Source organism: Ammoniphilus sp. YIM 78166 (assembly GCF_004522215.1).
In the GTDB taxonomy this organism is placed as follows: Bacteria; Bacillota; Bacilli; order Aneurinibacillales; family RAOX-1; genus YIM-78166.
Genome location: NZ_SDLR01000001.1, coordinates 402114 through 459111 on the forward strand (window position 1 = coordinate 402114; position 56998 = coordinate 459111).

Sequence of the window (56998 nt, forward strand, 5' to 3'; positions counted from 1 at the left end):
AACCAAGGATGAGTTCGTTGCCTTTGTGAAGGGATATGCGGAAAAAGACATGGACTCGTTTTTTCAGGATTGGTTTAAGTAGTCAAACACGCCGTGGAGCTGGGTGGTGACATCGTGAAATTCATTACGCTCAGCCAACGAAGCCTCCGACTCTGATTCCTCTGCTTGGAAAAGGCCTAAGCAGTAGATTTTGTCCCCTTTTTTCTCAAAGCACCAATAGCTTAGCTCATCATGAGCGATAAGGTGGGTAGTGTTAAGGGGAGCCCAAGGCTCTCCTTGATAGGTGCAGATCTGATCCGGTAGAAGGGCTACCTGATCCAAATAATAAACCATCTCAAAGCCTTGCAATAGTCTTTTCATTTGCATTTCCTCCTTTCGACTGGGTTCTTTTCCATTGCAGATCATAGTAATAGGAAAGGGCAATCGTCAAAATAGGCATCAACCAAAGAAATGGGGCATAAGGCAAGTAGTCTGTAACAGGCACACCCATGATGGTCGCTGCGAGCATCGCCAGTATATTCCAGGGGATGAGAGCAGCAAACAGCAAACTGGTATCCGAAAGTACCCGCGAAAGCTGTGCACCGCTATACCGTACCCGCCATATGGGCAGCAAGTTTCTCCCGCTTATCATAATCGGGAGAGTCTGATTACAGCAAAGCATGTTCATCACCAGGCCAAAGAGGGAAGTGGTACAAGTGGCCTTTGTCAAATTAGTCTTGTTCCCCATCATTTGCTGTATGTAGGGTTCGATGACCCTGTGCTTCTCTAAAAGGCCATTAAATGCCCCGGTGCAAGCAATAAAGACGATCATACCCGTCATGTCCAACAAGCCTTTGCTGTGTAGGATGGACAAAGAAGACCCATCAAAGCCATGAAGTAAATAGCGCCACCATTCCGCTCCACCTACTCCTTGCCAATAATTCCCGATGATAAGGCTTGCTAGGATCGAAGCAACAAAAGCATACTTGGTCTTGATCCGTAGCAAGATCATGCCGATCAGAATAAGAGGTGGGAGCATTAGCAAGGGGTGGAAGAAAAACTGCTGTTCGAAGGAATAGTCCAGAACTTCCTTTCCCTCAACCTGGAGCTGACCCTGAAGGTCCCATGCATAAAAAAACAAGCAGGAAAGAACTATGCCTCCCAATGTGGTAGGCAGCATCGCCTTGCTTTGCTTTTGAATGTCGGTCTCGGTTGTCGCCGCCAGCAACTGATGAGCACTAGAAAGTGGGGACGAACGGTCTCCTACCATCGCTCCAGAAATTAGAGCTCCACCAACCATAGCTAAGGGCAGGTCGAGAATGGTAGCAGCCCCCATTAAGGGAAGTCCAATGGTGCTCAGAGTACCAATCGACGTGCCGAGCGCCATAGAGGTTAAAGTCGACAAAAGGAACGCACTGCACAAGAAGTAAGCGGGTTCAACAAGCGATAGCCCCCAATCAATCAAATAGGGGATGGTCCCGCTGGCCATCCAAGAGGGGATGAGCAGTCCGACTAAAGCCAAGATCCAAAGAACTTCCTTTGTTCGGTAGGCCCCTGAACGCGTTCCTTCCCATACGTCTGACCAAGCAGCTCCCATTCTCCGGCACAACAGGACGAGCACAGTTAGGCCTAATAAAAAACCGAGAGCAAGGGGAAGACCGAATAGGGACGACAATAGCATGCCACCGATCGTACAGAAAATAAGAAATATGAGGGTAAGCGGTTTAAGCATTTTCCCGAAAACTCCTAGGTGAATAAGTATATTCTCATTGTATAGCAACAAAAGGAAAAAAGGAACGCATCGAAACCTTTCAAAAACGATGGAAAATGGGTACAATAGAAACAAATACGTAAAGCAGGAGTGAAAATGATATGTCATTAATGTCTTTTGATGCCTATATGAATCAAATGAAGCAAATGGTTCAACCGATGAGAGATGAGCTTATCCATGCTGGTTTCACCGAGTTGACGACTGTGGAAGACGTTCAAAAATTCTTCGCGGAAACCAAGGGTACAGCCCTTATGGTGATCAATTCCGTATGTGGATGCGCTGCCGGGATTGCCAGACCCGCTGTAATTCACTCTTTAACAGGAGGAAAGAAGCCGGATCACTTAGTAACCGTGTTCGCGGGACAGGATAAGGAAGCTACAGCTGAAGCGCGCAAGCACATTGATTTCCCGCCATCTTCCCCATCCGTCGCTTTATTCAAGGATGGAAAATTAGTTCATTTCATTGAGCGTCATCAAATTGAAGGCTATGATGCGGGAACCATCGTCGCTAACCTTCAAGGTGCATTTGAACAGCATTGCGGGTAATCTCCCAGGAAAAGCCAGCCTTAGGTAAAGGCTGGCTTTTCAAGTTTTTGTAGAAGTTCTCTTCATAATTGCTTAAAATGTAAGAAAATGATCTTGAAAAAAACAATCTAGAGACATAGGTGATCCAAGATGAGTGTAGAGAGCTTGTTAGAACGGTTGGAGGATGGGCAAGTCCAATTAGGAAAAGGAACCCTTCAGCGTCGGCTGAAGGAACTGCAGGAGACCTTTCGTGCAAAGGGAGACCATCTCAATGCAGAAAAAATGAGTCAGCTTGAGGACAAATGGAAGACCGGTGAATTTGTACTGGCTTTCTGCGGACACTTTTCCGCAGGAAAATCCACGATGATCAATACCTTGATGGGGAAGGAAATCCTTCCATCTAGCCCCATTCCTACGAGTGCCAATGTAGTAAAGGTCAAGTCCGGGGAATCCAAGGCAGTCGCCACGTTTAAAAATAAGCCGCCGGTGACTTTTGATTACATCCAAGAGCTTGATAAGCTTAAAGAGTTTTGTAAAGATGGCGATGAAGTCATTAGTGTAGAAATCCAGCATCCGAATGATTTTCTCATCAATGGCGCTACTCTGTTAGATACCCCTGGTATCGATTCAACGGACGCTGCTCACAAGGTAGCCACAGAGTCTGCGATGCACTTAGCAGACGTCGTCGTGTATATGATGGATTACAATCACGTCCAATCGGAAATCAATTTCCAGTTTACGAAAACCCTGAAGGAAAAGGGTAAAACGTTATTCCTGGTCATTAATCAGATTGATAAGCATTTTGACTTGGAACTTGATTTTTCTTCGTTCCGCCAAAGTGTTTCCGATGCCTTTGCCCAGTGGGGTGTTGAACCGGATGCGACCTTCTATACCACGCTAAAGGTTCCTGATCATCCCGAGAACCAAATCGAAGAGATGCACGACCGTCTTTACTCTTTATTTGCGAATAAGGATCAAGTCCTGCAGGAAAGTGTGCTGCGGTCCGCTTTAGATCTTGTCAATGATCATGATGAGTTTATCCTAGGTCAAAGTCGTTCGGAAAAAGCACATCATGAGGCCGTGATTGGTTCAGCGAACAGCAAAGAAGTAGAGATGGCCTATGCTTCCTTGACTCAGAAAATCAGGGATGCAGCTCAAGCTCCTGTGAAGCTTCGAAACGATCTCCAAAAAGAATTGCAAGCTCTCCTGGATAATGCGAACATTACGCCTTATTCCATGCGTGATCTAGCCAACAAATACCTAGAGAGCTGTCAGCCAGGGTTTAAAGTAGGCTTCTTGTTTACAGCGGGTAAAACCCAGCAGGAGAAAGAGGCGCGTTTAGCCGCCTTCCAGCAAGAAGTAGAGGAGCAGGTGAAAGCCAATCTTCAGTGGCATTTTAAAGATATTTTTCTCCGTCTTCCTAAAGAAGCCAAGCTCAAGGTCGAAGAGGATTTTCAGCAACGCGTAGAGCACGCTGAGGTTCCGATCACGGGAGATCTATTAGCTTCCAAGATCAAAGAAGGAGCAAGACTGACAGGGGATGCAGTTTTGAACTACTGCCGAGATCTTGCGGATGAGGTCAAGGCGAGATATCGACGAATAGGCATCGAATTCATTGATGAGCTTGTCGACCTTTACACGAAAGAGACTAGGGAGCTGGAACATCAGCTAAGAGTAGAGGGCGAAGCGGTTCTAAAAGTCAAAGAATCCATGGAAGCCTTACGTAAGCTAACGAATGAGGAAGAAGCGTATATCTATCAGCTTAAAGAAGACTTGCTTTTAGATGATGTGAACGAGGGTAAGCCAGCAGAACAATCGATAGGCGCAGCTGTTGCCCCTGTCCGGCGCTCATGGAAGGAAAGCCAAGCTCCAACCCTGGTGAAAAAAGAAAAAGTCGAATCGCTTGTTTTGGAGGAAGAAAAGAAAACCGAATTATCCCCTTTTAAAGAAGACTATAAATCTAAACTGGTTTCTACGGCAGAAGCTTTGCGTACGGCTGCAGGAATTGTAGAAAGCTTAAAAGGTCAGGCGTTAGCAGCCAAACAGATGAGAGTGCGAGCAGACCGCCTCGAGCAAAACTTATTTACTGTGGCGCTATTCGGTGCCTTCAGTGCAGGAAAGTCTTCTTTCGCGAATGCGATGATGGGTGACATGATCCTACCTGTGTCCCCGAATCCAACGACAGCGACCATCAATAAGATCTTACCGCCAACGGCTCAGTTCCCTCACGGCACCGTAAGAGTGAAGACCAAGAGCGAGGCAGATATGACGAAGGATGTTTTGCAGTCCCTCGCGATCTTCCGAATTGAGGCCCAGTCTATCCAAGAGGCCATTACGAAGGTGGACCGAATTGATATCGATGAGATTTTGCCTTCAGCTAAGCCTCATTACTCCTTCCTGGTTGCCGTGAAAAAAGGTCTTGCTGAGATGTCGGCGCATTACGATCAAGAGCTGTTAGTTGGCATGGAGGAGTTTAAGGAACTGGTAGCCAGGGAAGATAAAGCTTGCTTCGTCGAGTGGATCGAGCTCTACTATTCCTGTCCGCTCACCGATCAGGGTATTTCCTTGGTTGATACGCCAGGAGCAGACTCAATTAATGCCCGTCATACAGGTGTTGCCTTTGATTACATTAAAAACGCCGATGCGGTGCTGTTTGTCACGTACTACAACCATGCCTTCTCTCATGCGGATCGCGAGTTCTTGCAACAGCTTGGTCGCGTGAAGGATACCTTTGAAATGGATAAAATGTTTTTCTTGGTCAATGCGGCTGACTTAGCGAAGTCCAAGGATGAATTGCTTGGAGTTGTCGGTCATGTAAGAGATAATCTCTTAACCTGCGGGATCCGTAACCCACGTCTTTATCCGGTATCCAGTCAGACGGCACTATTAGCGAGAATGTTGGCAGCTGGAAAGCTAAACGAATCAGCTAAACGCGTCTATCAGGAGCGTACTGGTTCTACGGACCAGCTGATGACTCCGGAAGCGGCCTTATCCTATTCAGGCTTCCAAACCTTTGAACAGGAATTTATTCGCTTTACCATTGAAGAATTAACGGATGTCGCTGTTCAGGCTGCGCGCAACGAAATGAAACGTTCAAGTACGGCGCTCCATTCCTTTATCGAGGCAGCTAAGGAAGGAGAAGAGGTCAAGCAGCAAAAGAGAGCTCATTTCCTGCAACGGAAGCAGGAAGACACCGAGCGCATTACGGGTGTTGCGTATACCCGGGAAAGCGCAGCAGTGGAAAAGGAAGTGGATGAACTTCTGTATTACGTAAAGCAGAGATTGTTCTATAAGGTAAACGAGTGGTTTACGCTGTCCTTTAACCCTGCGGTGCTTAAGGAAGAAAAAGGAAGAGATATGAAGACGACGTTGCAGCAATGCTTTGATGAGATGATCCGCAACATTGTTTTCTCCCTGAGCCAGGAGTTAAGAGCAACTTCTCTACGTATGGAGAAAACATGCAACACGATAACCGCCCAGCTCGTAACCGAGCTTATGGAGCATTTGGCAGCTGACTTCGAGCTGCCGTATCAAGCCTATAAGTTAGAAGTACCGGAATTCCCTGAGAATCTCGCCTATGAGCCTTCTTCGGTAAAACGAATCCTAGGCCAGTTCAAGTCTACCAAGCAGTTCTTCGAGCAAGGGGGACGTGACCAAATGCGCGATAGCTTCGAGCAATGGTTGGGAGAACCTGTATCAGCTTACCTGCAAGGGGCTTTGACTCAGTTGAAGGAATTCTATCGTGGTGAGTTTGAAGGGCACGTGGAAGAAAAGAGACAACAGCTATTAGAGCAGATGGAAGAGTATTACGCGGGTGTGATTAGTGCATTAGAAGATAAGGTGGATATTAATCACTTGGAGTCGATGCTAGAAGAGCTTGAGGCATTGCAAGCGTAATGAAGAGAGGCTGATCCCTATTTTGGGAACAGCCTCTTTTGTTACCGGCTGAAATGGTACTCATACCGGCGACATTTCTAAGTAAAGTAATCAATCTGGGCCTGCGGGAAGTAGGCATGGACCAGGCTTTCTAGATGCTGTTGGAGCTCTGCTGCTTCGTCTTTCTTGTAGACATACTTGCCACGACCATATTTTCCCCATTTGTATTGGCGCTTCGTTTCATCCATCTCCAGCTTGGTTTTAGGATAACGGCCCAAGATGAGATTCTTGGCTACCTTAGTAAAACGATGCTGGATCAACTCAAAGGTTAGATCCTTGGTCGCTGAGGCAGGAAGTGCACGAGACAGCCTCTCAAATAAGTCTTGATACCCCTCTTTCCATCCATCAAAACGGTATAAAGGTGCAGCGATAAACCCTAAAGGATAACCAGCTTCAGCCACTTTTTTGGCTGCTTCTATCCGGTCTAAGAAAGAGGAGGTTGCCGGCTCAAAATTTCGGATCACATAGTCCGCATTAATACTGAAGCGAAAACGAGTGTGACCATTGTGCTTCGCATCCAGCAACGAGTCTACATTCGCAAACTTGGTAACAAAGCGGAGACGGCCCAGTTCCTGTTGGCCAAAAAACTCAATGGTCTTTTTAAGCGATCCTGTAATATGCTCAATCCCTACTGGGTCTGACGTACACGCGGCTTCGAAGCGGGTAATTTCTGGAGCACGCTCTCGCATGTATTTTTCCGCTTGGCCGTAAATCTCCTCGAGGTTCACATAGACACGAATATAGGGTTTGGTTCCTACATTCGTATTCAGGTAGCAGTAATGACAATGAGCCATACAGCCAGTTGCCAGAGGAATGGCATATTCAGCAGAGGGCTTAGACGGTTCAAATTTTAAAGAACGTTTCACTCCCACGACGAGGGTACGCTTGGCATTGCGATACCATTCGGGGGATCCTGACTCCCCTTGAATGCCGCGGACTTGATTGTGAGAGGTGGTCATTTGAATCGGGATATTGGTTGCTTTATACTTAGCCATCAATTCTTTGCCTAGCGGGTAGTCCAGAGCTTGTGGCTCGAAAAATACAACATCCGGGATAAAGGGCTTATTGACGTGCTGTGGTTTAGAACCCTCTTTCTCTTTTCTTTCAAGGACGAGAGTAGACAAGTTTGATCACCTCATCGTTTATTATTTCATTAAAGAGTCGAAATTCACTTGATTCAAGGTGCCAACATAAGGTAATATTAGTCTTGCTGAATAGGGACAAAAATGGTGGTTTTGGGGGGATTTGCATGCCAACTCCAAGCATGGAAGATTATTTGGAGAAAATTTATACACTCATCGAAGAAAAAGGATATGCCAGAGTATCTGATATTGCTGAAGTTCTTTCGGTACACCCCTCTTCTGTCACTAAAATGGTCCAAAAGCTTGATCAAAATAAATACCTAGTTTATGAGAAATACCGTGGGCTGGTTCTTACCGCTAAGGGTAAAAAAGCGGGCAAGCGCCTAGTCGATCGTCACGCGTTGTTAGAGGATTTTCTCCAGATTATCGGAGTTCCAGAAGAACAAATTTATCATGATGTTGAGGGGATTGAACATCATTTAAGTTGGGATGCCATAACGTGCATCGAATATTTAGTACAATATTTTAACGAGGATCCTTCAAGACTTCAAGATTTACACCAGCTTAAGGCGTTGGACGAACAGGTGGATCCTGATAAGAGTAAAAAGGATTAAAAAAAAGACCTACCAGATCATGTCTGATAGGTCTCTTTCTTTTTCCTTTTCAATGAAAATTGCTTCGATTTTGGTTTTCCTTGCTAGACTTGCCTTTTTTATTTCCTTCGATAACCTTAAAGGGAACGTCACGGGTAGGTTTCTTCAGCCGTGTTAGCTTCTGCATTTCATTAGAAGTCATTTTTCCCTTTTTCTTTTGGCTCTTCAGGGCTTTTTGGTAACCTTTATCCGTTGGTCGTTTCGGTTTCATGAAGCGCGTAAGGAGATAAATGATACCTACCGTAAAGGCAATGCTGATAAAGAGCGTTGTAGGGTTGGTTTGAAGAATTTTCACTAGCCCGATCGCAGCTAGTGAAAACAGTACGATGAAAAATAATTTGGTGTTGTTGGTCAAAGTGCCTCACCTCATCTTCACTTATGGGAATCATGTATATCCCAAGCTTTATCATCAACCCGTAGTTGCTATACGTTGCTGGAGCTCTTTTCCTTGATCTAGTTCTACCATTTTGTTGAAGGATGCGATAGCTACCTCTACTTGCTTATCTTCAGGCTCCTTAGTCGTAAGCTTCTGCAGCCAGAGACCTGGGTATCCTAGCCAACGCAAGAGGGGTACGTCCCTCAGTTTATTGGAGAATTGTAGTACCTCGTATGATACGCCAATGACGACGGGAAGAAGGAGGATACGCTGATAGATTCTTTCCCATAATGTGTCATATTGAAAGAATGAATAAATAACCACGCCTACGAGAACCGTGAAGATAATAAAACTGCTTCCACAACGATAATGGAGGGTAGAGGACTTCTGCACATTCTCTACCGTTAATTCGACACCGGCTTCATAGGTATTAATTACTTTATGTTCAGCACCATGATATTGAAACAGTCTTTTTATCAGTGGAGTCTGTGAAATGGCAAATAAATAAGCTAGTAAAAGAAGAATCTTAATTGCGCCTTCGATCAGGTTCTGAAGAATATTGTTGGTTACCCATCGAGTAAACAAGACATCTGCCAATACAGCTGGAGCAATAGTGAAGATGAGCTTACCAAAAATAAACGAAAGTACACCAACCACAGCGACGCCTAGAACCATGGTTAGATTCCAGGAAGAGTCTTTTTCTTCTTCTTTCATTTCCTCTCCAGGGTCAACATCATAGCGTTCCGTAGAGAAATTGAGATGCTTAGAGCCATTGGCGCTGGCTTCAATCAAACCGACGATGCCTCGGATAAAAGGAATTTTCTTTAGCTTGTTCAGTGTTGGATTGGATTTTCGTTCCTCTTCGAGGTATTCGATGGAGTCGTCCTTCCTGCGGATGGCGGTAACGATGACCTTGCGCCCACCAAACATGACGCCCTCAACAACGGCTTGCCCTCCGTATGCATTCGGTTTTTGCTGTGACAAGGGGGTATCTTCCTTTCCTACCTGCTTCCCTAATAAGGAAGGGAAATAGTGTATTTCCTCTTATTTTACATCATTTTGGGCTTGTATTGCCAGTGGATTATACCCGATTATTTGTAAATTTTTGTGAAATCCAATGAGGTGAAGGATAAATGTGAACAATTAGCAACATTTACCGATTGCTCTTGTATAAAGGAGGATAAGATAAGTAATATGAGAGTTGGAGGGGGTGAAAGAATGAAACGTTTATTCTCTATGGTATTAAGCCTATCATTAATCGGTGCTCTAGCTGCTTGTGGAGGTGGTCAACAGGCAGAACCTGCGCCGGCACCTGCAGAACAACCGGCAGCAGAGCAACCGGCAGCCGAACAGCCAGCTGCAGGAGGAACTGTAGATGCGACGGCAGCGGAAGCGAAATATAACCAATCATGTGCGGCCTGTCATGGCAATGATTTATCCGGTGGAATGGGGCCTGCGCTAAGCAAGGTCGGATCTAAGCTGTCTCAGGATGAAATCTTAGGGGTTATTACAAACGGTAAAGGCAGCATGCCTCCTAAATTATTGCAAGGTGCGGACGCTGAACTTGTGGCAGCATGGTTGGCAGAGCATAAATAAAAGCGTTCAAACCAGAATGGTTTCTCCATTCTGGTTTTTTGTTTTTTCTACGGAACAGGGGGGCATACTAGGCTTGAATAATTGACGGAGGTTTTTTTTTCATGACAGAAGACAAGAAGAATGTGAAGGAACGGAAGCTTAAATCTGCTCTTATGATCGGAGCGGTTGGAGGGGCATTTTGGACTTTGGTTGGTTATGCGGCCTATTTTATGAATTTTTCTAAATTGGGACCATCGTTGTTCGCTAAGCCCTTCATTTCACAAGAGTCGTTGGACCAGCCCTTTGCTCATTTTATGGGCATTGGCGTCGCTATCGTATTTTCCATCCTTGTGTCCCTGGCTTATGTATTCACCCTAGCCCATTTCTACAGTCCGCTTATCGGAGTGGCCTTGGGTGGTGGGGTCTTTCTGTTATTTTTTTATGGCCTTAGCCCTTTGCTGGGTTTAACCAAACAACCCATTCATCTGATTGGTATGAATACCTTCGCTACGGAGCTCTGTTTATTTATCCTTTGGGGTTTGTTTATTGGGTTTTCACTTTCAACAGAGTTTTCTAGCAGGGATAACGCTGTAAGATAGTATTCAAAAAGATGGGCTTATGATAAAATGGGCAAGGTAATTCCCTCTTTCTCCAATAAATAGGAGATGGATGACCAGTGGAAGGGGAGGTCAGCAAAGGATGAAGGAACGATTAATAGAGCTGCGAAGACGTATGGAAGAGAATGAATTGGATAGCTTGATTATCACGAGTCCTTACAATCGTCGTTATATGAGCGGATTTACGGGAAGCGCAGGATACCTTCTGATCACGAATGAGCATGCCTTGCTTATTACAGATTTTCGTTATATTGATCAAGCAAACGAACAAGCTCCAGATTGGAGCGTAATCCGACATGTTGCATCCATAGTAGATGAAGTAGGAACTCAGCTAGCCAAGCTAGGAGCAAAGAAAGTGGGATTTGAGAAGCAGTTCGTGTCCTTTTCCTTGTATGAAAGTTTAAAGGCCAGCCATGATCAAGCGGAATGGATAGGCATCCAAGGCATGGTGGAAGAATTCAGAATGGTGAAGACTGCTGATGAGATTGCCATTATTAAAGAAGCTTGTGAGATTGCAGATCGTACATTTCAACATATTTTAGGCTTTATCCGACCTGGTGTTTCGGAGCTAGAGGTTTCACTTGTGCTGGAATTCCACATGCGCAAATTAGGGGCCAAGTCTTCTTCCTTCGACATCATTGTGGCATCAGGGGAAAGAGGAGCACTCCCTCATGGTGTAGCCAGCGACAAGATTATACAGCAAGGAGAGCTTGTTACCTTAGATTTTGGGGCTTATTATAAGGGTTACGTATCAGATCTTACACGTACAGTGGCGGTAGGAGAGCCTAGTGATCAGCTTCGGAAGATCTATGACACGGTTCTTCAGGCGCAGTTAGCAGGGGTAAATGGGATTAAAGCAGGCATGACAGGAAAAGAAGCCGATGCCCTTACCAGAAGCGTGATTTCCGGAGCGGGATTTGGGGAATATTTTGGACATAGCACTGGTCATGGAATAGGACTTGAAGTGCATGAGGGTCCTGGGTTATCATCTAAAAGTGATGTGGTACTAAAACCTGGTATGGTGGTGACCGTCGAGCCCGGTATTTATGTTTCCCAGCTTGGGGGAGTCCGAATTGAAGATGATATCATCATTACGGAAAATGGTTGCGAAATCATCACCCACTCAACCAAAGAGCTCGTCATATTATAGGAATATTGTTCAGGAGGAAACAACATGATTTCAGTAAATGATTTTCGTACCGGCCTTACCATTGAGGTAGACGGTGACATTCTGCAAGTAATTGAATTCCAGCATGTGAAGCCAGGAAAGGGTGCGGCCTTTGTTCGTGCGAAGCTAAGAAATCTTCGTAACGGAGGAATTAAAGAAACGACGTTCCGTGGCGGTGAGAAGGTTGCTCGTGCGCGTATTGAAACAGCCGAAATGCAATATCTATATGCCAGCGGAGATGAGCATGTGTTCATGAATACATCTACGTACGACCAAGTAAACATTCCAGGTACTCGCCTAGAAAGAGAACTAAAGTTCCTTCTAGAAAACATGATGGTATCCATCATGCAGTATGAAGGTGAGATCCTAGGTATTCAGCTGCCAAATACAGTAGAGTTGACCGTAAAAGAAACCGAGCCAGGCATCAAGGGCGATACGGCTTCTGGCGGAAGTAAGCCGGCTGTATTGGAAACAGGACTCGTTGTTCAAGTTCCATTCTTCATTAACGAAGGCGACAAGCTTTCTATCGATACAAGAAGCGGAGATTATTTATCCCGTGCATAAAAAAGAAGCCCAAGTGGCTTCTTTTTTTGTGTGCTACCATTTAAAGAATAACTCAGCAAGTTTGACAAACAAGGCTGTAATCCCAGCTGCCATCAAAGGACCCACAGGTATTCCCTTCAAAAAGATAATACCGAAGATAGAGCCGATAACTAATCCGACGATCATCTGGGGTTCCATACGGAGAAGATCCAGGCCTTTTCCGTTCATATACGTGGCAATAGCTCCTCCAGCAAGAGCCATAATCCCATAAGGTGTAGTGAAAAGTGGCGTGACATCTTTCCAGCTGATTTTTTCATTAGCGAAAGGAACTAAGACGGCCATGGTTAAAAAGAGCAATCCTAGTTCTAGCCCTCTTCGTTCAACTGCAGGAAAAAACCGCTCGAGTGAGGTCAATTTTAATATAAGCAGGAGACTTGCTGCTGTGGCAATAATGTTAGAACGGCCTATTAAACCGATAATAATCAATATAACTAACAGCAGTTCCCCATTGATCATTGTCATCGACATTACCCCTGTCCCAAAGTCTCTGTAGAATGTATGAAGGGACAAGGGAGTTTATTCTTCGTTTATGCATGCTCTTGAATAGGGGAGTGGATAATCAGAGATTCTTCCTTTAAGATCGGGACAAAAGAGTATAAATCTTTTTGGGCAGCATACTCAATATCCGCCAGATTTCCCGCACTTAATAACCTTTTTCCTGTTGCTGTTTCTTGAAGTGTTTTGGTCAAATGATCCTTGTGAAACTCATAAGCAGCGAACATGGCCTGCCCCAAGTCATTTGTGCAAACCTCCGGGTGCTGAGATAAGATCAGCGACAGGATATAGCCTGCTGCCAAGCCGTCCTCTAAGGCGAATTTTTGTCTGGAGCCAGCGCAGAGAAGAGTCAAGTCTCTGCGAAATCGAAGGGCGAGGTCAGCACATGATTTTCCGTTTAAGAAGGAACCAATCAATATCGCTTCAGCTTTTAGCGATTTTTGAATGGCACGTGTCCCATTCGTTGTGGTAAGTACCAGGCAATTCCCCTTTAGTGGTGCGGAACACATTTCGGTTGGGGAGTTGGAAAACGGAAATCCTCCTATTTTTTTCCCATAACGCTCACCGGCTAGCAGGTATTGCTCTCCTAGAAAATGTCTGGCTTGACCAATGGTTTCAACAGGAATGACCTCCGCCACCCCTTGAGCAAGTGCAGTAACAATCGTACTTGACGCTCGCAGCACGTCAATAACAATCACCGTGCGGTTTTTAACTTCTTCTTGCTTGAGTTCATCAACCTGGGATACAACTTCGACCTTCACTGTTTACCCTCCTTGTTACCCCAAAAAAAGGTGTCAGAACGTAAGCCTCTGCGCAAGGATTCAACAGAATAAATGTCATCAGGCTGGATGTTTCCCAGATTGACATTAGGTCCAAACCATTTCATGAGCTCGACTTGCTGGTCTTTTTTAGGAGCCTCCCAGATTACTTGCTTGATGTATGGCTCGATTTGTTCCATTAGTAACGAATATTCATCCTGGATATTCCCTTTTTCATCGTAGATCCCTACATTTTCACCAGACTCTCGGCCTTCGACGATAACATAGCTCGAGCCTGCCTTTAAATCGGAGAGCAGGGTTTGGATGAGGGCCTCAGGATCAATGGTGGATCCAGCCGCCTTTTTTCCGCATTCTGTAATCACGGAAAGCCCAATCGAGCGTGCTTGCAAGATCGATTCCAGCCGTTGATCTGGTGGCAGATTTACCGTTCCATCGGAGATCTCCACTTTGTTGAAGCCTAGACCCTTCATAGTAAAGAGATAGTCCTTCACTTTATTTTGGTGAAAAGCCACCTCAAAAAAGGTTCCGCCTGGATACACACTCACACTATGCTGATCAGCAATACGCAGCTTTTCTTGTAAGATACTTGATGGATAGAGAACAGTCGTACCAAAGCCAAGCTTGATAAAATCGATATATTCCCCCGCTGTATCCAATAAGTCTTGAAATTGTCGCACACCTAATCCTTTATCAATAATCATAGTAATTCCTTGATCAGAGGCGCGTTGGTTTCTTACCCCTAATGGATCTTGCAGGGCTAATTCTTCGAGTGAACAGAATTCTTCCAACATAGTATCTCCTCACTTATTCTTATCGTCCCGACTGCATTCAATATATGCGCTCATGCCTAGTGAAGGAACTTGTCTTAGACTTGAACCTTATTGCATATGTATAGGACATCAGAATCGATAAATGGGAAGTGCAGGAGGATGAGCGGATGTTTCATTTGTTGGAAAAAGCTGTCTTAGGCATGGCTGTCCTGCGTCTATTGTCAGGCAGCATCGAAATTTTAGCCGCCATGTTGATGATCAAATTCAACCAAGTAGAAAAAGCATTAGTAATCAATAGTTCTCTTGCCTTAGTGGGGCCAATGATTTTGATTGCGACTACCACGATCGGCCTGGTAGGGATTACCGACAAGATTTCCTTTACTAAGATTATATGGATACTGCTCGGTGTCGCCTGTATCCTGATTGGGGTGAAGAGCCGATAGTGCAGGAGACTTGGGATCATACATATCTATAAAATTTTCTAGGAGCCTATTGAAGGGCTCTTTTCCTTTTGTAGGGCACGCATGATTCGTATGAGGTATAAGACAGACTTCACTCTGGGGAAGCAAGGTTAATAGCTGGTGACGGTACGTCATCATGTGTCGCTCATTCCCGCCGTACACAAGCATAGTAGGGGTTCGGATTGAAGAAAGGCGATCGCTAATATCAAACTGTAAACAAGATTTGATCATGAGGTTCGTTTCCTTCAAACGTGCTTTCCTTGCTTCATACTCAAATAGTTGTCGGTGCTCCCTTGTTGCTCCATTGGCCTTGGCAACCTGTTTGGATAGCCAATCTTTTCGACGGATTTTACTTAAACAGAAGCTGCCAACAAACTTCGAATAGAGGTAGAAGTTTGTAACTTTAGGAAAAGCTCCAGTAAGAACTGCCCCCCAAGCTTTTTCCGGATAATCCAGAAGAAACTGTAAGGCCACTAAGGTTCCTGTCGAATAGGCAACTAGAATGGTCCTCTCTATTTGCAAATAATCGAGTAGGTCTTTAAGATCTGCGGCTAACACCTGAAAATAAGACTCAGCTTGCAAATGGTGGGGAGAAATCCCGCTTCGCCCATGGCCACGCAAGTCATAAGTGAGGATTCTTGAACCATCCTGAAAAAAACGGGTTTGTTCAATCCAGTTGGTATGGGATAGCCCCATCCCGTGTATAAAAACGATATGGCGCTCACCTTGACCTTTTTGCTCATAATATAATGGGACACGGTTAATTAACACATGTGGCATACCTTCATCCCTTCTTCTAGACAGTCTAATCATGTGTTTAGTGTAAATATTTTTGATCTAAGACATACTAGAAAAGACCCCCAGAGCAATTATCTAAATAGCTGGGTCAGAAGCGGGAATCGAAGGAGGCAGCTCAAATGGATCAACTACGTAATCGCCTAGCATACTTGCAGGGAATGGCTGATGGATTGGGCATGACTACAGAAACAAAAGAGGGTCGCATTATCGTTGAGATGATGGATTTGATGGAAGAGATGGTCATTTCCATGTCTGTGATGCAAGACCGCATCGATGAGCAAGAAGAATACATTGAAGCCATCGATGAAGATCTTGCAGATGTGGAAGAGTACGTGGAAGCCATCGATGAAGATCTGGACGACGTTGAGGATTTTTTGTTTGATGACGATCTGGATTGGGAAGATATGGACGATGATGAGTACGAATACGACCTGGATGATGAAGATGATGAAGACGTCATTTATTTTGATGATGAAGATGACGACGATGAAGTCATCTATGTGGATGGCGTGTATGATGAGCTTGATGAGACGAGCGGGTATGATGACGATGAAACAGGCTATTTCGATGTCGAATGCCCGAATTGCCAGGAACTTGTAAGTATCGACCAAGATATCTTCGAAGATGATTTAGTAGCGGAAGTACTCTGCCCTGAATGCCATGAAGTCATTTTGGTTAATGATGATCTAGAAGGTATGGACGAATTTGAGAATTATGTGATTGACGAAGCATAGTTTACATTTTTTTAAAAAGGCATCTCTTAGCGAGATGTCTTTTTTCTTTTGTCATATTTGTACCCCAGTGGCGCATAAGATGGGGAATAAATAGGACGAACTTTCGGTACAAACCGCACTAGGGGTGATACACAGTGGATCCGCAAATTATGTTGTTACTGCCGCAGCAAGTAAGAGAGCTCATGCAATCCTTACCGCAAGACGTTCTTTCCGTGTTGGAGGAGATCCGTATCCGCAGGGAACAGCCATTTGAGCTGATTTATGGACAAGTATCCCGTTTCTTATGCAGGGATGGGAGCTTGACCAGTCATCCGGGAAAGGCGTGGAAAATCAGTGCAATGGAAGTGGACAAGATGGTCAATCTTATAAGCCAGCATTCCATTTATGCTTTGGAGGAAGAGCTAAAAAGAGGATATGTTACCGTGACAGGGGGACATCGAATTGGCCTGGTTGGGAAGGTGCTAGTGGAGCGTGGTGAAGTAAGGACGATTCGAGATATATCCGGAATGAATGTTCGGATCGCCCGAGAAAAAAAAGGAGTAGCCATACCCCTGCTCCCTTATCTTATAGAAGGACGAAACCTTTTGAATACCCTACTCGTATCCCCTCCACAATGTGGTAAAACGACCTACTTAAGAGACTTGGCCCGCGTAATCAGTTATGGTAGTACTCATGCTTCGGGTAGGAAGGTTTCGATTGTGGATGAGCGTTCAGAGCTAGCAGGGTCTGTGGCTGGAGTTCCCCAAAAGGACGTTGGCCCGAGAACGGATGTATTAGATGCTTGTCCTAAAGCAGAGGGAATCATGATGCTCATTCGATCGATGTCACCCGATGTCATTATCGCCGATGAAATTGGACGACCGGAAGACGCTGTGGCTATACAGGAAGCACTAAATGCTGGTGTCGTCGTGATCACTTCTGTTCATGGTTCAAGCTTAACGGATATAAACCGGAGGCCGACCATCAGTCGGATGGTTAGTCAAGGAATGTTCCAGAGATATGTGTTTCTTGGGCGATCCCGGGGAGTGGGGACGATAGAAAGTGTTTACAACGAGAAGTTTCAGTTGTTGAATGGGGTGGCTTAAGCCTTGCTGAAGCTTATTGGCGCCAGTATTATTTTGTTCTCCGCGACCATGATGGGATTCCAAGCCGCAAAAATGTATGCGAATCGCCCAAAGGAGATTAGAAGGCTTGGCGTAGCTCTGCAATTATTGGAAACCGAGATTTGCTATGGTTCAACTACTTTGGCTCTAGCTCTGCAGCACGTAGGAAAACGCGTACAGGACGAAATCGGGAGCATCTTTGTGCAAACGGCTGAATACCTCACGAGATATGATGGATTGTCCACCATGGACTGTTGGGAGATGGGGATAGAAAAAACGTGGCCGAAAACCACGATGAAACAAGCTGAAAAAGAAATCCTGCTGCATTTAGGGAAAGTACTGGGAAAAAGCGATAAGCTAGATCAGCAGAAGCATATCCGATTAGCGATCTTGAATTTGCAAAAAGAAGAGGAAGACGCAAGGGCAGAACAGCAAAAGTATGAAAAGATGTGCAAGAGCTTAGGGGTACTAAGTGGGATATTAGCTGTTATATTGATGTACTGAGGGGTGGGAGCAGCATGCCGTATGATATTAACGCGATCTTCCAAATAGCAGGCATTGGGATTATTGTTGCCATGATCCATACCATCTTAAAGCAAGCCGGTAAAGGAGACTGGGCGGATTGGATTACCTTGGTAGGGGTTGTCATTGTATTGTATATGGTCGCTTCCTACGTAAATGATTTGTTCCAGGAAATAAAACGCGTGTTCCTGTTCAAATAGGACGGGGGGGAAACCATGGATATTATACAAATCGTCGGTTTAGGCTTGGTCGCGACGATCTTAACGCTAACGATCAAAGAGCAAAAGCCTATCTTTGCTTTTATGATTGCTTTGGTTACAGGCATCATCATTTTCCTATTCCTCATTGGCAAGATTTCTGAAGTGATTCGGATCCTAGAGCGAATGGCTATGCAGGCCAACATTAACATGATTTACTTGGAGACCATTCTAAAGATTATAGGGATTGCTTATATTGCAGAGTTTGGGGCGCAAATAACAAGGGATGCTGGACAAGGGGCGATCGCGTCGAAGATTGAATTGGCAGGGAAGGTGCTGATTCTCGTGATGGCTGTACCGATTCTTACAGTCATTATTGAAACGGTAATCAGTTTATTCCCATCGTAAAGGACTGATATAAGAGATGAAGCACTTGTTCCGACTCGTTCTTATTACACTATTTGTTCTTATTCCGATTCAGGCTGTACACGCTAGTGTGCAGGATTCCGTAGTACAGACGCAGGTGGAGCGATTGGATCTTGGTCAAGTAGAAGAGTTTTGGAAGGATCTCATGAATAACTATAAGGGGTACCTGCCAGGGAGTGAGCATCCGGGAATCGTATCCTTGATCGTGAGTCACGGAGATGAGTTTTCAATCAAGCAAGCGATGGTGGGACTGCTTAAGTATTTATTCCATGAATTGTTGATTAATGGGAAATTACTAGGAACCATTATCATCATTACGGTTTTCGCTATGATTTTGGAGACGATGCAGAGCGCTTTTGAACAAAACTCAGTAAGTAAAACCGCCTATGCGATCTCTTACATGGTCCTCATTATTCTAGCTATTAATAGCTTTCGAATTGCCATTGGCTATGCTCAAGAAGCGATTGGAGACATGGTTAATTTTATGATGGCAATGATGCCCATTGTTTTGGCTCTGCTGGCAGCCATGGGGAACCTGGCTTCTGTAGCCATGTTCCATCCTCTCATTATTTTTATGGTCAATGTGAGCGGCACGGTAATCTCGACGGTTATCTTTCCTTTACTCTTTTTATCAGCCGTGCTGAGTATTGTCAGTTCTTTGTCGGACAAGTATAAAGTCACTCAACTAGCCAACTTATTGAGAAATGTGAGTTTGGGGCTATTAGGAATCTTTCTTACCATCTTTCTCGGTATTATCTCCGTGCAAGGGGCCACGAGTGCGGTGGCGGACGGGATTACCGTAAGAACAGCTAAATATGTTACGAGCAACTTTGTACCCGTTGTGGGACGGATGTTTGCAGATGCCACGGATACGGTGCTTGGCGCCTCCTTGTTGGTAAAGAACGCTGTAGGGGTGGCTGGGGTGTTTATCCTGATCATGCTCTGTGCCTTCCCAGCTATCAAAATTATAGCCCTGGCACTTGTCTATAATCTATCTTCTGCCATCTTGCAGCCGCTTGGCAACAGCCCGATTATCAGCTGTCTGTCGACCATAGGAAAAAACCTCATGTTTGTTTTTGCCGCATTGGCTACGGTTTGTTTAATGTTTTTTTTAGCTATCACCATTATTATTACGGCTGCGAACTTATCCATCATGGTTCGGTAGGTGAAACAAGATGATTGCAGAACTTAGCCAGTGGCTACAGACTATTATACTCATTGTACTGATCGCTACGTTTTTGGACATGCTGCTCCCCAATACGGGAATGCAACGTTACGTTCGTTTGGTTATGGGGCTTCTCATTCTGCTCACGATCATTACTCCTTTGCTCCAGTTCTTCCAAAAGGATTTGTCAGCGGATAAAATTGCTTTGCGAATTATGAATATGAAGACCAACTCGACAGGGGATGAACTGGAGCGAATAAAAAAATATGGCGAGCGATTAATGCAGCAAAATGAACAGGAGTCGGAGCATTTTGTTCGCACTCAGCTAGAACAACTGATACAAGCCAAGGTCGAAGAAGACTATGGAATGCGTGTGAAATCCGTACAAGTAACCTTGTACAAAGAAAAGAACAAGCAACAGGAATATCCTGTCATTTCCTCCGTACAATTAATATTGGACAAAGATATACAAGGTACTGGGCCGAAGAATGGGAAGGATCCTATTCGACCCATTGAGCCGATTACCATCAATGTAAGCGGGGAATCTTCTCAGAACGCATCGGTTGTCTCGACCTCACCTGAGCTATCCGCCTCAGATCGGAAGCTGCTAAACGAAATCGCTGATGATATCGCAAAAACCTGGAGTATTGACCGCAGTTTAGTTATCGCAAAGGTTGAAGGGATCCACGAGGAGGGATAAAAATTGATGAAGTTAGGATGGTTTTCCAAGCTAAAGGAAAAATGGGGAAATGGAGAGGAGGGTAAAAAACGCGTCAGTACGTTTCAGAAATTAATTGTACTTGGGGGAATTGGAGTAGCTGTTATGTTGTTTTCTTCCTTCCAGTCTGTTGGTCAGGAAGTAAAGCCTCCTGAGGATCCTGTCTCTTCTCATGCTGACCAAGCTGTGTTTTCAACGAAAGTAAAATCAAGTGACATGACCATCGCTGATTATGAAGAGCTCTATGAATCGCAGTTGAAAGGGATGCTCGAAGAGGTTCTCGGGGTTGGGGAAGTGTCGGTGATGGTTAATCTTGACTCCACAGAAGAGGTGGTTGTAGAAAAGGACATCAGCGTAAGAAGTTCGACAACCAAGGAAGTGGATAAAGAAAAAGCCACCAGAGACATTAATGACTCGACAAGAGATGAGAAGGTCGTAATCATACGAGCCGATGAAGGAGAGCAGCCGATTGTGCTCAAACGCTTAAAGCCCAGAGTTAGAGGAGTACTTGTCGTTGCTAAAGGCGCGGAAAACATGAAGGTAAAGGCGTTCATCACGGATGCCGTGCAAAAAGTTCTTCATGTGGAACCGCATAAAATATCTATCTTGCCCAAAAAGGGATAGGATAAAAAAAAACAGTCAATTAGGGAGGTTTCTGAGTATGGTACTGAAAAAACAAACAGTTTGGTTACTCTCCATGCTGACCATTATGGTCGTATTATCCGCGTATTATTTAGTGCAAGGTCCTATCGAACAAGTTCCTGTTGCGTCCACGAATCCTCCTGTACAAGAAGGGCCAGAGTTACAGGTAGATAGCAAGCAAGTAGGCGAAAAGGCTGTGACAGAAGGGCAAGCTCAAATGATGCCAGGAGGCTCCTCCGATTATTTCATTGAGACCAAAATGACCAGAGACGAATGGCAATCGCAAAAAATGGAAGAGCTCTTGACCATTATGACTAATGCGGATGCGAATAAGGATACGATCGCTCAAGCTAAATCTAGTTATGATAAGCTAGTTAGTCAGCAAGATAATGAGATGACGGTTGAAAGCTTAATCAAAGCACTCGGCTATCAAGAGGCTGTCATTATCTCCAAGGAAGATCGAGTGAATGTTATTGTTCAGGCCCAGAAGCTGGAAAGAAAAAATGCGGTAGAAATTATGAAGGTTGTGACCCAGCACATGGAGGTCCCTTCCAAAAATATCGTTGTAACCTATAAGCCATAAGTGATTTAAGGAGAGACCCTTGTCTTTACAGTGACAAGGGTCTCAAATTTGTGCCTTTGCTGGAAGATTGTGATATAATGTACCATATTTAGTGTAGGAGTGGCATATGATGTTAAAATTGCATGAGATAAGAGAAATTATTAAGTTGCTTGACCAGTCAAGTGTACAGGAATTTGATTTGGAGCACGAGGGGCTTCGGATCAGTGTGAAAAAGGGCGGACGTGTAAACCAAGTAGCTGAAGTACAAGTGCCAGTTGCCCCTGCGGTGCAGCCAGCCCCACTTCCAATTCAGACTGCTCAGGCTCCTGTTCCGGTTCACCCACCAGCGCCACAACCGCCTGCGCCTAAGCTTCCCACAGCGCAGCCAGCAGAAGAGAACTTACTAAAGATCGTCTCCCCGATGGTTGGAACCTTTTATTCGAAGCCGGATCCAAACTCTCCTGTGTTTGTTAAGGAAGGCGACCGAGTTGGGGCTAATACCATTGTATGTATTGTGGAAGCTATGAAATTGTTTAATGAGATTGAAGCAGAAGTCACGGGAGAGGTTGTCAAGGTGTTAGCAACAGATGGTCAACTTGTAGAATATGGACAACCGTTATTTCTAGTTAAACCTTAGATTTGCAGGTGCATGAGTGCATTGTCAAAGAAGCACTCCATTGTTATAATTTAGTAGGAGGTGTTACATTCATGGAGATGATTGCAGATTTTGAAAAAACCGAACTAGGCAAAATCGAGATAGCACCGGAAGTGATTGAAGTCATTACGGGCTTGGCTGCAGCAGAAGTGGATGGCGTTGCTCATATGAGCGGCGGTTTTGTTGGAGATATTGCTGAGCGCCTAGGAAGAAAGAACCTCGCTAAAGGGGTAAAAGTCGAAGTAGGCAAGAAAGAAGCAGCTGTGGATGTTTATATCATTGTAAAGTTCGGATATAAGATCCCAGAGGTAGCTCGCAATATTCAAGAAAATGTGCGCCATGCTATCGAAAATATGACTGGTCTCAAGGTCGTAGAAGTGAATGTTCACATTGTTGATGTTGAGTTTAGAGCGGAGAAGAAAGTGGAGGTTGAAGAGCCGCCACACCGCGTAAGATAGGTGACGGACAGACCCCTTTAGGAAGGGGTCTTTCGTGCTTCATACTCAGATGTTTGTAGGAGGAGGGATCTAAGCCATTGAACCTATTTGATCGTTTAATATTGTCCCTTTACAGTTTGGCCTTGACCGTTCTATCCCTTATTGTGATTGCCGCGGCCATGAACCTTATACCGTATGAAGTGGTTCAAGCAAATATCTTGGCGGTATATGAGGCAGAAACGTTAAGGTATGCGTATTTAGGTGCTGCGATCATTTTCTTCTTGATCAGCCTTAAGTTTTTGCTGCAGGGATTCCGCCGGGTCAAGGACCGCGGACAGCTAGAGGCTATCGCTCAACGCACAGACTGGGGGCATGTCAGCATTACTGTTAATACTATCGAGAGCATCGCACTTAAGGCGTCTCGTCGAGTTCGAGGGGTCCGTGAGGTGAAGAGCGTTATACGAACCGATGAAACAGGTACTTCCATCTTGATGAAATGTTCTGTCGATGGGGAAACTCCCGTACCGACTATAGTTGAAGAGGTTCAAAAAGGAGTAAAAGAGCAAGTAGAAGCCATTATTGGTATGGACGTCAAACAAGTTGATGTCAAGATTACGGAAGTTGCCCAACAACCAACCACTCGATTAAGTCGAGTAGAGTAGGGGGAATCCATGTTTTGGCAGTTGTTGCGTGAACACCCGGGGAAAACGATTGGAGTCCTTAGTGGTTTAATATTAGGTTTGCTGTACATCTGGATTGGCTTTTTTAATACAGTAGTGATCTTAGTTTTTGTTGCTACAGGTTTTTACTTCGGTAGAAAATACGATAATCGGGAAAGTTTGACTGAAGTGCTGGATCGTATTTTACCCGGTAAATTTACCAAGTACTAAAGAAGGGCTAATGCCCTTTTTTCTTTTGTAATTAGGGGAAGCTAAATTAAAAATCATTTACGGTAAGGTGATGATATTCAATGAAACGTCGTGAGGCGCGTGAGAAAATTGTTCAGGTGTTATATCAGATAGACATGAGAGGCATTGATGCAAGAGAAGCAATTAAAGCTATTACGGATGAGCCATTAGAACCTCAGGATCGTGATTATTTGCAGGCTCAGGTGGAAGGCATCCTTTCACATCAAGAAGAGTTGGATGAGTCGATTAAAAAATATTTGCGTAACTGGTCGCTCGATCGTCTAGGCTTCGTAGATCGTGCGATATTAAGGCTTGCCGCCTATGAAATTTTTTACATTGAAGATATCCCGGAAAAGGTTTCAGTGAATGAAGCCATTGAATTGAGCCGAGCATTTGGAATGGAAGAGTCTGTGAAATATATCAATGCCGTGCTGGCGAACCTCGTCAAGGAAAAGCTGGGAGTGACGGAAGAGGTCATACCAAGTGAGTAAATTGATCCTTGGGGTGGATACGAGCAATTATCGTACCTCCCTTTGTCTTATCAATGAAGAAGGGGCCGTCGTAGCAGAGGAAAGGATGCTCCTGACGGTCAAGCCGGGGGAAAGAGGACTCCAGCAATCGGAGGCCTTGTTTCAGCACATCCAAAGGCTCCCAACGCTTGCAGAGAAAATGTCTTGGTCCGGCCATGAAATTGCCGCTGTTATCGCTAGTACCCGACCCCGCCCGGTGGAAGGCTCTTATATGCCCGTCTTTACAGCGGGTGAAAGCTGGGGGAGAGGAATAGCTACCTTCCTTGGTGTACCTTTTTATTCTACAAGTCATCAGGAAATGCATATTGCAGCTGGCGAGTTTTCTGTCACGACTCGTCCGGCGGGAAATGACTTTCTCGCTTTTCACCTCTCCGGTGGGACAAGCGAGCTTCTACAGTGTCGAAGAACAGCGCAGGGCTATGATATCGAAATTCTAGGTGGGTCATTGGATCTGCATGCCGGCCAACTCGTTGACCGGATTGGAGTAGCCATGGGTTTGCCTTTTCCGAGTGGGCCTTATCTTGAAAAGTTGGCCAATCAGGTACACGAGGATGAGTTGAGGGTTCCTGCAACTGGAAAGGGGTATCATTTTCATTTATCGGGTGCCGAAACCCAGCTCTTGAGGGCCATTGATAAAGCCTCTTATAGTAAGCCAGCGATTGCAAGAGCGACAGAACTGTGTATAGCCAAAAGCCTAGAAAAAACGATCCGTTACGCGGTGGAACAGGGGCACCCAAAAGAAGTATTGATTGTGGGAGGGGTAGCCGCCAATGCTCGGATCAAAGCTCGCTTGAAAGAGCGCTTGGAGCATCCGGCCGTAGGCTGTACCTTGTTTTTTGCTGAACCCTATTATTCAGGGGACAATGCCTTTGGTGTTGCCCGTATTGGTCTTCAACTCTGGTTAAATACGAACGTTATTTAGTAATTGGATTGATTTTATTCGGATTAACAGCTAAACTAAACGTTATGAAGAAGAACAATAGGGGGATTTTCAAGATGTCAGCGAAGATTATTGATGGAAAGCAAGTAGCCAAGGATATCCGGGAGGAAATTCGCTTGGAAGTGGAACAATTAAAGCGAAGTGGAGTACAGCCAGGACTGGCCGTAGTATTGGTAGGAGAGGATCCGGCTTCTCAATCCTATGTCAAGGCAAAAGCAAAGGCTTGTGAAGAAGCTGGGATCTATTCTCGTGTGATTCGAAAGTCAGAAGCGATCACAGAACAAGAACTGCTGAAACTCATTCAAGAGTTGAACGAGGACGAGCTTATTCATGGCATTTTAGTTCAGCTTCCGTTGCCTAAGCATATTTCCGAGGATGCCGTTATTCAGGCTATCCATCCTGAAAAGGATGTCGATGGGTTCCACCCCATTAATGTTGGGAATATGGTTATTGGGGCACCATGCTATCTTCCTTGCACTCCACATGGGATCATTGAGCTTATTAAACGGACAGGGACTTCCATTTCAGGAAAGCACGCTGTTGTTGTAGGCCGCAGCAACATCGTGGGTAAACCGGTATCGATGCTCTTGTTGCAAGAAAATGCGACTGTTTCTGTCTGCCATTCCCGTACACCGGACCTCGGCGCTATCACGAGGCAAGCGGATATTCTTGTTGTCGCAGTTGGCAAGGCCAATATGATAGGGGCTGATCACGTTGCTCCTGGAGCGGTCGTCATTGATGTGGGAGTCAATCGTGTAGAGGGCAACAAGCTCGTAGGGGACGTCTGTTTTGACGAAGTGAAGGAAGTGGCTAGCTTTATTACGCCCGTTCCAGGTGGTGTGGGGCCGATGACGATAACCATGTTGTTGAAGAATACGGTGGAAGCGGCTAAACTGAAGAGAATTCAGGAGAAGCAGGAGGCCTAGCGCTTGGAACGTCGACATGTTTTTTCCGTTGGGGAAATTAATCGCTATCTGAAAGAACTGATTGAGGGTAACCTCGAACTGCAAGATATCTGGATCCGTGGAGAGATATCCAATTTCACCCACCATAGCCGTGGCCATATGTATTTTACGGTTAAGGATGAAGAAGCCGTGATTAAGGCGGTTATGTTTGCTGGCAATAATCGGTTTCTTAAGTTTGTACCGAAGAACGGGACGAAGGTATTGGTGCGCGGTGCCGTAACCGTTTATGAGAGCGGCGGTCAGTACCAATTCATCGCAAGGGAAATGCAGCCGGATGGAATGGGAAGTCTTTATTTGGCTTTTGAACAGCTGAAGCAGAAGCTACAAGAAGAAGGCCTATTTGATGCCGACCGCAAAAGGAATTTACCGGCTTATCCCAAGGTCATTGGGGTTGTAACAAGTCCAACGGGAGCAGCAGTGCGCGACATAGTAACCACCATTCGGAGAAGGTACCCTGTAGCCAGGGTTCTTCTCGTTCCTGTTTTGGTTCAGGGAGAACATGCCCCAAGGTCTATTAGTGAGGCTATTCAATTATTAAATCGAAGTGGTGAAGTTGATGTTTTGATCGTGGGAAGAGGTGGAGGTTCAATTGAAGAGTTATGGGCCTTCAATACCGAACTTGTTGCTCGGAGTATCGCTGTCTCAACTATCCCGGTGATTTCTGCTGTAGGCCATGAAACAGATTTTACGATCGCCGATTTTGTTGCGGATATCAGAGCAGCCACCCCGACAGCTGCTGCAGAATTAGCCGTCCCGCACATTCTTGAGTTGCGTCAGCGATTGAAATGGCTACAGGATAAACTGCAAGGAAATCTACTCACGCGACTCAACCGATCGGCTGATCGATGGAAAAGAGCACAAAAAGCCCTAAATCATAGACATCCCCAAAAGCAAGTAGAGAACGCCAATCAAAGACTGGACCGCTTGATGGATCGCTTCTACTTGTCTATGCATCGCTTTACTAGGAACCGTCGAGTCATGCTCAACTCTACAACACAAAAACTCCAATTCTATAATCCTAATAAGCAGTTGGGCCAGTATAAGGAAAGACTGTCACGGCTTCAAGAAGAGCTGCATAAAGAAAGTCTTCAAGTCGTAAAGCATAAACGCAACCAGCTATTGCTCACGATGGCTCGCCTTGATGGATTGAGTCCACTTAAAATCATGAGCCGCGGCTATTCTTTGGTTTACAAAGAAGGGCAGTTGGTCAAGTCGATACAACAGCTTGACCCCGGTGACGGGGTGAGAGTAGAATTAATAGATGGAACAATAGATTGCTCAGTATGGGCACTTGAAGAGAGGAAAATCGATGGAAAAAAATGAGTTGCAATCTCTAACCTTTGAGGATGCTCTGAAGCAGCTAGAGGCAATCGTGGACAAGCTTGAGGCTGGTGAAGTGCCGCTTGAACAAGCGATTGACCTTTTTCAAGATGGAATGCTACTTTCTCAAGTCTGCAGTCAAAAATTAGAGAAGGTAGAGCAAAAAATTGAAACATTGCTGGAGGAAAACGGGGGTTTGGTCGTCAAGCCTTTGGAGCTTGAGGAGGATCGTAAATAGATGTTGAATTTACATAACTATCTAACGGAGAAGAAAACATTCATAGAGCAGGCATTGCCTGCTTTTTTGCCTACTCGCGGAGTGCCGCCTCTTTTGGCGGAGGCGATGGAATACTCCTTATTTGCCGGCGGCAAGCGAATTCGACCGATACTACTGCTGGCCACCATTGAAGCATTTGAACAAGATCCAGTAAAAGGATTGCCAGCGGCTTGTGCCATAGAGATGATTCATACCTACTCCCTGATTCATGACGATCTGCCTGCCATGGATAATGATGATTTTCGTCGCGGAATGCCAACCAACCATAAAAAGTTTGGGGAAGCTACAGCCATCCTGGCTGGAGACGGACTGTTGACGGAGGCGTTTCGCGCCATCTGTTCGCTTCAGGATCAAGGCATAGAAGCTGCGACCGTTCTCCCGATTATATGCGAACTATCGAAGTTTGCAGGGCCGCAAGGGATGGTTGGGGGTCAGATGGCTGATTTATTAGGAGAAGGCAAACAGTTGCAGTTATCTGAACTTCAGTACATCCATCATCATAAAACAGCAGATTTGCTCGTCTTTTGCATCCGTACAGGGGCTAGGCTCGGCGGTGCAGACGAAGCTCAGCTCGAAAAGCTCACTCGATTTGCCCGTAATATTGGTCTTGCTTTCCAAATTCAAGACGATATTTTGGATGTCTATGGAGATGAGGAGAAGCTAGGCAAGCCAGTCGGCAGCGACACGGCCAACGAGAAATCAACCTACCCGAGCTTAATTGGATTGGAACAAAGTCAGATAGAACTAGAACGACTGATTGTAGAAGCCAAAGAGGCTTTAGCTGAGGCTGGGGTACAAACGCAAGTATTGGGTGCTTTAGCGGATTACATTATAAAAAGAGACCAATAATTTCGTCACATTGAGTCTATCGGTCGTGTATGATATAATAACTTGTTGTTGAAGAGTGGTGCAGTATTCTAGTCGGTCTGCTTTCTCTGAAGGCGGGGCTAAAAATCCGCTAAAGGGCACATCGATGAAGTCCCTGGTGGAGGCTTACGACGCCCAGTCGTGGGTTTGTGCTGGGGGTTAAGGTTTTGGGGCGATCCACAATGGCATGTGGGCGTTGACCCTGATTCCGCGGAGGCCCAAGTGCGTAGTATGGCGTAAGCGCACGTACAGCTATGGCTTGGGGTATGAACCTGGATGTCAGCTACATATGCATGCGGCTGATGTACAGCGTAGCCTGCCTTGCGTGGTGCCGGAGGGAGTGTGGGGTTCAGTTCGCCGTGACCCATGGCCAGGTCCGGGGATCCAGTGCCATATGAAACCTGCACTGCAAAAGAGGCTAGGGGAAGTGTCAAGGCTGCCGAGGAAATCTCCTAGACTGTTCGCATGAAGCGTAAACCTGCAGGGATTAAAGTGTGGACTAAGTGGTAATCCAGTCCAATGTTTGGCGACAGCGTTGAGGCGGGTGTAAAGGGAAACCGCCAGAACGGCAACGTTCTGGTTCCCGCTTGGGAAAACCTACTGGACCTAAGCCACAGTGTTTACCTGCAGGGGGACCACTCTTCCGTCTTACATAGCCTGAAGGCATTGTCCTCACGAAGGGCTATGCCTTTTTCTTTTATTAAAAAATCAAATGTCGATTCATAGGTTTTTATGTTAACATAGTGATATTGTGCTTGGATTCACTTTTAGAGTTGAATAAATTGGCAATCATAGATATAAATGAGACGAAAGTGAGGAGTTACCTTGCTATTAAGAGAAATCAACTCCCCAGATAAATTAAAAACACTATCGATACCTGACATGGAGCAGCTCGCGGAAGAAATTCGACAATTTCTAATTGAGAAGCTTTCGAAGACGGGCGGACATTTGGCATCTAATCTTGGAGTTGTCGAGTTAACCCTAGCTCTTCATTACACGTTTAACAGTCCGATAGATAAATTGATCTGGGATGTTGGACATCAGTCATACGTGCATAAGATATTAACTGGACGGATTAATCGTTTTGATACCCTGCGTAAATATCAAGGACTGTCCGGCTTTCCTAAACGCAACGAAAGTGTTCATGATGTGTGGGAGACAGGGCACAGCAGTACCTCACTCTCAGCGGCTATGGGGATGGCGATTGCACGGGATATCAAGAAGGAAAAAAATCAGGTTGTAGCGATTATCGGCGATGGCGCCTTAACAGGAGGTATGGCCCTTGAGGCCCTAAACCATATCGGCCACGAAAAGAAAAAGCTGATTACCATCCTGAATGATAATGAGATGTCCATCGCTCCCAATGTAGGAGCGTTGCATAACCACCTGGGTAAATTAAGAACGGATCAGAACTATAAAAAAGTCAAAGAAGAGCTAGAATCTCTTCTACGCAAGATTCCAGCCGTAGGCGGCAAATTAGCTAAAACCGCAGAACGCTTGAAGGACAGTTTAAAATATTTGCTGGTTTCTGGAGTTTTCTTTGAAGAACTAGGCTTTACTTATCTTGGTCCGATTGACGGTCATAACCTGACGGAGCTGCTAGAGTGCTTGAATCAAGCCGCCCATATTCAAGGGCCTGTATTGGTGCACGTGGTGACGAAAAAAGGAAAAGGCTATGCGCCAGCAGAAGCCGATTCCCATACTTGGCACGGAGTGAGTCCTTACAAGATCGAATCCGGAGAAATGATGAAAAAGGCAGGTCCCCCTAGCTACCCTTCTGTCTTTGCGGATACCGTGATTCGCATCGCTGAAGAAGATCCGAAGGTGGTCGCCATCACACCTGCGATGCCGGGTGGATCCGGCTTAACCAAATTTGCCCAGCGCTTTCCGGATCGGTTCTTTGATGTAGGGATTGCTGAACAGCATGCGGTCACGATGGCTGCAGGTCTAGCTACCCAAGGTGTCAAACCGGTGTGTGCTATTTATTCCACGTTCTTGCAGCGGGGATACGATCAAGTTGTGCATGATGTAGCTCGCCAAAACCTTAATGTGTTTTTTGCGATAGACCGGGCCGGCTTTGTTGGAGAAGATGGCGAGACCCATCATGGTTTATACGATATTGGCTTCTTGCGTAGCCAACCGAATATGACCATTATGATGCCTAAGGACGAAAATGATTTCCAGCATATGATATACACCGCTATGAAGTATGAACTAGGCCCAGTTGCTGTCCGCTATCCCCGTGGGAATGGAACGGGTGTACCGATGGATACTGATTTTCAGATGATCCCCATGGGTAAATCCGTCATCCTGCAGGAAGGCTTACATGTAGCCATCTTGGCACTTGGAAATATGGTTGAGCTAGCGCAAAATGCAGCTGTTTTGCTTAAAGAAGATGGAATTCAGCCCATGATTGTGGATGCCCGCTTCGTGAAGCCGTTGGATCGTGATCTGCTTCTGCATCTAGCAAAAGAGGGCTATCAGATCATTACGGTAGAAGAAGGGGCAGTAGCGGGCGGCTTCGGCTCCGCTATTCTAGAGTTCTACGCTGTGGAGGGCTACCAGGATACGGTAGTCGAGATGATTGGGGTGCCTGATCTGTATGTAGAGCATGGCAGCGTTTCAGAGCAGCGGAGAGAAATCGGGCTAACAGCTGAACGGATTGCACAACAAGCCATAAAGCTTTGGCCTAGGAAAAGGCAGAGGGCATAGATGAGCAAAAAAGAACGAATTGATGTTCTCCTTGTAGAAAAAGGATATTTTCCCAGTAGAGAAAAAGCAAGAGCCGCCATTATGGCTGGATTGGTCTTTGTTGAAGAAGAACGATGTGAGAAGCCTGGCACAAAAGTGGAGGAGACGGTTACCATCCGGGTTAAAGGAGAACTCCACCCGTACGTGAGCCGTGGCGGACTCAAGCTGGAGAAGGCGATTAAGTCCTTTCAGTTAAACCTAGAAGATGCAGTGGTGATGGACATCGGTGCGTCCACCGGAGGATTCACCGACTGTGCCTTGCAAAATGGGGCAAGGCAGGTTTATGCCATTGATGTGGGATACGGACAGCTCGATTGGAAATTGCGTTCAGACTCACGAGTGATCGTCATGGAGCGAACGAACTTCCGCCACTTGCAGCCGGAGCAGCTGAAAGGTGATCATCCTAATTTCGCTACGATTGACGTTTCGTTTATCTCGTTAAAAATTATTCTTCCTGTATTGGCTACGTTTCTTGAACCTGGGGCTCATGTGGTAGCTTTAGTTAAACCGCAGTTTGAGGCGGGGAGAGAACAGGTAGGGAAAAATGGCATCGTACGCGAACCGAGTATCCATGAACAAGTTCTAACTACCATGGTTGAATTTTCCACCAGTCTGGGCTATTATGTGCAGGGTATTGATTATTCACCCATTACGGGGGGAGAAGGGAATATTGAATTTCTTCTCCTTCTCCGCTGGAAGGGAAAAGAACTAGATATACAACCCGCAATCGACGCAAAGGAAATCCGTTCCGTTGTGGATAGCGCTCATTCTGCATTCTAGTACTAATTAAAAGACAAGCACAGCTTGTCTTTTTTGCATTTTTATGCACAAAGACATAAAAAGTTGTATAATAACAAGGTAATCATTCTTGCGAGTAAGTTCTCTTAGGATGGAGGCTTCAAACATAGTGAAAACGATCGGTTTAGCGGTGAATCGGGATAAGCCAGGGGCATTAAACCTTGCTAAGGAGCTTATCCGTCTTGTTGAAGAAAGAGGAATCAAATGTTTCGTGGAGCCCTTCGTGGGAGAGTATGTTGGACGGCCTGACCTGGCTATACCATTAATAGCCTATCCCCAGAACGTGGACATCGTCTTTGTCCTTGGAGGAGACGGAACCTTGCTCGGAGTGGCCCGCGAGCTTTGTAGGTATGATATCCCTATATTAGGCATTAATCTTGGGAATCTAGGTTTTCTTTCTGAAGCAGAGCCAAACAATCTTCCCTTGGCTATTGAGAGAATTTTAAACGGAGAGTATGACTTAGAAAAGAGAATGATGATACATGCCGTGCTCATTCGAAATGGAAAGAAAATTAACGAGTATCATGCTCTCAACGATATATGCATTGCAAAAGGTACCTTTAGCCGCATTATTGAGTGTGCAACCTATGTAGGTGATATGTATGTGACCACCTATAATGGAGATGGAATCATCGTTTCCACCCCAACGGGGTCTACGGCTTACTCCTTATCTGCAGGAGGCCCGATTGCCATGCCTTCCATGCATGTACTTTTATTAACGCCTATAGCCCCTCATTCGCTTTCTGCACGACCTATGGTCTTGTCAGTAGAGCAAGAGGTAAGAGTCGTTTTAGGATCTACCCACGAAGATATGGGGTTAACGATAGATGGACAGATTGGGACCAAGCTCAACATTGGTGATGAACTTGTCCTAAAGAGGTCCCCGTACGTGACCTCTTTGATTAAATGGAACGAAAGCAGTTTTTTTGAGGTTGTACGAAAAAAGTTAATGGGGGATCCATTATGAATAAAGGACAAAGACATATCAAAATAAGAGAAATTATTGCTAATCGGGATATCGAGACCCAGGACGACCTAGTCGATATCCTGCGCGGTATGGGGTACAATGTGACCCAAGCTACAGTTTCCCGTGATATTAAAGAGCTTCACTTAGTGAAAGTACCAACCAATGATGGTCGCTATAAGTACTCCCTTCCCGCGGATAACCGATTTAACCCGCAGCAAAAGCTGAAACGGACGCTCATGGACAGCTTCGTCAGCATTGATCAAGCGGATAATCTTCTGGTCATGAAAACCATGCCAGGCAATGCACACGCGATAGGAGCCCTCATTGACAACTTAGATTGGCACGATATACTGGGTACGATCTGTGGAGATGATACAATCCTTATTATTTGCCGACATAAAGAAGCAGCCGATGATTCTACAAAAAGATTTTTAGATATGCTCTAGTTTGGAGGCAAACGAGATGATTGTAGAACTATCGATTAAAAATCTAGCGGTTATTAAGCACGTAACTATCCCTTTTCAACGGGGCTTGAATATCTTGACGGGAGAAACGGGCGCTGGAAAGTCCATCTTAATTGATGCCCTTGGTTTCTTGCTTGGGGGCAGGGGTTCTTCGGATTACGTGCGATACGGGGAAAAAAAAGCAGAAATTGAAGCTCTGTTTGAGATTGAGCCTGTACACCCTGTAATCAGCTTGTTGCCCCAATTGGGAATTGATCCCCCTGAGGATGGCATGCTCATTATCAAACGAGAGATTACCGCTCAAGGAAAGAGCATCTGTAGAATTAACGGACAATTGGTGACCTTAGCCACCCTTAAAGAGGTAGGTCCATGGCTTGTCAACATTCATGGGCAGCATGAGCACCAATCTTTAATGGATAGCGATCGCCACTTGAATTGGCTTGATGCCTTTGCCGGGGAGGAACTGAAGCAATGCAAGGACGAATATTCTTCCGTTTACCGTGACTATAAAACGGCTCGCTCTGAATATATTAAATTCGCGAAAAACGAGCAGCATATGGCCCAGCGGCAGGATATGCTGTCCTTTCAGCTGCAAGAAATAACAGAAGCCGATCTTCAGCCCCTAGAGGATGAAGATTTGACAAAGGAAAAACATCGCTTAGCTAATAGCGAGAAGCTATATAAGGGAGTCGATGATGCCTATGTGGCTCTTACGGGCGAACAAGCTTCTTTAGATTGGGTAGGGTTGGCTTTATCCCATTTAGAAACTGTCTCCGGCTATGATGAGCAGCTAGGCCAAGTGCAAGGTCAATTAGAAAGTGTGTTTTTTCAGCTCGAGGAAGTGGCTAGATCGCTGCGTTCCTACCGTGAGGGGTTAGAATTTGATCCTTACCGCTTACAGGAGATTGAAGATCGTCTGAGCGAAATCCAACGTCTGAAGCGGAAGTACGGGCGAAGCGTGGAAGAAATTCTTGAGCATGCCGCCTCCATTGAAGATGAGCTGGACACGATCGTCAACCGGGAGCAGCGGATGGAAGGCTTAAAGCAAAGAGTTCGAGAACTGTCCCAGGATCTTGCTGTCGAGGCCATGGAGCTTACTTCCCAGCGAACTCTTACCGCAGAGCGGTTAAGCGAAAAAATTGAAGAACAATTAAAAGACCTCCATATGGAAAAAGCTAAATTTTCGATTCAAATCCGCCAAGTGGAGGACGCTCAAGGTATAGAGGTAAACGGAACAAAGGTAAAAGCTAGGGAGAGCGGGATTGACGATGTGGAGTTTATGATCTCGCCGAATCCAGGGGAGCCATTGCGCCCTGTTGCTAAAATTGCCTCTGGTGGGGAGTTGTCCCGTATTATGCTCGGAATGAAAGCCATTTTGGCAAATTTGGAGCCGATTGGAACCTTGATTTTTGATGAGGTGGATACGGGAGTCAGCGGCCGCGCCGCTCAAGCTATCGCAGAAAAGCTGGTAACCGTTTCTCAAAACAAACAAGTCCTCTGCATTACGCACTTACCGCAGATGGCCTGTATGGCGGATGCCCATTTCTTTATTTCGAAGCATGCCACTGAAACGGAAACACAGACACATGTTCACCACTTAGATAAAGATGAACGTGTCAATGAATTAGCTCGCTTGCTGGGTGGTGTGGAAGTGACTAACACCACGCGAAACCATGCGAAAGAAATGCTTAAGCTGGCCAAACAAAGCAAAGAAAAGATATATGCTTATTAAAATCAAAAGGAATCCCGCTTTTCCAGGGATTCCTTTTGATTTGAATGCGATTTTCGGTTATAAATGGCGTGGCCTAGGGCAAGATTATAGATACAGTCACGATGGAGGTGTAGGTAGGGGAAAGTAGGAGTGTGATACCCGTTGACGCAACAAGTTAAGAAAAAATGGCTTGGGTTTCTTTTATTAGTATTATCCATTTGTGCTGTTTTTTCCACACCTTTTCAGGATTTTGCCTCTCTTCCTGATGAAATTCGCCTGTTTCAGGGATCTATTGAACAGTTAAGACTCTCCATGCCGGTTACTGGCTCCATTGCAGCAAGCAATCCGAATGTCGTCGACATAAATGGCACCTCAGGAACTGAGGCCAGTATCGACTTTAGTTCTCCGGTGACAATCAACTCCAAGCAAAGCGGAGAAACAGAGCTTCAGCTCAAAGTCGGAAATGTTCCGATCAAAACCGTTAAAGTAAATGTCCTGGATGAGTTCAAGGTTTATCCTGGAGGTCAATCTATTGGAGTGCAGCTGCAAACAGCCGGGGTTCTCGTGGTGGGTCACCATCTGGTCGATACAGGGTCTGAAAAGATCTCACCCGGAGAGCTAGCGAAGATTCGAGTAGGAGATATGATCCTGAAGATCAACGGTATGTTCATTAATGACATTGAAGAGGTTGGCAAGCTTGTTAAGGAAGCGGGAGAGAAAAACCAAACTCTGACCCTCTTGGTCGCGCGGGGAGAGGAAAAATTGGAAGTTCAGCTGACGCCCGTGCATGATGCGAAGGAAAAGGCCTATAGGATGGGGCTCTATATTCGAGATAGTGCAGCAGGTGTTGGAACGTTGACCTTCTATGATCCCAAGAGCAAAAGATATGGTGCACTAGGGCATGTCATCTCTGACATTGATACAGGAAAGCCAATCGTCGTTGGTGATGGTCATGTGGTGCAATCAAGAGTCACCTCAATCGAAAAAGGGATGAATGGGGCTCCAGGAGAAAAATTTGCGATTTTCCAGAATGAAAAAGAAAAGTTGGGCAATATCACCAAAAATACTCCATTCGGGATATTTGGGAAAATGGACAAGTATCCAGATAACAACCTAGTAAATGAACCCCTGCCTATTGCGCTTACAGAGCAGGTGGAAGAGGGTCCCGCTCAGATATTAACTGTCGTGGATGGACAGAAGGTGGAAAAGTTTGATATTGAGATTGTGAATGTCATTCAGCAACGCTTTCCAGCCACGAAAGGGATGATTATTAAAGTTACAGATCCTAGGTTATTGGAAAAGACTGGCGGAATTGTACAAGGGATGAGTGGCAGCCCTATTATTCAAAAGGGACGACTTGTCGGCGCCGTCACCCATGTGTTTGTAAATGACCCGACTTCAGGTTATGGGCTGTTTATCGAATGGATGCTGCAAGATGCGGGGATAGACATTTATGATCAAAAGAAACTCAAGGCCGGTTAATTTGCGCCTTGAGTTTTTTTTGGGCCATTCCATGCATAAGATGGATAGGAAGAAGTGGATAGCCACAACCATGCTTTTGGATTATAATTGGAACAGATGATGCGCGAAAAATAATTTGATGAAAGTAAAAGAAATTTGTCGAAAAAATAAAAGTAATAAAAATATTACTGTATTTCCACTAGAATGGCAGGAATATTTGAGCGTTTGTCGAAAAAATATAAACAGTGAAACTAGACCGATGCTGATTATGATTAAAGGGGAGATGGAGACTTGAGTACGATTCGTGTTGTATTAGCTGACGATAATCGTGAATTTACGGAATTGCTTAAGGAGTATATTAACAGTCAAGGAGACATGGAAGTAACCGGAATTGCCTTCAACGGAAACGAGGTTTTTAAGATCTTTGAACGTGATGGAATTCCAGACGTGCTTATCTTAGATATTATCATGCCTCATTTGGACGGTTTAGCGGTACTTGAGCATATTCGTAGCCTAGATACTGGACATCAGCCTAAGGTGATTATGCTTACGGCGTTTGGACAGGAAGAAGTCACGAAAAAAGCGGTGGAGCTAGGCGCTTCCTATTATATTTTGAAGCCTTTCGATATGGATGTATTAGCGAACCGCATTCGTCAAGTGGCCGGAAGCACGAGCTCTTATACACTTAAGCCTATTATCAAGACCCCAACCGCCGCAACCAAGACGAAATCCCTCGATCAGAACATTACTTCTATTATTCATGAGATTGGAGTTCCAGCCCACATTAAGGGCTATATGTACCTTCGAGAAGCGATTACCATGGTGTATAACGATGTGGAGCTTCTGGGTTCTATTACTAAAGTTCTTTATCCTGATATCGCCAAGAAGTTTAACACAACAGCGAGCCGAGTAGAACGGGCGATTCGCCATGCTATTGAAGTAGCTTGGTCTCGAGGCAATATGGATTCTATTGGAACATTATTTGGCTATACCGTCAGCAATTCGAAGGCGAAGCCTACGAATAGCGAATTCATCGCGATGGTGGCGGATAAGCTGCGGATTGAGAATCGAGTGGGCTGAAAGAAAGAGGAGTAAGAGAATTGACTTATGACCATTGAATTTTTCATTCATTGGTCTTTTTGTTTTGTTTGAATAAAAGACCCCTTCAAAAGAGACCTTATACATATATTAAGAAGAAATTAAGGGGATGCAAGTTGTGCCAAACCTCATTCAGACTATTCAAAATGCCTTTCATACTATAGCGGATGACGAATCTATGCCGCCGGTAAATGTACTTGAAGCTTCTGCATGCTGGTTGTATTACGGAATTGCGAGAGAAGCCATCTCATTCGAAGAGGCGGGGTTAAACACCACGGATGACGATGAATTAAAAGGAATGCTAAAGGATGCAATCGACCTCTGTAAGAGCCATTCCAATCAATTGGAGCAATTTATGAAAGCGGAAGGAATTTCGTTACCGCCTGTTTCTGCGTCTAAGCCGATTACGGACCCAAAGGATATACCATTAGGGGTTAAACTAACAGATGACGAAATCTCGAACGGCTTGGCACTTAAAATCCTAGCCATGTCTACGAATGCATCCACAGGCGCTTCGCAATCAGTAAGAACCGATGTGGGGGCGATGTGGGTTCAATTTCTAAATGAATCTTTGGCTTTTGGCATGACCCTGAAAACCAAAATGAGAAAAAGAGGATGGGCCAAGATTCCTCCAGCTTATACCCCTCCAGGCAGTTGAAAAAAAGTCCAACCTAGGAGCAACTTTTTCAGGTTTGTGCGCGTCTAATATATTAACTAAACTATAACGGATAGTTTAGGTTTGAGAGTTTGCCTCCCTGTGTGATAATAGGGAGGCTTTTTTTTCAACGATAGGGAGGTAAGGTCTTGAGAGCAATAAGCGTTCTAATGTCCTTTATCATTCTGTTTACTTTTTCAGCTTGTATTAAAGCCAATCCGTCGGAAGAAGTAATCGTACATATTCAAGTGAATGGCTTGCCCATTACCATGGCAGATTCCCCGCCCTATATTGACACTCGCAGCAATCGGACGATGGTGCCCATCCGTTTTGTTGCTGAGTATCTAGGAGGTACTGTGAGTTGGGATGCAGATAAGCAGCAGGTCTTGATTCAAAAGGATGGTATAAAGATGGAGTTGACCATTGGACGAACGGAAGCTATGGTTAACGGTAAAAAAATAGGGTTAGATACAAGCCCGCTGATCAAGCATAATCGTACCTATGTCCCTGTTCGTTTCGTCAGTGAGTCCCTCCAGGCTACTGTAGGATGGGATTCGGCTACCAGCACCATAATCATTCATTCCCATGCACTTCCCAAGAAGGAAACAGTCTCTGATCAAGGAATATATGGGGTCTATATAGGACAACATGCACAACAAGTGGTGGAAATGCACGGGTCCCCAGCCCGAAAGGAGCCTAGTTCATTAGGGTACGAGTGGTGGGTGTACAATCAGAATCTAGAATCGTATATGCAAATCGGAGTAAAAGAAGGAAAGGTTGTCGATGTATATTCACCTTCTAAATCATGGAGATTTAAAGGTATTCAAGTGGGTTCCACCAAGCAACAGTTGCTGAGTCAGTTTACTTTTCAGCCTACACTCCAATTTCAATACGATGGAGCTACCTTTTCTCTTGAAAACCAAAGCAAAGAGCGCCCTGTATTTTTAGATGGGGAACCTATTATTGTCTATCTTGATGTTCACGACGGAGAAAAGGTTACGGCCATCCGCCTGATCGAGAAAGAATACCTCGTGAAAAGCCAGAATTATGCGTTAAAGTGGAGCTACAGTGGTCAGGCACCCCACGTGAAAGCCAACCCCATAACTCTCGAAGAAGAGCAGAGGGTGAAGAAAGGACTCGAAGCGCAGGTACTAGACCTTGTTAACGTATCAAGGCAGAGGGAGGGGCTTCCTATAGTCGTTTGGAATGAGCATGCCGCAGCCGTAGCCAGGAAGCATAGTTTGGATATGCTGACCCAGAACTACTTTGATCATGTGTCAAAAGCGGGTCTATCTCCCTTTGATAGGCTAAATCAGGGTGGCGTAAAGTTTAGGACAGCCGGGGAAAACATTGCTGCAGGATATCATGATGCCATAGAGGTCCACCACGGATGGATGAATTCTATAGGTCATCGCAAGAATATCTTGCACAAGGATTTTAAAACTCTGGGGGTAGGTGTTGAGGGGGACTATTATACCCAAAATTTTGTCACACCGTAATGATAGGGTGTCCCCACGTAGGGGCACCCTCGTCTTTTATGCATATTCAGGCTTGCTTGCCCCTTGTAGGTTGAGCTCACGAAATAGGTTCTGATATTGGGCGATGGATAGGTTGCCAAGGATATAGCATCGCTGGGTGAAGTCTAAGAGTTCATCGGCGTTTGAGGGGGGAGCTTGTTTGACTCGGATAAATTCATGGACTAACATTTCTAATGTCATTAAAAATCCCTCCATATGATAACGTTTACATAATCATATCATCAAATGGTTTTATCCATTTTCTTTTAGAAAATTTAAACTTCCGACAAAATCCAACAGATATCGTTTTGCGTGTATTCCTAGTGATATACTATAATAAAGAGAAATGGAACGGAGGGTGAAAGAAACAGTGCAAACTATTAAACTCACAGAACAAGACATAGTGAATGCGATTTGCCTATATATTGCTGATAAGAAGCAGCTAAACCCGCAGGATGTGGAAGTAGAATTGATGTGGGACGAAGATTATGGTTTCTCCGCCGAAGTGGAAGCTCTTTCGAGAAAGCAGGTCTTGATTGAGGCGAATATGATTGAAGCTATACGATTTTGGATTCACCACCAGCTGCAGCGAGATCCATTCGGAGCAGCTCTGGAACTCGTATTGGATGATGAAGAAGGAATCATCGCTCACGCGCGTTACTAACATACAAAAATAAAGAAAGAGTACCATCCATTGGATGGTGCTTTTTCTTTTTCCTCAGGCATTTTCCACCCTAACATGGGAAAAATAATTCATATCTATTTCTATCTCAACTGCTAAGCAGAGGTGATAAGCATGTTCCAAACCATGATCTTACCCCTATGGGGCTTAGTAGATCAGATTTATTACCAGTTCAATCGCCTTCAGTTAATCGATATAGAGGACCAAAATGTTTTTCGAGTGAGGCTATCAACCTACCGTGGCGCCCCTTTAGTTTTAGATAGTGGGGACGTGATTCGTTCCGGAGACCTTTTACTGAAGATTCACTTGTACAATTATCAGCTTATGAAGCAAATGTGCCATCTAGAATCAGATATCCGGCGAGCCCTTTACGTCTATGAAGCTGTTGAGCATTCCTTGCCGGGACTGGCAAGATACTTAAGCGAACATCCAAGATCAAATGAAATCAAGGCGGTGCTGGGAGTCACCGTACTCAACCGCGGGATAAAGAGGCTAGGCTTTCAATCATTTGAACTGGACAATAGCTTGTATCGAGCATGGAAAAAAGCATACATGATTCCCATGTACTGTTTATGCCATGGCCAATGGTCCTTACCTAGCTTGCAAAAATTAGAGCCCAAGTTTGTGGTCATGGGTCGCACTCAATTGCTGCAGAGGTTCTTGAATAATCTGGAAACGAATAGTACAAAATGAAAAATATGGTCCTGTTTGGGAGGACGGCATGAGAACAGTGAAAAGTTTTACAGCTGACAACGAATTTGTTTTAACAGATCAAATTAATATGTATGCCAAAGGCAATGAATTGGATGTAGTATCTCTTCAGACTCATGTTGTGGAGAAGGAGGGGCGCATCATGTTCAGTGCGTTTGTTGTTTATGAATGGACGGAGGAAGCGGGATCATAGGGGGTGAGCGCTTGTTTCCCAAAAAAGCGAAGTCAGCAATTCGAGGCACTGTGGTCATTGACCGCAAGACAAAACAGTTGCTGAAGCGAATTAGGCCCGGCCAGATTGCAATCTTGGATCATGAAGATATTGATGAAATTGCTGCAAGAGACCTCGTGGCTGCGAGAGTGAAAGCGGTCGTGAACATGGCCCAGTCTATGTCTGGCAGCTACATGAGTGTTGGAGCAAAGATCTTGTTGCATCACGGTATTCCTTTATTTGATTGTGAAAGAGCATTAGATTCTCTGCAGGATGGGGATCTTGCAGAGATTCGTGAAAATCTGCTGATTTGCCGATCTTTTTCCTTACATCTGCGTGTTGTGACAGAAGAAGAGATTATGGACAAGATGAAGCTCGCCGAAAGGAACTTGCAAAGCAGATTAAACCAATTTGTGGACAACACCCTTTCTTATGCGAACAAGGAAAAAGATTATTATTCTACCCCGCTCCCGAACCTTCCTCTTAAAGTAAAAATCAGATCCAGGCATGTGTTAATCGTGGTTCGCGGTAAGCATTATCGGGAGGACTTGCGCGCGATCCGCTCTTACATAGAGGACTATAGACCGATACTGATTGGCGTAGATGGAGGGGCCGATGCCTTATTAGAGGAAGGGTGGAAACCGGATATCATTATTGGAGATATGGATAGTATATCTGACCATGCGCTTAGAACAGGTGCTGAAATTATTGTGCATGCTTATCCAGATGGTCATGCCCCTGCGAGCTCCCGCTTGGACAGCTTGGGCGTGATTTTTCATGTACTACCTGCATCTGGCACGAGTGAAGATGTGGCCATGCTCTTTGCCTATGAACAAGGTGCAGACTGGATTGTAGCCCTCGGAGCTCATTCCAACATGATCGACTTTTTGGAAAAAGGAAGAAAAGGGATGGCAAGCACCGTATTAGTTCGCATGAAAATGGGGATGAAGCTAATAGATGCAAAAGGCGTTAGCATGCTGTACCAGAAAAGAGTAAAATGGAAAAATTTCTTCTTTTTGAGCTCAGCAGCAGCTGTACCGGCGATCGCAGCCAGCATCATCAGCCCAGCGGTTCGTCAATTTTGGCATCTGCTTTGGCTACAACTTAAATATTTCATAATGTAGGTGAAACATGATCACGCTTCGCTATCATATCATAAGCATCTCTGCCGTCTTTTTATCACTGGGGTTAGGGATTATATTGGGCGGGAGCATTGGGCAAAACTGGATCAATGAAAAGCAACAAACGTTGCTTCTGAGTCTCGAAGGAAAGTATGATCAGGCGGTGAAAAGTAATAAAGACTTGCAGGAGCAGATTCAAGATCTAAGTGATCGGATAGAACAATCCAATCAGGAATTTAGTGCTCTCGTAAGTACAGGATATCTTGCCATGCTAGAAGGAAAAAGGGTAGGGATATGGGCACAGAAAAAGGATGAAGAGCACGTTATTACTAACCTTTTAGAATCCGCAGGGTTAGAAGTGATACATGTGGGAACCGACAAACCGGCACAATCACTTCCGATCATCTTCATTGGCGAACCCTATCCTCCATGGTTTGCAGAGGTAGAAGAAAATTTTAGGTTGCCCTTAGATCAGCCTCGGCTGGCGCCTTCTGAGCAATGGGAATTATTAAGAAAGATCCAGCACGTTTACAAGGAGAACTACCATGAGTATTAGTGCCATTCTCCCAGCCTTTAACGAAGAGCGGACATTGCCGCACACACTCGAGAGTTTAAGGAAGGTTAGCGATATTAGGGAAATCATTGTTGTGGATGATGGAAGTCAAGATGGCACTTACCGAATAGCCAGAGAGCTTGCGGACCACGTGATAGCCTTGCCAGGCAACTGTGGGAAGGGAGAAGCAATGAAACAGGGCTATCAGGCGGCCAAAGGCGAGATTCTCGTATTCCTAGATAGTGATCTGGGACAGACCGCTAGCTTAGCTTATGAGCTTATCCAACCTGTACAGCTGGGGTCAGCCGATATGAGTATCGCCATTTTTCCTCCAGCTCAAAAAAAATCAGGTTTTGGTTTAGTGAAAGGCTTAGCCCGAACAGGGATTAAGAAGCTGACAGGCTTTCAACCGGTTTCACCCCTCTCGGGTCAAAGAGCGTTGACTAGGCAGGCAGCGGATGCCGTTCAGCAATGGAATGTTCGCTTTGGAATTGAGGTAGGCATGACCATTGACGTGCTTCGGGCAGGCTTACGAATCGTAGAAACGCCCATTTCTTTTTCCCATCGGGAATCAGGAAGGGACCTGGCAGGGTTTATCCATCGCGGGAGACAAATGGTCGATGTGGGAAGGATGCTGAAGAAAAAATGGTCAGTACCATAGCGATAACCCTAGCAACTGGAGGAGTAGCGACATGGTTGGCGCTGACTTGGCTTTATCCCCGTCTCCTTCGATTCCTGTGGAGAAGGGAAATGTATAAGCCAAACTTTCAAGGGAAACCCATTCCAGTGGGGGTCGGCTGGCTCATTCCAATGAGCCAATTTTTCATCTGGCCAGGTACTTTGACTTCTCCTTATCTTCGCATGTGGATGGTCCAGACCCTCGTGGTTTGGGGAATGGCTTATGCAGGCTGGCGGGATGACCGATTAGGAGGTTTGGAGGCGAAGGGGCTAAGAGGCCACTTTCTTTTGTGGTGGAAGGAAGGAAGGATTAGCACAGGAATTGTAAAGGTGATGGCAGCGTGTGTACTGGGTACAGGGGTAAGCATCCTCTATTCTTCCTCAGCACTTGAATTCTTTCTTCACTTGTTTCAGTTGCTTCTCCTGACCAATCTGGTTAATCTGCTGGATCTAAGACCAGGTCGTGCAATCAAAGGCTTTCTTCTGATGTTCCTCCTTTTGCTTCTCCTTACCGGTCTTCAATTACCGGTAGCACTGTGGTTGCCTACCATAGTGGCAGCTCTATTCCTTCTCCGTGACGATTTGCGGGCAAGTTCGATGCTGGGGGACACAGGCTCCAACAGTCTGGGCTTGCTACTCGGCTGCTGGATTGTCTTCGCCAGTCCGACCGTATTGAAGTGGAGTGTCCTCTGTTTATCAGCATTCATCCATCTGTACGCTGAAAAACACTCCCTATCTATCCTAATTAAAAATACCCCCTTTCTCAATTGGCTGGACATGTGGGGGCGCAGTCATGAAAAAGAACCTGGATAGTCCAGGTTCTTTTTCATTATGCTTGTTTCTTTTTCTTGTCCCGATGAACAAACCAACCGGCAATAAAGGCAATACCTAGGAGAAAAAGAAATAGTCCCGCTATAAATTTTAGGGTAGGGAAAGGAGTATCGGTGCTAGCAAAGCTATAAAAAAGGGCATCGCGCATGATGTTCCAACCGTAAGCGGAGAGCAGCCCAGGAATAGCAATAATAAGAACGGCTAACAATCGTTGAGCTAATAACATTTTTTCACCGCCCTCTAGATGAGTGATCTTCTACTATGATAATGAAAAAAAGTCTGCTTGTCCACAGAGTTGAAATTTATTCACATTCAGCCTATGCTAATAATAAGGGAACTTTGAAGGAGACGGAGGGCTCATGACGAAAAGAATTTTAATCGTAGGTGCGGGACAGGCAGGCACGGCATTAATGAAAGCGCTCATATCCCTGGACTGGATCTCTATTGTCTCCGTTATCGATGCGAATCCAGCTGCACCGGGGCTGCTTCTAGCTAAGGAGAAGAACATTCCAGTCGGAAGGTCCATTATGGAAATCGCAAGTCAGACCATTGATGTGATCGTCGAAACAACAGGAGATCCAGGAGTTTATGAAGATTTGCAACGGGTGAAAGATTCCAGTACGATCCTAATCCCGGGGACTGTCGTCAACATTATGATGGTATTAATAGACCAGAGGGAAAGCTTAATTCGCGAGCTAGAGTATAAAAGTAAAGAGCTAAACACTTTCTTGGATTCGACTCACGATGCGATCATTGCCGTGAATGCGGAAGGAATCATCACTCTATTCAACCGTTCCGCTGAACGGATAACGGAACTGAAGTGTGCGGAGGTATTGGGCACTAATGCCAAAGATTCGATTCCGAATACTCGGCTTGATATCATCTTAAAATCTGGTGAACCAGAGCTGAATCGGGAACAAGTTCTTCACAATCACAAGCGAATCATTACGAACCGGGTACCTGTTTATGACCATACCGGAAAAATCATGGGAGCGGTGGCTGTGTTTCGCGATATTACAGATGTCATTACTCTTGCTGAAGAAATTACGGACCTGAAAGGAGTTCAGACCTTTCTAGAGGCTGTCATTAACTCATCAGAAGATGCGATTTCTGTTGTGGATGCAAGAGGGTATGGCATGCTGATTAATCCGGCGTATAGTCGATTGACCGGTCTATCATCAGGTGACATCTTGGGTAAGCCTGCAGATGTGGATATTTCTGAAGGAGAAAGCATGCACTTAAAAGTCCTTCATACGCGTAAACCAGTAAGAGGGGTTCATATGAAGGTGGGGCCCAAAAAGAAGGATGTGCTGGTTAACGTTGCCCCTGTCATTGTAGACGGGCAACTAAAAGGAAGTGTCGGGGTTATTCATGATGTTACGGAGTTTAAGAGGCTAGCGGAGGAATTAGAAAAGGCTAAGCGGATCATCCGAACGCTAGAAGCCAAGTACACCTTTGAGGACATTATTGGCTTAAGTGACTCCATGCTTCTGGCCGTTGAACAAGCTCAAAAAGCTGCTTCCACTCCGGCAACCGTGCTGTTACGAGGAGAGTCGGGTACGGGGAAGGAACTGTTTGCCCATGCCATTCACAATGAAAGCAACCGTAAATATAACCAGTTTATCCGGGTAAATTGTGCAGCCATTTCCGACCAACTCCTGGAAAGTGAATTATTTGGCTATGAAGAAGGGGCTTTTACAGGGGCAAAAAAAGGGGGAAAGCGTGGGCTGTTTGAAGAAGCAAGCGGCGGAACCATTTTTCTCGACGAAATTGGAGAAATGTCGTTAAATACCCAAGCGAAATTACTTCGAGTGCTCCAGGAAAAGGAGATCATTAGAGTGGGTGGTACCAAGTCCATCTCCGTCGATGTTCGTATTATAGCCGCTACGCACGTGAATATAGAAAAAGCCATTCAGTTAGGGAAATTCCGCGAAGATTTATATTACAGGCTCAATATGATGCCGATTATCATACCACCGCTTCGATACAGAAAAGAAGACATCTTGCCCTTATCTCTTCATCTTATCCGCAAATTTAACCAAGAGTATGGTCGAGCCGTTACGGGTCTGCATCCCCATGCAGTTCAGAGGCTTCAAGACTATAATTGGCCTGGCAATGTTCGAGAGTTAGAAAATGTACTAGGAAGGTCTATCATTAATATGAGGTTTAGCGAGGTGCAAATTGAGGCTCGCCATCTTCCGGAACTAACGGTGGGAAGGGGAGTGGAAGAACTTCCAAACTCCTTAACGGTTGCCCATCCGGTAGGACCTACAGGGACACAGAAGCTCTCGGATATCTTAGATACTGTAGAGAGAAGTGTAATCCAAAAAACGTATGAGGAAAGTGGTAGAAACAAAACAGAAACAGCTAAACGATTAGGTCTTTCCATTCGAAGCTTATATTACAAGCTAGAAAAATATGAACTCGTTTAGAGTATGTAAATGATTGCCTGCAATTTTTTGCAGGCTTTTTGCATGTTTTTGCAGGCTGAAGGTGAAGAAACCTGATGATACAGTTGGAAGCGCTTCCTGTGAGAGCTGGCACGCCTTTTGCTTATTACATAGGTGCCTTCCCTTTGGTGCAAGCTAATCAATATATTGACTAATTTTGATGATCTTAACATAAAGGGGAAGCCTATGAAAAATTTTTCTGATATCCTTCAGATGGCCAAAGAGTCTCCTTGTCTTCGTGTTTCCGTTGCCGTAGCAGAGGATGCTGAGGTTCTAGAATCTGTTGCTGCAGCAGTAAAAGAAGACATTGCCCAGTTTGTATTATTTGGCAATAAGGAGCGAATTCGAGATCTTGCAGAGAGAGAAAGAATATCATTAAATGGCACCGAAGTAGTAAATATAAGAGATCCGATCCGGGCGTGTAGGGAGGCAGTTGCCTCTGTTAATAAGGGAGATGCGGATGTCGTAATGAAAGGAATGGTCTCGACTAAAGACGTGCTGAAGGCCGTACTGGATAAGGACGTCGGCTTGCGCTCCGGTAAAGTGTTAAGTCATGTAGCGGTGTTCGATATGCCTCGCTATGACCGATTATTATTTTTGACGGATGCGGCGATGAACATAGCACCTACATTAGAAAATAAAATACAGATCATTGAAAATGCGGCTGTTATTTGCCGAGCCTTAGGGGTACAAAGACCTAAGGTAGCCTGCGTTGCGGCCGTCGAAACGATTAATACCGACATGTCAGCAACGGTGGATGCTGCTTTGCTCAGTAAAATGTCCGAACGGGGGCAAATCAAGGATGTAGACATTGATGGGCCGCTCGGCTTAGATATCGCTATATCTTTGGAGGCAGCCGAGCATAAAGGGGTAGGCGGAAAAGTAGCGGGTAATGCTGACTTGCTTCTTGTCCCGAATATTGAATCGGGTAATATACTATACAAATCAATGGTTTATTTTGCTGGTGCAAGGGTTGGTGGCCTGATCGCTGGAGCTAAGGCACCGGTAGTTCTTACTTCACGTACAGATACCCATGAATCAAAGCTATATTCGATTGCATTAGCTTGCGTGGTCGCTTATCAGAACTTTAACCAAGGAATCATGAAAAGGATGATTCAAGCATGAGGGGGAAACACTCCAATGATTTTTGAGTATATGGAAAAGTACGATTATGAACAAGTGGTTTTCTGTCAAGATCGAAACTCAGGATTAAAAGCGATTATCGCTATTCACGACACGACCCTAGGGCCAGCTCTAGGCGGTACTCGCATGTGGACCTATGCCAGTGAAGAAGAAGCCGTTATTGATGCTCTACGATTAGCACGTGGGATGACCTATAAGGCAGCGGCTGCAGGCTTAAATCTTGGCGGTGGAAAAACGGTTATTATTGGGGATCCGAGAACAGATAAAAATGAAGAAATGTTTCGTGCCTTTGGACGGTATATTCAAGGGCTTAATGGGCGCTATATTACGGCAGAAGATGTAGGAACGACGGTTGCCGACATGGACTTGATTCACCAAGAAACGGAGTTTGTAACAGGAGTGTCACCAGCCTTTGGCAGCAGCGGGAATCCGTCACCGGTCACTGCCTATGGAGTTTATCGCGGGATGAAGGCCGCGGCGCTAGAAGCCTTTGGCTCAGACAGCTTAGCTGGCAAAAGGGTAGCAGTCCAAGGGGTGGGGAATGTGGCATTTAGCTTATGCCGTTATCTTCACGAAGAAGGCGCAAAGTTAATCGTAACGGACATCAACCAGGAAAACGTCAATCGCGCCATTCAGGAATTTGGAGCCCAAGCTGTCAATGTTCAAGATATCTATGCAGTAGATTGTGATATCTTCTCCCCTTGTGCATTGGGAGCTGTGATCAATGATAATACGATTCCGCAGCTTAAAGCGAGAGTGATTGCTGGTGCGGCGAACAACCAACTGAAGGAAGAACGGCATGGAGACCTCATTACGGAGATGGGTCTAGTGTACGCCCCGGACTACGTCATCAATGCTGGCGGTCTCATTAATGTTGCGGATGAGTTGTTAGGGTACAATCGCGAGCGTGCACTCAAGAAGGTAGATACCATCTATGACAATATTTTGAAAGTTTTTGAGATCGCCAAGAGAGATGGAATACCTACCTATGTGGCAGCAGATCGGCTAGCGGAAGAAAGAATCGAATCCGTAAAACGGTCCCGCAGCACCTTTTTAAGAAATGAACGACATCTGTTAAACCGTCTGCGCTGATAAGAGGAGTTGAAGAATTATACCATGCGTCATATCCTACGACTGCTTGTCATTAATCCTGGCTCTACTTCCACGAAGATTGGGATCTACGATAACGAGAAATGTATCCTGGAAGAAACCTTACGGCATGACACGGAGTTACTGACCACATTTCCGAGAGTGATCGATCAATTCTCGTTCCGCAAGCAAGTAATTTTAGAGGCGCTGCACGAGAAGGGCATTAACATTACAAAGATCAACGGCGTCGTAGGAAGAGGCGGGGTCCTGCGGCCCATTTCTGGGGGAACTTATCTCGTCAACGAGCCGATGCTCGAAGATCTTCGTTCAGCACGCTACGGAGAACATGCGTCGAATCTCGGAGCACTGATCTCCTACGAGATTGCTGAGCAGCTTCATATCCCCGCTTTTATCGTGGATCCCGTGGTTGTGGATGAAATGGATGATGTGGCCCGCTTGTCCGGTCATCCACGGATGGAAAGAAAAAGCATTTTCCATGCCTTAAATCAAAAAGCGGTTGCCAGACGAGTCGCCGTTCAGCTCGGCAAAAAATATGAAGAGCTCCATGCTATTGTGGCTCATATGGGGGGCGGTATCTCCATAGGAGCACATCGTAATGGGCGTGTGATCGATGTCAATAATGCCCTCGCAGGAGAAGGACCTTTTTCACCTGAGCGTGCAGGAACCTTGCCTGCAGGACAGTTGGTAAAACTTTGTTTTTCTGGTGATTACAGCCAACAAGAAATCGAAAGGTGGCTGGTAGGCCAAGGAGGACTTGTTGCTTATCTAGGAACTAATGACGCTCGTAAGGTTGAGGAGAGGGTAGATGCCGGAGATCAGCAGGCTAAGCTTATCTTTCAGGGGATGGCCTATCAAGTAGCAAAGGAAATAGGAGCAGCGGCGAGTGCCTTAGCCGGGCGGGTGGAAGTGATTATCTTGACGGGCGGGTTGACCTATGGAAAGTCTTTTGTTCAGTGGATCACCGAACGAGTTTCCTGGATTGCTCCTGTTCAAGTGTTTCCAGGAGAAAATGAGCTTCAGGCCTTAGCGGAAGGCGGATTGCGTGTACTTCGAGGGGAAGAAGAGGCGAAGTTCTATCCAGCGCATGAATATAGTGAAACGAGGTGTCAATAGCAATGTCGTCCAATGAATATGATTTAGTTGTTTTAGGCGGGGGTACCGGCGGTTATGTAGCCGCCATTCGGGCCACTCAGTTAGGGATGAGGGTGGCTGTTGTGGAGAGAGATAAGCTTGGAGGTACTTGCTTGCATCGCGGGTGCATCCCAAGCAAGGCCCTGCTTCGATCGGCTGAAGTCTATCATACCATGACCCAAGGTGAAGAATTTGGGATTGAGGTCTCGGAGATAAAAGTCAACTTTGCCAAGATGCAAGAGCGAAAGCAGAAAATCGTAGACCAACTGCATCGGGGTGTTCAGCAATTAATGAAAAAAGGGAAGATCGAGGTGTTCCATGGGGAAGGACGTATTATGGGTCCTTCTATTTTCTCTCCTCAAGCAGGTGCAGTCGCCGTTACCAAAGAAGATGGAGACTCCGAAATTCTCGTCCCTAAAAACCTACTGGTCGCAACGGGCTCTAGACCACGGACGCTGCCAGGTCTGGAGATAGATGGAGACTATATCTTGACGAGCGATGAAGCATTGAAGCTAGCGAAACTGCCTGAGTCTATCGTTATTGTTGGCGGAGGAGTCATTGGAATCGAGTGGGCTTCAATGCTTCATGATTTAGGTGTTCAAGTACAGATAATAGAGTTTGCTGATCGGATTCTTCCCTTGGAAGATGCAGAAATCAGTAAAGAAATGAGCCGCTTGCTGAAAAAACGCAAAATTAGCGTGCATACGGGGGCGAAGGTATTACCGGAAACATTGGTAAAGGATAATGGCAAAATATCGATTAAAGCCGAAAAGAAAGGCGAGCTGATTGAGGTTCAAGCAGAAAAGCTCCTGGTCTCGGTTGGTCGCATGGCGAATGTGGAGCATATCGGTCTAGATAATACGGATGTCAAAGTGGATCGCGGTGTGATTCAGGTTAATGCTCATTTTCAGACGGCAGAAGCTCATATCTATGCTATTGGGGATGTAATCGGGGGTTTACAGCTGGCCCATGTCGCTTCCCATGAAGGTATTTTAGCGGTCGAGCATATGGCGGGTCTTTCACCTCATCCGCTGGATTATACGAAAGTGCCTAAAGTAACCTACAGTCGCCCTGAGGTGGCTAACGTTGGCTTGACGGAAGAGGAAGCAAAACAAAAAGGTTTCCAAGTAAAAACAGGTGTGTTCCATTTCCGCGCCATTGGCAAAGCGTTGATTCACGGTGACTCTGACGGATTCGTCAAGCTGATTGCTGACGAAAAAACGGATGATTTGCTAGGCGTACACATGATTGGCCCTCATGTATCAGATCTAATTGCGGAGGGAGCATTAGCCACCGTATTGAATGCCACTCCATGGGAAATTAGCCACACCATTCATCCTCATCCGTCTTTATCAGAGATTATGGGAGAAGCAGCCTTGGCTGTATACGGGAAAGCCATCCACTCGTAAATGAGCGTAAACCAGCAAAGGGGGAATAAACGTATGTCTCAAAATAGGCATCAGGCATTAGGATTGACCAATCAACAGGTACTCGATATGTACTATTACATGTTATTATCTCGCAAAGTTGATGAACGTATGTGGCTATTAAACCGTGCGGGAAAAATACCTTTTGTTATTTCGTGTCAAGGTCAAGAAGCCGCTCAGGTTGGTGCAGCTTTTGCTTTTGACAATACTCGTGACTTTCTTTGTCCTTACTACCGTGACATGGGTGTAGTGACGGTATTTGGGATGACGGCAAGAGAGTTGATGCTCTCCGCTTTTGCTAAAGCGGAAGATCCAAATAGCGGCGGCCGTCAGATGCCTGGACATTTTGGCGGGAAAAAATATCGAATTATGACCGGCTCAAGCCCAGTTACCACGCAAGTTCCTCATGCGGTAGGAATTGCTTTAGCTGGACGCATGGAAGGGAAGGATCTCGTTGTGTTTACTTCCTTTGGCGAGGGATCCAGCAATCAGGGTGATTTCCATGAAGGGGCGAACTTTGCAGGGGTTCATAAGCTCCCCGTTGTTTTCTTCTGTGAAAATAATAAATATGCTATTTCTGTTCCGATCTCCAAACAAGTGGCTTGCAATAGTATTGCCGATCGCGCAGTTGGCTATGGGTTCCCAGGTGTTAGTGTAGATGGTAACGATCCGTTAGAGGTCTACAGAGCAACGAAAGAAGCCGTCGATCGAGCGAGAAGAGGAGAAGGGCCCACGTTGATTGAGGCTGTCACGTATCGTCTTGTGCCTCATTCGAGTGACGATGATGACCGTGCTTACCGTTCTCGTGAAGAAGTAGAAGAAGCGAAGAGAAGGGATCCCATTCTGGTTTTCCAACGCTACTTAAGAGAAACAGGGGTAATGGATGAAGCGATGGAAAATGACATTCATGACCGAGTAGCTTTAGAAGTAGATGAAGGAACGGAATATGCGGAGAATGCGCCATATCCTACGCCAGAGAGCACGCTAAAACACGTTTACGGGGAATAGGAGGAGATCACATGCCAATCATTTCATATATTGATGCGGTTACCCAAGCGCTTCGAGAGGAAATGCAAAGGGATAAAAGAGTGTTTGTGCTCGGAGAAGACGTGGGAGTTCGAGGCGGCGTGTTCCGGGCGACTCAGGGCTTATATGAAGAATTCGGGGAACAGCGGGTCATTGATACTCCGTTGGCTGAATCCGCTATTGCGGGAGTGGCTATCGGGGCAGCAGCCTACGGTATGCGGCCGGTAGCAGAAATGCAATTTGCCGATTTTATCATGCCTGCCGTCAATCAGATTGTAAGCGAAGCGGCCAAGATCAGATATCGTTCCAATGCGGACTGGAATTGTCCCCTCGTCGTTCGTGCCCCCTATGGCGGTGGAGTACACGGTGCGCTTTATCATTCCCAAAGTGTAGAAGCGATGTTCTGCAATACACCAGGTCTTAAGGTCGTGGCGCCTTCGACCCCTTATGATGTAAAGGGTTTGCTTAAAGCAGCTATTCGTGATGACGATCCTGTCCTTTTCTTTGAACATAAGAGATGCTACCGCTTAATCAAGGGTGAAGTTCCAGAAACAGATTATACCGTGCCAATCGGAAAAGCGGATGTGAAGCGAGAAGGGGAAGATATCACGGTGATTTCCTATGGCCTCACCCTTCACTTCGCTCTTCAGGCAGCGGAAAAACTAGCTGCAGATGGTTATAGCGCTCATATATTAGATTTACGAACCCTCTATCCATTAGATAAGGAAGCGATTGTGGAAGCGGCTCGAAAAACAGGGAAAGTGCTAGTCATTCATGAAGACAACAAAGAAGGTGGAGTAGGGGCAGAAGTCTCGGCTATTATCGCTGAGGAATGCCTATTTGAATTAGATGCGCCAATCAAGCGTCTTTGTGGTCCGGATGTACCTGCGATGCCTTATAGCCCACCCATGGAAAAGTTTTTCATGCTAAACCCGGATAAGGTATATCAAGCCATGAAAGAATTAGCTGAATTCTAATTGTTGAGGAGGTTCTTATGCCAGATCAAGTATTGATGCCCCAGCTAGGAGAGAGTGTAACCGAAGGCACCATCTCCAAATGGCTTGTTAAAATTGGGGATAAGGTGAAGAAATATGATCCGATTTGCGAAGTTAACACCGATAAAGTCAATGCCGAGGTTCCTTCTACCTTAAGCGGGACGATCACGGATATTGTAATCCCCGAAGGGGAAACGGTAGCGGTTGGCACGTTGATTTGTTATATCGCAGGGGAGGGGGAAGGAGCGGCGTCTGTTGCGACGGCAGAAGCTGCATCTAAGGTCGACGCTGTTGAAGCGAGAGCGGCCGTCGATTCGCCTGAGGGTGCAGCGATGAACCAGCGCTACTCCCCAGCCGTTTTGAAGTTAGCTCAAGAACATCAAATTGATTTGTCTCGGGTAAAAGGTACGGGTGCAGGCGGCCGCATTACCCGCAAGGATGTATTGGCGGTTGTGGAGAGCGGTGGTCAACAGGCAGAAGCGGTGTTGGCGGCCCCGGCTACTGAGCCCCAGGTTGCACCTACAGTGGCTGCTCCGGTTGCGGCTGCTCCGGTTACGACGCCAGCTCCTGCGAGGGTTGATGTTCCTGTTAGCGATGGAGATCAAATGATCCCTGTCACGAGTGTTCGTCGTACCATTGCCAATCGTATGGTACAGAGCAAGCATGACGCCCCCCATGCCTGGACGATGGTGGAGTGCGATGTTACGAACCTCGTCAAGCTGCGCAACCAGCTGAAAGATGAGTTCAAGCAAAAAGAAGGGTTTAGCCTAACCTTCCTTCCATTCTTCATTAAGGCTGTAGTAGAGTCGCTTAAGGAATTTCCGATTATCAATTCCCAATGGGCTGGAGACAAGATTATAGTCAAGAAGGCTATTAATATTTCTATCGCTGTTGCCACGGACGATGCCCTGTATGTGCCGGTCATTAAGGATGCCGACCAGAAAAGCATCTATGGCATCGCCAAGTCCGTGGATGACCTGGCTCGCAAGAGCCGCCAAGGGAAGCTTACGATTGACGACATGTCAGGGGGAACCTTTACGTGTAATAATACGGGTTCCTTTGGTTCGGTGTTATCCGCTCCTATTATCAATCAACCGCAGGCAGCTATCTTGAGCATGGAATCGATTGTGAAGAGACCTGTGGTCTTGGAAGAAAACATGATCGCTATTCGCGACATGGTTAACTTATGCCTATCCCTTGACCACCGGATCCTAGATGGCTTGGTATGCGGGAAGTTTTTGCAGAGTGTAAAGAGCAAGTTAGAGAGCTACGGACCGGAAACGAAGATCTATTAATTCACAGTTAAAATCACAGAAGAAGGGCTTCTCTCAACTGTTAGGTTGATGAAGAAGCCCCTCTTTCGCTTGGATTCGGACAGACTCGAGCTCTTTTGATGCCCTTATAGCTTGTTGAAGCGCGGATTAGGGCTTCAAAGCAGCCGATTGATGCCCTCAAACCCCGCCGAGGCCCGGATCAGGGCACAAAAGCCACGGTTTGATGCCCTCAAACCTAGCCAAAGCCCGGATCAGGGCATCAAAGCTGCCGTATGATGCCCTCAACCCCCGCCGAGGCCCGGATCAGGGCATCAAAGCTGCCGTATGATGCCCTCAACCCCCGCCGAAGCACGAATCAGGGCATCAAATCTCCCATATGATGCCCTCAACCCCCGCCGAGGCCCGGATCAGGGCATCAAAGCCGCCGTATGATGCCTTCGAATCCAGCCGAAGCCCGAATCAGGGCACCAAACCCATCGTTTGATGCCCTGAAACCCAGCCAAAGCCCGAATCAAGGCATCAAAGCCGCCGATTGATGCCCTGAAAACCAGCCGAGGCTCGAATCAGGGAATCAAAGCCGCCGTATGATGCCCTGAAACCCCGCCGAGGCCTGAATCAAGGCATCAAAGCTACCGATTGATGCCCTGAAACCCAGCCAAAGCCCGAATCAAGGCATCAAAGCTACCGCTTGATGCCCTGAAACCCGGCCGAGGCCCAAATCAGGGAATCAAAGCCGCCGTATGATGCCCTGAAACCCCGCCGAGGCCCAAATCAACGCATCAAAGCAGCCGATTGATGCCCTCAAACCCCACCGAAGCTCAGATCAGGGCACCAAAGCCGTCGTTTCTCGCCTTCTGCTGTCCGAAAAAGGCTTGTATTCGAACTAACCTACAACAAAAAAAAGCGTGATTCGTTATACGAATCGACGCTCAATTGTTCTGATGGGTGTCCACAGCCCTTAATAAAACAGCCCTACACCCATGATGAGAGTGGATAGAAGCATCGTGGCGATAATGAGATAGACTACGATCTTAGTATATTTTCTAGGAATCATGTTAACCTCCTACTCCTTTTGCTGACGGTTTAGTGTCTACTTGTTTTGAATTCTCTCTGGAGATGCTCAGTATCAATCCCATGCTTATCATACAGATGAGGAGAGACGTTCCTCCATAACTAATGAAGGGAAGGGTTACTCCCGTGATCGGGATGATCCCTGTTACGCCGCCCATGTTTACAAAGGCTTGAATGGAGATCATGCTCACTACACCGATTCCTATCAATTTAGCGAATACGTCTTGGCATTTCAAGGTGATATGAACAATTCGCCACAGAAAGAGGATAAAGAACGCGAGATAAAGCATGCAACCAACTAGGCCGAATTCTTCTGCCATGACCGCAAAGATGAAGTCCGTCTGAGGGTAAGGCAAGTATAAGTACTTCTGAATGCTTTTACCGAAGCCTACGCCATAAAAGGAACCATGAGCAATCGCATAAAGCGATTGAATAAGCTGAAATCCTGTACCGAGTCCGTTCATTCCATCATTCCAAGGGTCTAGGAAGGTAGTAATCCTTGCTAATCGATAGGGGGTTGTTAATATAAGCAGCAGGCCAGCGGCTGCCACGGGAATACATAGTGCCGCAAGCTGCTTAAGATGGGCGCCCCCCGCAAAAATAACGG

At 45.7% G+C, this 56998-nt stretch carries 64 protein-coding genes and 1 pseudogene (2 of these 65 only partly in view); 52 read left to right on the forward strand and 13 right to left on the reverse strand.

Annotation, left to right across the window (positions count from 1 at the left end):
* On the forward strand, nt 1-82 hold the 3' portion of the coding sequence (locus EIZ58_RS01860; RefSeq protein WP_134698820.1) for a M1 family metallopeptidase. Its footprint begins 1373 nt before the window's first position; 82 of the gene's 1455 nt are visible here — the last part of the coding sequence; its start codon lies off the left edge, out of view; its stop codon occupies nt 80-82.
* Here the strand turns inward: EIZ58_RS01860 and EIZ58_RS01865 are convergent.
* Complete coding sequence (locus tag EIZ58_RS01865; protein WP_134698821.1) at nt 64-360, reverse strand: hypothetical protein; 297 nt, start codon at nt 358-360, stop codon at nt 64-66. The genes EIZ58_RS01860 and EIZ58_RS01865 overlap by 19 nt on opposite strands.
* Nucleotides 335-1711, reverse strand: a complete 1377-nt coding sequence (locus EIZ58_RS01870) for a Na+/H+ antiporter NhaC family protein (RefSeq protein WP_167577439.1) — start codon at nt 1709-1711, stop codon at nt 335-337. The genes EIZ58_RS01865 and EIZ58_RS01870 overlap by 26 nt, the downstream gene beginning before the upstream one ends.
* 149 nt (nt 1712-1860) lie before the next feature.
* On the opposite strand from EIZ58_RS01870, the gene EIZ58_RS01875 reads away from it, so the two are divergent.
* Both EIZ58_RS01875 and EIZ58_RS01880 read left to right on the forward strand, forming a co-directional pair.
* Entirely contained in the window at nt 1861-2295 is a 435-nt protein-coding gene (locus EIZ58_RS01875; RefSeq protein WP_134699597.1) for a BrxA/BrxB family bacilliredoxin, read from the forward strand.
* Between the two features lie 129 nt (nt 2296-2424).
* Nucleotides 2425-6171, forward strand: coding sequence for a dynamin family protein (locus tag EIZ58_RS01880; RefSeq protein ID WP_134698823.1), 3747 nt, complete (start codon nt 2425-2427; stop codon nt 6169-6171).
* A 77-nt stretch (nt 6172-6248) separates the two neighbouring features.
* Here EIZ58_RS01880 and splB read toward each other — a convergent pair whose 3' ends face one another.
* Complete coding sequence (gene splB, locus EIZ58_RS01885; protein WP_134698824.1) at nt 6249-7334, reverse strand: spore photoproduct lyase; 1086 nt, start codon at nt 7332-7334, stop codon at nt 6249-6251.
* A 125-nt stretch (nt 7335-7459) separates the two neighbouring features.
* On the opposite strand from splB, the gene mntR reads away from it, so the two are divergent.
* Nucleotides 7460-7906: a transcriptional regulator MntR gene (gene mntR / locus EIZ58_RS01890; RefSeq protein WP_134698825.1), complete on the forward strand. Its 447-nt coding sequence runs from the start codon at nt 7460-7462 to the stop codon at nt 7904-7906.
* A gap of 49 nt (nt 7907-7955) precedes the next feature.
* On the opposite strand, the gene EIZ58_RS01895 is transcribed toward mntR, so the two are convergent.
* Nucleotides 7956-8300 (reverse strand): SA1362 family protein, encoded by a 345-nt coding sequence (locus EIZ58_RS01895; protein WP_134698826.1) that lies wholly within the window; start codon nt 8298-8300, stop codon nt 7956-7958.
* Between the two features lie 54 nt (nt 8301-8354).
* Nucleotides 8355-9305, reverse strand: coding sequence for a DUF1385 domain-containing protein (locus EIZ58_RS01900; protein ID WP_240688917.1), 951 nt, complete (start codon nt 9303-9305; stop codon nt 8355-8357).
* 234 nt (nt 9306-9539) lie between these two features.
* Here EIZ58_RS01900 and cccB point away from each other — a divergent pair, with 234 nt between their 5' ends.
* The 4 genes from cccB (at nt 9540) to efp (ending at nt 12245) form a co-directional block, all read left to right on the forward strand.
* Nucleotides 9540-9917 (forward strand): cytochrome c551, encoded by a 378-nt coding sequence (cccB, locus tag EIZ58_RS01905; RefSeq protein ID WP_134698827.1) that lies wholly within the window; start codon nt 9540-9542, stop codon nt 9915-9917.
* 101 nt (nt 9918-10018) lie between these two features.
* Nucleotides 10019-10495: a YqhR family membrane protein gene (locus EIZ58_RS01910; RefSeq protein WP_134698828.1), complete on the forward strand. Its 477-nt coding sequence runs from the start codon at nt 10019-10021 to the stop codon at nt 10493-10495.
* Between the two features lie 100 nt (nt 10496-10595).
* The gene (locus tag EIZ58_RS01915) at nt 10596-11663 is read left to right on the forward strand and encodes a M24 family metallopeptidase (RefSeq protein ID WP_134698829.1); all 1068 of its coding nucleotides are present in this window, start codon (nt 10596-10598) and stop codon (nt 11661-11663) included.
* 24 nt (nt 11664-11687) lie between these two features.
* Entirely contained in the window at nt 11688-12245 is a 558-nt protein-coding gene (gene efp / locus EIZ58_RS01920; protein ID WP_134698830.1) for an elongation factor P, read from the forward strand.
* 33 nt (nt 12246-12278) lie between these two features.
* Here efp and EIZ58_RS01925 read toward each other — a convergent pair whose 3' ends face one another.
* The 3 genes from EIZ58_RS01925 to comA all read right to left on the reverse strand — a co-directional run bounded on the left by EIZ58_RS01925 (nt 12279) and on the right by comA (nt 14346).
* Nucleotides 12279-12740 (reverse strand): DUF441 domain-containing protein, encoded by a 462-nt coding sequence (locus EIZ58_RS01925; protein WP_134699599.1) that lies wholly within the window; start codon nt 12738-12740, stop codon nt 12279-12281.
* A 71-nt stretch (nt 12741-12811) separates the two neighbouring features.
* Nucleotides 12812-13540, reverse strand: a complete 729-nt coding sequence (locus EIZ58_RS01930) for a 2-phosphosulfolactate phosphatase (protein ID WP_134698831.1) — start codon at nt 13538-13540, stop codon at nt 12812-12814.
* Nucleotides 13537-14346: a phosphosulfolactate synthase gene (comA, locus tag EIZ58_RS01935; RefSeq protein WP_205672091.1), complete on the reverse strand. Its 810-nt coding sequence runs from the start codon at nt 14344-14346 to the stop codon at nt 13537-13539. Before comA ends, EIZ58_RS01930 begins: the two co-directional genes overlap by 4 nt.
* 149 nt (nt 14347-14495) lie before the next feature.
* On the opposite strand from comA, the gene EIZ58_RS01940 reads away from it, so the two are divergent.
* Nucleotides 14496-14771, forward strand: coding sequence for a YqhV family protein (locus tag EIZ58_RS01940; RefSeq protein WP_205672093.1), 276 nt, complete (start codon nt 14496-14498; stop codon nt 14769-14771).
* Between the two features lie 84 nt (nt 14772-14855).
* On the opposite strand, the pseudogene EIZ58_RS34305 reads toward EIZ58_RS01940, so the two are convergent.
* Nucleotides 14856-15602: pseudogene (locus EIZ58_RS34305) on the reverse strand (alpha/beta fold hydrolase); the annotation flags it as partial.
* A 104-nt stretch (nt 15603-15706) separates the two neighbouring features.
* Between EIZ58_RS34305 and EIZ58_RS01950 the strand changes: the two are divergent.
* The 28 genes from EIZ58_RS01950 to EIZ58_RS02085 all read left to right on the forward strand — a co-directional run bounded on the left by EIZ58_RS01950 (nt 15707) and on the right by EIZ58_RS02085 (nt 39959).
* Entirely contained in the window at nt 15707-16321 is a 615-nt protein-coding gene (locus EIZ58_RS01950; protein ID WP_134698834.1) for a CD1247 N-terminal domain-containing protein, read from the forward strand.
* A gap of 149 nt (nt 16322-16470) precedes the next feature.
* Nucleotides 16471-17406, forward strand: a complete 936-nt coding sequence (spoIIIAA, locus tag EIZ58_RS01955) for a stage III sporulation protein AA (protein ID WP_134699601.1) — start codon at nt 16471-16473, stop codon at nt 17404-17406.
* Between the two features lie 3 nt (nt 17407-17409).
* A complete protein-coding gene (gene spoIIIAB, locus EIZ58_RS01960) occupies nt 17410-17928 on the forward strand; it encodes a stage III sporulation protein SpoIIIAB (RefSeq protein WP_134698835.1) in 519 nt (172 codons plus the stop codon).
* 14 nt (nt 17929-17942) lie between these two features.
* Entirely contained in the window at nt 17943-18146 is a 204-nt protein-coding gene (spoIIIAC, locus tag EIZ58_RS01965) for a stage III sporulation protein AC (RefSeq protein WP_134698836.1), read from the forward strand.
* 15 nt (nt 18147-18161) lie between these two features.
* The gene (gene spoIIIAD / locus EIZ58_RS01970) at nt 18162-18551 is read left to right on the forward strand and encodes a stage III sporulation protein AD (RefSeq protein ID WP_134698837.1); all 390 of its coding nucleotides are present in this window, start codon (nt 18162-18164) and stop codon (nt 18549-18551) included.
* 16 nt (nt 18552-18567) lie between these two features.
* Entirely contained in the window at nt 18568-19734 is a 1167-nt protein-coding gene (gene spoIIIAE / locus EIZ58_RS01975) for a stage III sporulation protein AE (RefSeq protein ID WP_134698838.1), read from the forward strand.
* A 10-nt stretch (nt 19735-19744) separates the two neighbouring features.
* Nucleotides 19745-20434, forward strand: coding sequence for a stage III sporulation protein AF (gene spoIIIAF, locus EIZ58_RS01980; RefSeq protein ID WP_134698839.1), 690 nt, complete (start codon nt 19745-19747; stop codon nt 20432-20434).
* Nucleotides 20435-20440: 6 nt separating this feature from the next.
* Nucleotides 20441-21076 carry a stage III sporulation protein AG gene (spoIIIAG, locus tag EIZ58_RS01985; RefSeq protein ID WP_134699602.1) on the forward strand — a complete coding sequence of 212 codons (636 nt, stop codon included), beginning with the start codon at nt 20441-20443 and terminating at the stop codon, nt 21074-21076.
* A gap of 37 nt (nt 21077-21113) precedes the next feature.
* Nucleotides 21114-21677 (forward strand): SpoIIIAH-like family protein, encoded by a 564-nt coding sequence (locus EIZ58_RS01990; protein WP_167577440.1) that lies wholly within the window; start codon nt 21114-21116, stop codon nt 21675-21677.
* Between the two features lie 109 nt (nt 21678-21786).
* Entirely contained in the window at nt 21787-22293 is a 507-nt protein-coding gene (accB, locus tag EIZ58_RS01995; protein ID WP_134699603.1) for an acetyl-CoA carboxylase biotin carboxyl carrier protein, read from the forward strand.
* Nucleotides 22294-22364: 71 nt separating this feature from the next.
* Complete coding sequence (locus tag EIZ58_RS02000) at nt 22365-22769, forward strand: Asp23/Gls24 family envelope stress response protein (RefSeq protein ID WP_134698841.1); 405 nt, start codon at nt 22365-22367, stop codon at nt 22767-22769.
* Nucleotides 22770-22846: 77 nt separating this feature from the next.
* On the forward strand, nt 22847-23410 hold the full coding sequence (gene amaP, locus EIZ58_RS02005) for an alkaline shock response membrane anchor protein AmaP (RefSeq protein ID WP_134698842.1): 564 nt from the start codon (nt 22847-22849) through the stop codon (nt 23408-23410).
* 9 nt (nt 23411-23419) lie between these two features.
* Nucleotides 23420-23638, forward strand: a complete 219-nt coding sequence (locus EIZ58_RS02010) for a DUF2273 domain-containing protein (RefSeq protein WP_134698843.1) — start codon at nt 23420-23422, stop codon at nt 23636-23638.
* 80 nt (nt 23639-23718) lie between these two features.
* Nucleotides 23719-24147, forward strand: a complete 429-nt coding sequence (nusB, locus tag EIZ58_RS02015) for a transcription antitermination factor NusB (protein WP_134698844.1) — start codon at nt 23719-23721, stop codon at nt 24145-24147.
* Nucleotides 24140-25108, forward strand: a complete 969-nt coding sequence (locus EIZ58_RS02020) for a tRNA (adenosine(37)-N6)-threonylcarbamoyltransferase complex transferase subunit TsaD (protein ID WP_134698845.1) — start codon at nt 24140-24142, stop codon at nt 25106-25108. Before nusB ends, EIZ58_RS02020 begins: the two co-directional genes overlap by 8 nt.
* A 74-nt stretch (nt 25109-25182) precedes the next feature.
* Entirely contained in the window at nt 25183-26052 is an 870-nt protein-coding gene (folD, locus tag EIZ58_RS02025; protein ID WP_134698846.1) for a bifunctional methylenetetrahydrofolate dehydrogenase/methenyltetrahydrofolate cyclohydrolase FolD, read from the forward strand.
* Between the two features lie 3 nt (nt 26053-26055).
* Nucleotides 26056-27414 (forward strand): exodeoxyribonuclease VII large subunit, encoded by a 1359-nt coding sequence (gene xseA, locus EIZ58_RS02030; RefSeq protein ID WP_134698847.1) that lies wholly within the window; start codon nt 26056-26058, stop codon nt 27412-27414.
* On the forward strand, nt 27401-27649 hold the full coding sequence (gene xseB, locus EIZ58_RS02035; protein ID WP_134698848.1) for an exodeoxyribonuclease VII small subunit: 249 nt from the start codon (nt 27401-27403) through the stop codon (nt 27647-27649). The genes xseA and xseB overlap by 14 nt, the downstream gene beginning before the upstream one ends.
* Complete coding sequence (locus EIZ58_RS02040; protein ID WP_134698849.1) at nt 27650-28537, forward strand: polyprenyl synthetase family protein; 888 nt, start codon at nt 27650-27652, stop codon at nt 28535-28537. It abuts the gene before it with no gap.
* A gap of 843 nt (nt 28538-29380) precedes the next feature.
* Nucleotides 29381-31267 carry a 1-deoxy-D-xylulose-5-phosphate synthase gene (dxs, locus tag EIZ58_RS02045; RefSeq protein ID WP_134698850.1) on the forward strand — a complete coding sequence of 629 codons (1887 nt, stop codon included), beginning with the start codon at nt 29381-29383 and terminating at the stop codon, nt 31265-31267.
* Entirely contained in the window at nt 31268-32086 is an 819-nt protein-coding gene (locus EIZ58_RS02050; protein ID WP_134698851.1) for a TlyA family RNA methyltransferase, read from the forward strand. It begins immediately after the preceding gene.
* 127 nt (nt 32087-32213) lie between these two features.
* Nucleotides 32214-33071, forward strand: coding sequence for an NAD(+)/NADH kinase (locus tag EIZ58_RS02055; RefSeq protein ID WP_134698852.1), 858 nt, complete (start codon nt 32214-32216; stop codon nt 33069-33071).
* Nucleotides 33068-33517, forward strand: a complete 450-nt coding sequence (ahrC, locus tag EIZ58_RS02060) for a transcriptional regulator AhrC/ArgR (RefSeq protein WP_134698853.1) — start codon at nt 33068-33070, stop codon at nt 33515-33517. The genes EIZ58_RS02055 and ahrC overlap by 4 nt, the downstream gene beginning before the upstream one ends.
* A 16-nt stretch (nt 33518-33533) precedes the next feature.
* A complete protein-coding gene (gene recN, locus EIZ58_RS02065; RefSeq protein ID WP_134698854.1) occupies nt 33534-35267 on the forward strand; it encodes a DNA repair protein RecN in 1734 nt (577 codons plus the stop codon).
* Nucleotides 35268-35408: 141 nt separating this feature from the next.
* Complete coding sequence (gene spoIVB / locus EIZ58_RS02070; protein ID WP_134698855.1) at nt 35409-36728, forward strand: SpoIVB peptidase; 1320 nt, start codon at nt 35409-35411, stop codon at nt 36726-36728.
* A 270-nt stretch (nt 36729-36998) separates the two neighbouring features.
* On the forward strand, nt 36999-37787 hold the full coding sequence (spo0A, locus tag EIZ58_RS02075) for a sporulation transcription factor Spo0A (RefSeq protein WP_134698856.1): 789 nt from the start codon (nt 36999-37001) through the stop codon (nt 37785-37787).
* 136 nt (nt 37788-37923) lie between these two features.
* Nucleotides 37924-38463, forward strand: a complete 540-nt coding sequence (locus EIZ58_RS02080; protein ID WP_167577441.1) for a DUF3231 family protein — start codon at nt 37924-37926, stop codon at nt 38461-38463.
* Nucleotides 38464-38609: 146 nt separating this feature from the next.
* On the forward strand, nt 38610-39959 hold the full coding sequence (locus tag EIZ58_RS02085) for a stalk domain-containing protein (RefSeq protein WP_134698858.1): 1350 nt from the start codon (nt 38610-38612) through the stop codon (nt 39957-39959).
* A gap of 36 nt (nt 39960-39995) precedes the next feature.
* Here the strand turns inward: EIZ58_RS02085 and yppF are convergent, their stop codons facing one another.
* On the reverse strand, nt 39996-40178 hold the full coding sequence (gene yppF, locus EIZ58_RS02090; protein ID WP_167577442.1) for a YppF family protein: 183 nt from the start codon (nt 40176-40178) through the stop codon (nt 39996-39998).
* 169 nt (nt 40179-40347) lie between these two features.
* Here yppF and EIZ58_RS02095 point away from each other — a divergent pair, with 169 nt between their 5' ends.
* The 7 genes from EIZ58_RS02095 (at nt 40348) to EIZ58_RS02125 (ending at nt 44746) form a co-directional block, all read left to right on the forward strand.
* The gene (locus tag EIZ58_RS02095) at nt 40348-40641 is read left to right on the forward strand and encodes a YxcD family protein (protein WP_134698860.1); all 294 of its coding nucleotides are present in this window, start codon (nt 40348-40350) and stop codon (nt 40639-40641) included.
* A 132-nt stretch (nt 40642-40773) separates the two neighbouring features.
* Nucleotides 40774-41352 (forward strand): YkoP family protein, encoded by a 579-nt coding sequence (locus EIZ58_RS02100; protein ID WP_134698861.1) that lies wholly within the window; start codon nt 40774-40776, stop codon nt 41350-41352.
* A 28-nt stretch (nt 41353-41380) separates the two neighbouring features.
* Nucleotides 41381-41563: a hypothetical protein gene (locus EIZ58_RS02105; RefSeq protein WP_134698862.1), complete on the forward strand. Its 183-nt coding sequence runs from the start codon at nt 41381-41383 to the stop codon at nt 41561-41563.
* 11 nt (nt 41564-41574) lie between these two features.
* Nucleotides 41575-42705 carry a putative cytokinetic ring protein SteA gene (gene steA / locus EIZ58_RS02110; RefSeq protein WP_240688918.1) on the forward strand — a complete coding sequence of 377 codons (1131 nt, stop codon included), beginning with the start codon at nt 41575-41577 and terminating at the stop codon, nt 42703-42705.
* 7 nt (nt 42706-42712) lie between these two features.
* Nucleotides 42713-43258 carry a copper transporter gene (locus tag EIZ58_RS02115; RefSeq protein ID WP_134698864.1) on the forward strand — a complete coding sequence of 182 codons (546 nt, stop codon included), beginning with the start codon at nt 42713-42715 and terminating at the stop codon, nt 43256-43258.
* On the forward strand, nt 43248-43916 hold the full coding sequence (locus EIZ58_RS02120; protein ID WP_134698865.1) for a glycosyltransferase family 2 protein: 669 nt from the start codon (nt 43248-43250) through the stop codon (nt 43914-43916). Before EIZ58_RS02115 ends, EIZ58_RS02120 begins: the two co-directional genes overlap by 11 nt.
* A complete protein-coding gene (locus EIZ58_RS02125; protein WP_134698866.1) occupies nt 43901-44746 on the forward strand; it encodes a hypothetical protein in 846 nt (281 codons plus the stop codon). The genes EIZ58_RS02120 and EIZ58_RS02125 overlap by 16 nt, the downstream gene beginning before the upstream one ends.
* A 16-nt stretch (nt 44747-44762) precedes the next feature.
* Here the strand turns inward: EIZ58_RS02125 and EIZ58_RS02130 are convergent, their stop codons facing one another.
* On the reverse strand, nt 44763-44990 hold the full coding sequence (locus EIZ58_RS02130; RefSeq protein WP_134698867.1) for a DUF2627 family protein: 228 nt from the start codon (nt 44988-44990) through the stop codon (nt 44763-44765).
* A gap of 133 nt (nt 44991-45123) precedes the next feature.
* On the opposite strand from EIZ58_RS02130, the gene EIZ58_RS02135 reads away from it, so the two are divergent.
* The 8 genes from EIZ58_RS02135 to EIZ58_RS02170 all read left to right on the forward strand — a co-directional run bounded on the left by EIZ58_RS02135 (nt 45124) and on the right by EIZ58_RS02170 (nt 55341).
* Nucleotides 45124-47196, forward strand: a complete 2073-nt coding sequence (locus EIZ58_RS02135) for a sigma 54-interacting transcriptional regulator (RefSeq protein WP_134698868.1) — start codon at nt 45124-45126, stop codon at nt 47194-47196.
* A gap of 204 nt (nt 47197-47400) precedes the next feature.
* Nucleotides 47401-48339 (forward strand): phosphate butyryltransferase, encoded by a 939-nt coding sequence (gene ptb / locus EIZ58_RS02140; RefSeq protein WP_134698869.1) that lies wholly within the window; start codon nt 47401-47403, stop codon nt 48337-48339.
* Nucleotides 48340-48354: 15 nt separating this feature from the next.
* Nucleotides 48355-49449 carry a Leu/Phe/Val dehydrogenase gene (locus EIZ58_RS02145; RefSeq protein ID WP_134698870.1) on the forward strand — a complete coding sequence of 365 codons (1095 nt, stop codon included), beginning with the start codon at nt 48355-48357 and terminating at the stop codon, nt 49447-49449.
* A gap of 24 nt (nt 49450-49473) precedes the next feature.
* Nucleotides 49474-50580 (forward strand): butyrate kinase, encoded by a 1107-nt coding sequence (gene buk / locus EIZ58_RS02150; protein WP_134698871.1) that lies wholly within the window; start codon nt 49474-49476, stop codon nt 50578-50580.
* Nucleotides 50581-50582: 2 nt separating this feature from the next.
* Nucleotides 50583-52007: a dihydrolipoyl dehydrogenase gene (gene lpdA, locus EIZ58_RS02155; RefSeq protein ID WP_134698872.1), complete on the forward strand. Its 1425-nt coding sequence runs from the start codon at nt 50583-50585 to the stop codon at nt 52005-52007.
* A gap of 33 nt (nt 52008-52040) precedes the next feature.
* Entirely contained in the window at nt 52041-53033 is a 993-nt protein-coding gene (locus EIZ58_RS02160; protein WP_134698873.1) for a thiamine pyrophosphate-dependent dehydrogenase E1 component subunit alpha, read from the forward strand.
* 11 nt (nt 53034-53044) lie between these two features.
* Nucleotides 53045-54028 (forward strand): alpha-ketoacid dehydrogenase subunit beta, encoded by a 984-nt coding sequence (locus tag EIZ58_RS02165; protein WP_134698874.1) that lies wholly within the window; start codon nt 53045-53047, stop codon nt 54026-54028.
* A gap of 17 nt (nt 54029-54045) precedes the next feature.
* The gene (locus EIZ58_RS02170; protein ID WP_134698875.1) at nt 54046-55341 is read left to right on the forward strand and encodes a dihydrolipoamide acetyltransferase family protein; all 1296 of its coding nucleotides are present in this window, start codon (nt 54046-54048) and stop codon (nt 55339-55341) included.
* Between the two features lie 937 nt (nt 55342-56278).
* On the opposite strand, the gene prli42 is transcribed toward EIZ58_RS02170, so the two are convergent.
* Both prli42 and ftsW read right to left on the reverse strand, forming a co-directional pair.
* Nucleotides 56279-56374, reverse strand: a complete 96-nt coding sequence (prli42, locus tag EIZ58_RS33015) for a stressosome-associated protein Prli42 (RefSeq protein ID WP_167577443.1) — start codon at nt 56372-56374, stop codon at nt 56279-56281.
* A gap of 1 nt (nt 56375) precedes the next feature.
* On the reverse strand, nt 56376-56998 hold the 3' portion of the coding sequence (gene ftsW / locus EIZ58_RS02175) for a putative lipid II flippase FtsW (protein ID WP_134698876.1). 526 nt of this gene lie beyond the right edge of the window; only the last 623 of its 1149 coding nucleotides appear in the window; the start codon falls outside the window, past its right edge — the gene reads right to left on this strand; the stop codon is at nt 56376-56378.

Bases quoted from the DNA above. Each gene is read 5' to 3' on its own strand.
- EIZ58_RS01865 (WP_134698821.1), bottom strand. From the start codon at position 360: ATGAAAAGACTATTGCAAGGCTTTGAGATGGTTTATTATTTGGATCAG.
- EIZ58_RS01870 (WP_167577439.1), bottom strand. From the start codon at position 1,711: ATGCTTAAACCGCTTACCCTCATATTTCTTATTTTCTGTACGATCGGT.
- EIZ58_RS01875 (WP_134699597.1), top strand. From the start codon at position 1,861: ATGTCTTTTGATGCCTATATGAATCAAATGAAGCAAATGGTTCAACCG.
- EIZ58_RS01880 (WP_134698823.1), top strand. From the start codon at position 2,425: ATGAGTGTAGAGAGCTTGTTAGAACGGTTGGAGGATGGGCAAGTCCAA.
- mntR (WP_134698825.1), top strand. From the start codon at position 7,460: ATGCCAACTCCAAGCATGGAAGATTATTTGGAGAAAATTTATACACTC.
- cccB (WP_134698827.1), top strand. From the start codon at position 9,540: ATGAAACGTTTATTCTCTATGGTATTAAGCCTATCATTAATCGGTGCT.
- EIZ58_RS01910 (WP_134698828.1), top strand. From the start codon at position 10,019: ATGACAGAAGACAAGAAGAATGTGAAGGAACGGAAGCTTAAATCTGCT.
- EIZ58_RS01915 (WP_134698829.1), top strand. From the start codon at position 10,596: ATGAAGGAACGATTAATAGAGCTGCGAAGACGTATGGAAGAGAATGAA.
- efp (WP_134698830.1), top strand. From the start codon at position 11,688: ATGATTTCAGTAAATGATTTTCGTACCGGCCTTACCATTGAGGTAGAC.
- EIZ58_RS01925 (WP_134699599.1), bottom strand. From the start codon at position 12,740: ATGATCAATGGGGAACTGCTGTTAGTTATATTGATTATTATCGGTTTA.
- EIZ58_RS01940 (WP_205672093.1), top strand. From the start codon at position 14,496: ATGTTTCATTTGTTGGAAAAAGCTGTCTTAGGCATGGCTGTCCTGCGT.
- EIZ58_RS01950 (WP_134698834.1), top strand. From the start codon at position 15,707: ATGGATCAACTACGTAATCGCCTAGCATACTTGCAGGGAATGGCTGAT.
- spoIIIAA (WP_134699601.1), top strand. From the start codon at position 16,471: ATGTTGTTACTGCCGCAGCAAGTAAGAGAGCTCATGCAATCCTTACCG.
- spoIIIAC (WP_134698836.1), top strand. From the start codon at position 17,943: ATGCCGTATGATATTAACGCGATCTTCCAAATAGCAGGCATTGGGATT.
- spoIIIAD (WP_134698837.1), top strand. From the start codon at position 18,162: ATGGATATTATACAAATCGTCGGTTTAGGCTTGGTCGCGACGATCTTA.
- spoIIIAE (WP_134698838.1), top strand. From the start codon at position 18,568: ATGAAGCACTTGTTCCGACTCGTTCTTATTACACTATTTGTTCTTATT.
- spoIIIAF (WP_134698839.1), top strand. From the start codon at position 19,745: ATGATTGCAGAACTTAGCCAGTGGCTACAGACTATTATACTCATTGTA.
- spoIIIAG (WP_134699602.1), top strand. From the start codon at position 20,441: ATGAAGTTAGGATGGTTTTCCAAGCTAAAGGAAAAATGGGGAAATGGA.
- EIZ58_RS01990 (WP_167577440.1), top strand. From the start codon at position 21,114: ATGGTACTGAAAAAACAAACAGTTTGGTTACTCTCCATGCTGACCATT.
- accB (WP_134699603.1), top strand. From the start codon at position 21,787: ATGTTAAAATTGCATGAGATAAGAGAAATTATTAAGTTGCTTGACCAG.
- EIZ58_RS02000 (WP_134698841.1), top strand. From the start codon at position 22,365: ATGGAGATGATTGCAGATTTTGAAAAAACCGAACTAGGCAAAATCGAG.
- EIZ58_RS02010 (WP_134698843.1), top strand. From the start codon at position 23,420: ATGTTTTGGCAGTTGTTGCGTGAACACCCGGGGAAAACGATTGGAGTC.
- nusB (WP_134698844.1), top strand. From the start codon at position 23,719: ATGAAACGTCGTGAGGCGCGTGAGAAAATTGTTCAGGTGTTATATCAG.
- folD (WP_134698846.1), top strand. From the start codon at position 25,183: ATGTCAGCGAAGATTATTGATGGAAAGCAAGTAGCCAAGGATATCCGG.
- xseB (WP_134698848.1), top strand. From the start codon at position 27,401: ATGGAAAAAAATGAGTTGCAATCTCTAACCTTTGAGGATGCTCTGAAG.
- EIZ58_RS02040 (WP_134698849.1), top strand. From the start codon at position 27,650: ATGTTGAATTTACATAACTATCTAACGGAGAAGAAAACATTCATAGAG.
- EIZ58_RS02050 (WP_134698851.1), top strand. From the start codon at position 31,268: ATGAGCAAAAAAGAACGAATTGATGTTCTCCTTGTAGAAAAAGGATAT.
- ahrC (WP_134698853.1), top strand. From the start codon at position 33,068: ATGAATAAAGGACAAAGACATATCAAAATAAGAGAAATTATTGCTAAT.
- recN (WP_134698854.1), top strand. From the start codon at position 33,534: ATGATTGTAGAACTATCGATTAAAAATCTAGCGGTTATTAAGCACGTA.
- yppF (WP_167577442.1), bottom strand. From the start codon at position 40,178: ATGACATTAGAAATGTTAGTCCATGAATTTATCCGAGTCAAACAAGCT.
- EIZ58_RS02100 (WP_134698861.1), top strand. From the start codon at position 40,774: ATGTTCCAAACCATGATCTTACCCCTATGGGGCTTAGTAGATCAGATT.
- EIZ58_RS02105 (WP_134698862.1), top strand. From the start codon at position 41,381: ATGAGAACAGTGAAAAGTTTTACAGCTGACAACGAATTTGTTTTAACA.
- EIZ58_RS02115 (WP_134698864.1), top strand. From the start codon at position 42,713: ATGATCACGCTTCGCTATCATATCATAAGCATCTCTGCCGTCTTTTTA.
- EIZ58_RS02120 (WP_134698865.1), top strand. From the start codon at position 43,248: ATGAGTATTAGTGCCATTCTCCCAGCCTTTAACGAAGAGCGGACATTG.
- EIZ58_RS02125 (WP_134698866.1), top strand. From the start codon at position 43,901: ATGGTCAGTACCATAGCGATAACCCTAGCAACTGGAGGAGTAGCGACA.
- EIZ58_RS02130 (WP_134698867.1), bottom strand. From the start codon at position 44,990: ATGTTATTAGCTCAACGATTGTTAGCCGTTCTTATTATTGCTATTCCT.
- EIZ58_RS02135 (WP_134698868.1), top strand. From the start codon at position 45,124: ATGACGAAAAGAATTTTAATCGTAGGTGCGGGACAGGCAGGCACGGCA.
- ptb (WP_134698869.1), top strand. From the start codon at position 47,401: ATGAAAAATTTTTCTGATATCCTTCAGATGGCCAAAGAGTCTCCTTGT.
- EIZ58_RS02145 (WP_134698870.1), top strand. From the start codon at position 48,355: ATGATTTTTGAGTATATGGAAAAGTACGATTATGAACAAGTGGTTTTC.
- buk (WP_134698871.1), top strand. From the start codon at position 49,474: ATGCGTCATATCCTACGACTGCTTGTCATTAATCCTGGCTCTACTTCC.
- lpdA (WP_134698872.1), top strand. From the start codon at position 50,583: ATGTCGTCCAATGAATATGATTTAGTTGTTTTAGGCGGGGGTACCGGC.
- EIZ58_RS02160 (WP_134698873.1), top strand. From the start codon at position 52,041: ATGTCTCAAAATAGGCATCAGGCATTAGGATTGACCAATCAACAGGTA.
- EIZ58_RS02165 (WP_134698874.1), top strand. From the start codon at position 53,045: ATGCCAATCATTTCATATATTGATGCGGTTACCCAAGCGCTTCGAGAG.
- EIZ58_RS02170 (WP_134698875.1), top strand. From the start codon at position 54,046: ATGCCAGATCAAGTATTGATGCCCCAGCTAGGAGAGAGTGTAACCGAA.
- prli42 (WP_167577443.1), bottom strand. From the start codon at position 56,374: ATGATTCCTAGAAAATATACTAAGATCGTAGTCTATCTCATTATCGCC.